The sequence below is a fragment of the Alcanivorax borkumensis SK2 genome, assembly GCF_000009365.1.
Classification (GTDB): Bacteria; Pseudomonadota; Gammaproteobacteria; order Pseudomonadales; family Alcanivoracaceae; genus Alcanivorax; species Alcanivorax borkumensis.
In genome coordinates this window covers 3,061,708-3,119,378 of record NC_008260.1, presented here as the reverse complement: position 1 = coordinate 3,119,378, position 57,671 = coordinate 3,061,708, and the positions used below count along the sequence as shown (strand labels likewise).

At 52.6% G+C, this 57,671-nt stretch carries 50 protein-coding genes (2 of these 50 only partly in view); 39 read left to right on the top strand and 11 right to left on the bottom strand.

Translation table 11 applies throughout. The annotated features are described in order from the left end of the window. The 3 genes from rnpA to mnmE all read left to right on the top strand — a co-directional run. Positions 1-283, top strand: the 3' portion of a protein-coding gene (rnpA, locus tag ABO_RS14340; RefSeq protein WP_011590024.1) for a ribonuclease P protein component. 83 nt of this gene lie to the left of the window's left edge; the window shows 283 of its 366 coding nt (coding positions 84-366); its start codon lies off the left edge, out of view; the stop codon is at positions 281-283. A gap of 40 nt (positions 284-323) precedes the next feature. Further along, positions 324-2,072 (top strand): membrane protein insertase YidC, encoded by a 1,749-nt coding sequence (gene yidC, locus ABO_RS14070; protein ID WP_011590023.1) that lies wholly within the window; start codon positions 324-326, stop codon positions 2,070-2,072. A 113-nt stretch (positions 2,073-2,185) separates the two neighbouring features. Then, positions 2,186-3,556 carry a tRNA uridine-5-carboxymethylaminomethyl(34) synthesis GTPase MnmE gene (mnmE, locus tag ABO_RS14065; RefSeq protein WP_011590022.1) on the top strand — a complete coding sequence of 457 codons (1,371 nt, stop codon included), beginning with the start codon at positions 2,186-2,188 and terminating at the stop codon, positions 3,554-3,556. A gap of 150 nt (positions 3,557-3,706) precedes the next feature. On the opposite strand, the gene ABO_RS14060 is transcribed toward mnmE, so the two are convergent. Next, positions 3,707-4,273, bottom strand: coding sequence for a carboxymuconolactone decarboxylase family protein (locus ABO_RS14060; RefSeq protein ID WP_011590021.1), 567 nt, complete (start codon positions 4,271-4,273; stop codon positions 3,707-3,709). A 208-nt stretch (positions 4,274-4,481) separates the two neighbouring features. On the opposite strand from ABO_RS14060, the gene ABO_RS14055 reads away from it, so the two are divergent. The 6 genes from ABO_RS14055 (at position 4,482) to ABO_RS14030 (ending at position 13,769) form a co-directional block, all read left to right on the top strand. Beyond that, positions 4,482-5,042 (top strand): TetR/AcrR family transcriptional regulator, encoded by a 561-nt coding sequence (locus tag ABO_RS14055; RefSeq protein ID WP_101235005.1) that lies wholly within the window; start codon positions 4,482-4,484, stop codon positions 5,040-5,042. 115 nt (positions 5,043-5,157) lie between these two features. Then, entirely contained in the window at positions 5,158-6,546 is a 1,389-nt protein-coding gene (locus ABO_RS14050; RefSeq protein ID WP_011590019.1) for a class II fumarate hydratase, read from the top strand. A 227-nt stretch (positions 6,547-6,773) separates the two neighbouring features. Next, the gene (locus ABO_RS14045; RefSeq protein ID WP_011590018.1) at positions 6,774-8,405 is read left to right on the top strand and encodes a fatty acid--CoA ligase; all 1,632 of its coding nucleotides are present in this window, start codon (positions 6,774-6,776) and stop codon (positions 8,403-8,405) included. 307 nt (positions 8,406-8,712) lie between these two features. After that, on the top strand, positions 8,713-9,861 hold the full coding sequence (locus ABO_RS14040; RefSeq protein ID WP_011590017.1) for an efflux RND transporter periplasmic adaptor subunit: 1,149 nt from the start codon (positions 8,713-8,715) through the stop codon (positions 9,859-9,861). After that, the gene (locus ABO_RS14035) at positions 9,858-12,950 is read left to right on the top strand and encodes an efflux RND transporter permease subunit (protein WP_011590016.1); all 3,093 of its coding nucleotides are present in this window, start codon (positions 9,858-9,860) and stop codon (positions 12,948-12,950) included. Before ABO_RS14040 ends, ABO_RS14035 begins: the two co-directional genes overlap by 4 nt. Positions 12,951-13,103: 153 nt before the next feature. Then, a complete protein-coding gene (locus tag ABO_RS14030; RefSeq protein ID WP_011590015.1) occupies positions 13,104-13,769 on the top strand; it encodes a M48 family metallopeptidase in 666 nt (221 codons plus the stop codon). 199 nt (positions 13,770-13,968) lie between these two features. On the opposite strand, the gene ABO_RS14025 is transcribed toward ABO_RS14030, so the two are convergent. From ABO_RS14025 to ABO_RS14015, 3 genes are all read right to left on the bottom strand, one after another. Next, the gene (locus ABO_RS14025; protein ID WP_011590014.1) at positions 13,969-14,172 is read right to left on the bottom strand and encodes a transcription antiterminator/RNA stability regulator CspE; all 204 of its coding nucleotides are present in this window, start codon (positions 14,170-14,172) and stop codon (positions 13,969-13,971) included. A gap of 187 nt (positions 14,173-14,359) precedes the next feature. After that, on the bottom strand, positions 14,360-15,256 hold the full coding sequence (locus tag ABO_RS14020) for a D-hexose-6-phosphate mutarotase (protein ID WP_011590013.1): 897 nt from the start codon (positions 15,254-15,256) through the stop codon (positions 14,360-14,362). Between the two features lie 56 nt (positions 15,257-15,312). Next, the gene (locus ABO_RS14015) at positions 15,313-16,686 is read right to left on the bottom strand and encodes a WS/DGAT/MGAT family O-acyltransferase (protein ID WP_011590012.1); all 1,374 of its coding nucleotides are present in this window, start codon (positions 16,684-16,686) and stop codon (positions 15,313-15,315) included. A 423-nt stretch (positions 16,687-17,109) separates the two neighbouring features. On the opposite strand from ABO_RS14015, the gene ABO_RS14010 reads away from it, so the two are divergent. Next, positions 17,110-18,708, top strand: a complete 1,599-nt coding sequence (locus ABO_RS14010; RefSeq protein WP_011590011.1) for an isocitrate lyase — start codon at positions 17,110-17,112, stop codon at positions 18,706-18,708. Positions 18,709-19,066: 358 nt separating this feature from the next. On the opposite strand, the gene ABO_RS14005 is transcribed toward ABO_RS14010, so the two are convergent. From ABO_RS14005 to ABO_RS13995, 3 genes are all read right to left on the bottom strand, one after another. After that, positions 19,067-20,368 (bottom strand): hypothetical protein, encoded by a 1,302-nt coding sequence (locus ABO_RS14005; RefSeq protein WP_011590010.1) that lies wholly within the window; start codon positions 20,366-20,368, stop codon positions 19,067-19,069. A 201-nt stretch (positions 20,369-20,569) separates the two neighbouring features. Further along, positions 20,570-22,384, bottom strand: coding sequence for an acyl-CoA dehydrogenase C-terminal domain-containing protein (locus ABO_RS14000; RefSeq protein ID WP_011590009.1), 1,815 nt, complete (start codon positions 22,382-22,384; stop codon positions 20,570-20,572). A gap of 274 nt (positions 22,385-22,658) precedes the next feature. Next, positions 22,659-24,359, bottom strand: a complete 1,701-nt coding sequence (locus ABO_RS13995) for a potassium/proton antiporter (RefSeq protein WP_011590008.1) — start codon at positions 24,357-24,359, stop codon at positions 22,659-22,661. Between the two features lie 329 nt (positions 24,360-24,688). Here ABO_RS13995 and mnmG point away from each other — a divergent pair, with 329 nt between their 5' ends. From mnmG to ABO_RS13855, 28 genes are all read left to right on the top strand, one after another. Continuing rightward, a complete protein-coding gene (gene mnmG, locus ABO_RS13990; protein WP_011590007.1) occupies positions 24,689-26,584 on the top strand; it encodes a tRNA uridine-5-carboxymethylaminomethyl(34) synthesis enzyme MnmG in 1,896 nt (631 codons plus the stop codon). Further along, entirely contained in the window at positions 26,581-27,195 is a 615-nt protein-coding gene (rsmG, locus tag ABO_RS13985; protein ID WP_011590006.1) for a 16S rRNA (guanine(527)-N(7))-methyltransferase RsmG, read from the top strand. The genes mnmG and rsmG overlap by 4 nt, the downstream gene beginning before the upstream one ends. A gap of 63 nt (positions 27,196-27,258) precedes the next feature. Beyond that, entirely contained in the window at positions 27,259-28,056 is a 798-nt protein-coding gene (locus tag ABO_RS13980) for a ParA family protein (protein ID WP_011590005.1), read from the top strand. Positions 28,057-28,152: 96 nt separating this feature from the next. Then, positions 28,153-29,067, top strand: a complete 915-nt coding sequence (locus ABO_RS13975; RefSeq protein WP_041705187.1) for a ParB/RepB/Spo0J family partition protein — start codon at positions 28,153-28,155, stop codon at positions 29,065-29,067. Positions 29,068-29,450: 383 nt separating this feature from the next. Further along, positions 29,451-29,876, top strand: coding sequence for an ATP synthase subunit I (locus tag ABO_RS13970; RefSeq protein ID WP_231483423.1), 426 nt, complete (start codon positions 29,451-29,453; stop codon positions 29,874-29,876). Positions 29,877-29,909: 33 nt separating this feature from the next. Beyond that, positions 29,910-30,818 (top strand): F0F1 ATP synthase subunit A, encoded by a 909-nt coding sequence (gene atpB, locus ABO_RS13965; RefSeq protein ID WP_011590002.1) that lies wholly within the window; start codon positions 29,910-29,912, stop codon positions 30,816-30,818. 71 nt (positions 30,819-30,889) lie between these two features. Continuing rightward, on the top strand, positions 30,890-31,111 hold the full coding sequence (atpE, locus tag ABO_RS13960) for a F0F1 ATP synthase subunit C (protein ID WP_007151035.1): 222 nt from the start codon (positions 30,890-30,892) through the stop codon (positions 31,109-31,111). A gap of 65 nt (positions 31,112-31,176) precedes the next feature. Further along, positions 31,177-31,647: a F0F1 ATP synthase subunit B gene (locus tag ABO_RS13955; RefSeq protein WP_011590001.1), complete on the top strand. Its 471-nt coding sequence runs from the start codon at positions 31,177-31,179 to the stop codon at positions 31,645-31,647. Between the two features lie 15 nt (positions 31,648-31,662). Then, positions 31,663-32,199 carry a F0F1 ATP synthase subunit delta gene (locus ABO_RS13950; RefSeq protein ID WP_011590000.1) on the top strand — a complete coding sequence of 179 codons (537 nt, stop codon included), beginning with the start codon at positions 31,663-31,665 and terminating at the stop codon, positions 32,197-32,199. A gap of 16 nt (positions 32,200-32,215) precedes the next feature. Further along, a complete protein-coding gene (gene atpA / locus ABO_RS13945) occupies positions 32,216-33,760 on the top strand; it encodes a F0F1 ATP synthase subunit alpha (protein WP_011589999.1) in 1,545 nt (514 codons plus the stop codon). A 23-nt stretch (positions 33,761-33,783) separates the two neighbouring features. Beyond that, positions 33,784-34,644 (top strand): F0F1 ATP synthase subunit gamma, encoded by an 861-nt coding sequence (atpG, locus tag ABO_RS13940; RefSeq protein ID WP_011589998.1) that lies wholly within the window; start codon positions 33,784-33,786, stop codon positions 34,642-34,644. A 49-nt stretch (positions 34,645-34,693) separates the two neighbouring features. Next, complete coding sequence (gene atpD, locus ABO_RS13935) at positions 34,694-36,076, top strand: F0F1 ATP synthase subunit beta (protein WP_011589997.1); 1,383 nt, start codon at positions 34,694-34,696, stop codon at positions 36,074-36,076. A 22-nt stretch (positions 36,077-36,098) separates the two neighbouring features. Continuing rightward, on the top strand, positions 36,099-36,518 hold the full coding sequence (locus tag ABO_RS13930; protein WP_011589996.1) for a F0F1 ATP synthase subunit epsilon: 420 nt from the start codon (positions 36,099-36,101) through the stop codon (positions 36,516-36,518). Between the two features lie 157 nt (positions 36,519-36,675). Then, complete coding sequence (glmU, locus tag ABO_RS13925) at positions 36,676-38,034, top strand: bifunctional UDP-N-acetylglucosamine diphosphorylase/glucosamine-1-phosphate N-acetyltransferase GlmU (protein ID WP_011589995.1); 1,359 nt, start codon at positions 36,676-36,678, stop codon at positions 38,032-38,034. Between the two features lie 12 nt (positions 38,035-38,046). Further along, the gene (glmS, locus tag ABO_RS13920) at positions 38,047-39,876 is read left to right on the top strand and encodes a glutamine--fructose-6-phosphate transaminase (isomerizing) (RefSeq protein ID WP_011589994.1); all 1,830 of its coding nucleotides are present in this window, start codon (positions 38,047-38,049) and stop codon (positions 39,874-39,876) included. 396 nt (positions 39,877-40,272) lie between these two features. Further along, entirely contained in the window at positions 40,273-41,028 is a 756-nt protein-coding gene (locus tag ABO_RS13915; RefSeq protein ID WP_198407802.1) for an urease accessory protein UreD, read from the top strand. Positions 41,029-41,060: 32 nt separating this feature from the next. Continuing rightward, on the top strand, positions 41,061-41,363 hold the full coding sequence (gene ureA, locus ABO_RS13910) for an urease subunit gamma (RefSeq protein WP_011589992.1): 303 nt from the start codon (positions 41,061-41,063) through the stop codon (positions 41,361-41,363). A gap of 25 nt (positions 41,364-41,388) precedes the next feature. Beyond that, a complete protein-coding gene (locus ABO_RS13905; protein WP_011589991.1) occupies positions 41,389-41,694 on the top strand; it encodes an urease subunit beta in 306 nt (101 codons plus the stop codon). Between the two features lie 142 nt (positions 41,695-41,836). Further along, complete coding sequence (gene ureC, locus ABO_RS13900; RefSeq protein ID WP_269763799.1) at positions 41,837-43,531, top strand: urease subunit alpha; 1,695 nt, start codon at positions 41,837-41,839, stop codon at positions 43,529-43,531. 21 nt (positions 43,532-43,552) lie between these two features. Further along, positions 43,553-44,083 carry an urease accessory protein UreE gene (gene ureE / locus ABO_RS13895; RefSeq protein WP_011589989.1) on the top strand — a complete coding sequence of 177 codons (531 nt, stop codon included), beginning with the start codon at positions 43,553-43,555 and terminating at the stop codon, positions 44,081-44,083. 45 nt (positions 44,084-44,128) lie between these two features. Further along, positions 44,129-44,713: a HupE/UreJ family protein gene (locus ABO_RS13890; protein ID WP_050731525.1), complete on the top strand. Its 585-nt coding sequence runs from the start codon at positions 44,129-44,131 to the stop codon at positions 44,711-44,713. A gap of 7 nt (positions 44,714-44,720) precedes the next feature. Further along, the gene (locus tag ABO_RS13885) at positions 44,721-45,410 is read left to right on the top strand and encodes an urease accessory protein UreF (protein WP_011589987.1); all 690 of its coding nucleotides are present in this window, start codon (positions 44,721-44,723) and stop codon (positions 45,408-45,410) included. A 140-nt stretch (positions 45,411-45,550) separates the two neighbouring features. After that, positions 45,551-46,198: an urease accessory protein UreG gene (gene ureG, locus ABO_RS13880; protein WP_011589986.1), complete on the top strand. Its 648-nt coding sequence runs from the start codon at positions 45,551-45,553 to the stop codon at positions 46,196-46,198. Positions 46,199-46,721: 523 nt separating this feature from the next. After that, positions 46,722-47,480, top strand: coding sequence for a hypothetical protein (locus ABO_RS13875; RefSeq protein WP_011589985.1), 759 nt, complete (start codon positions 46,722-46,724; stop codon positions 47,478-47,480). Positions 47,481-47,563: 83 nt separating this feature from the next. Continuing rightward, the gene (locus tag ABO_RS13870) at positions 47,564-48,361 is read left to right on the top strand and encodes a tRNA(His) guanylyltransferase Thg1 family protein (protein WP_041705184.1); all 798 of its coding nucleotides are present in this window, start codon (positions 47,564-47,566) and stop codon (positions 48,359-48,361) included. Between the two features lie 141 nt (positions 48,362-48,502). Further along, a complete protein-coding gene (locus tag ABO_RS13865; RefSeq protein ID WP_198407801.1) occupies positions 48,503-49,366 on the top strand; it encodes a hypothetical protein in 864 nt (287 codons plus the stop codon). Positions 49,367-49,433: 67 nt separating this feature from the next. After that, positions 49,434-50,006: a hypothetical protein gene (locus ABO_RS14155; protein ID WP_011589983.1), complete on the top strand. Its 573-nt coding sequence runs from the start codon at positions 49,434-49,436 to the stop codon at positions 50,004-50,006. A 287-nt stretch (positions 50,007-50,293) separates the two neighbouring features. Next, positions 50,294-50,692, top strand: a complete 399-nt coding sequence (locus tag ABO_RS13855) for an SMI1/KNR4 family protein (protein ID WP_011589982.1) — start codon at positions 50,294-50,296, stop codon at positions 50,690-50,692. Between the two features lie 446 nt (positions 50,693-51,138). Here the strand turns inward: ABO_RS13855 and ABO_RS13850 are convergent, their stop codons facing one another. From ABO_RS13850 to ABO_RS13835, 4 genes are all read right to left on the bottom strand, one after another. Continuing rightward, positions 51,139-52,746 carry a GMC family oxidoreductase gene (locus tag ABO_RS13850; protein WP_011589981.1) on the bottom strand — a complete coding sequence of 536 codons (1,608 nt, stop codon included), beginning with the start codon at positions 52,744-52,746 and terminating at the stop codon, positions 51,139-51,141. Between the two features lie 27 nt (positions 52,747-52,773). After that, positions 52,774-54,228: an aldehyde dehydrogenase family protein gene (locus ABO_RS13845; RefSeq protein WP_011589980.1), complete on the bottom strand. Its 1,455-nt coding sequence runs from the start codon at positions 54,226-54,228 to the stop codon at positions 52,774-52,776. 51 nt (positions 54,229-54,279) lie between these two features. Next, a complete protein-coding gene (locus ABO_RS14720) occupies positions 54,280-54,804 on the bottom strand; it encodes a rubredoxin (protein WP_011589979.1) in 525 nt (174 codons plus the stop codon). A 118-nt stretch (positions 54,805-54,922) separates the two neighbouring features. Beyond that, positions 54,923-56,137, bottom strand: coding sequence for an alkane 1-monooxygenase (locus tag ABO_RS13835; protein WP_011589978.1), 1,215 nt, complete (start codon positions 56,135-56,137; stop codon positions 54,923-54,925). Positions 56,138-56,400: 263 nt separating this feature from the next. On the opposite strand from ABO_RS13835, the gene ABO_RS13830 reads away from it, so the two are divergent. Continuing rightward, a protein-coding gene (locus ABO_RS13830; protein ID WP_232501275.1) for a LuxR C-terminal-related transcriptional regulator crosses the window boundary here: on the top strand, positions 56,401-57,671 show its 5' portion. The gene runs 1,312 nt beyond the window's last position; 1,271 of the gene's 2,583 nt are visible here — the first part of the coding sequence; its start codon is at positions 56,401-56,403; the stop codon falls past the right edge of the window.

Sequence of the window (57,671 nt, the reverse complement as noted above, 5' to 3'; positions counted from 1 at the left end):
GAAGGTTGGTTTAGGTGGCTATTTGCTATTGGTAACCCGAAATTCCCAACCGCATCCTAGACTAGGTTTGGTAATAGGCCGAAAACGCGTCAAACGCGCCGTAGATCGTGCGAGAATCAAACGACGAGTACGCGAACAGTTCCGCTGCCGACAGCAGGAATTGGCCGGTTTGGACATTATTCTTCTGGTTCGTGGTCGGATTGAAAACCCGAATCCAAACCAAGTGACCCTCGATATTACTCGGCTATTTGACAAGCTGCTTGCTAAGTGCCGGCAAGCTTGAGAAACTGCGGCCCGTTTTTCATGCCACAGATAAGCCTCCTATGGAAATCCAGCGCGCCTTAGTTATTACCGGCATTGCCGTTGTTTCATACCTGATGATTCAGGCTTGGCAGCGAGATTACGCAAACACTGCAAGCCCTGTCCCTGTTGAACAGGTGGCAGAACAGGGAAACTCTTCATCCTCAGATAGTGCTGATTTGCCTTCGGTACAGTCGCAAACCGACAACAGCATTCCTTCGGCTCAGTCCGACAATGATCTGCCATCGGTTTCACCTGCAGATATTGCCCAACCCACACCCTCTTCTCAGCGTATTGAAGTCAATACGGATGTTCTTCGTGTGGAAATCAATCCTGTGGGGGGCGATATCGTTCGCCTGGCATTGCCCGATTATCCCAAGCATGTAGATACCCCTGATCAACCTTTTGTGTTGATGGATCAGAATAGCAATGGCACTTATGTGGCTCAGAGCGGGCTAGTAGGCAAGAATGGCACCGACTCCAGCAAAGGCCGCCCGCACTGGAATAGCGCCCAGCAAAGCTATCGACTTGCTGAAGGGGATAACGAACTTAACGTTGACCTGACACTTACTCAGGACAGCGGCGCAGAAATCATCAAACGTTATACTTTCGAGAAAGGCAGCTATCTGATTCGTGTTAGCCACATCGTGCGCAATAACGGCAGCACCCCTTGGACCGGCGCCTTGTACGGACAGATCAAGCGCGATGGGCGTGATGACCCGGGTCTCTCCAAAGCGGGGTTTGCCCCCATGCCTACCTACCTTGGAGCTGCGTACTGGAGTGCTGACAAGCCGTATAACAAGCTCACGTTTGACGACATGAGCGAAGACGACGTCAAGCTAGACCAGACCGTGGAAGGCGGCTGGCTGGCCATGGTGCAGCATTACTTTGTATCTGCCTGGATACCTGACGCCAAACAAAAGAACCATTACTCCAGCGTTTACCTGAAGTCTCGCGATCAGTACCTGCTGCGGTTTGTGTCGCCTAATACCACCATACAGCCGGGTGAAGAATCGGTGTTGTACTCCGAGTTCTATGCTGGGCCCAAGCAGCAAGATAACCTGGAAGCCATCAGTCCTGGGCTGAACATGACTGTGGACTATGGCTGGTTGTGGTTTATCTCCCAGCCTATCTTTGCCTTGTTGGTGTTCTTGCAAAGCGGAGAAGTGTCCGTATTCGGTATGGATATCGATATCGGTGGCGGTGTGGGTAACTGGGGTGTGGCGATCATCTTGTTGACCTTAATCATCAAGGCTATCTTCTTTAAGCTCAGCGCCACCAGCTATCGCTCCATGGCCAAAATGCGCAAGGTTGCGCCGGAAATGCAGCGCATCAAGGAGCAGAATAAGAACGATAAACAAAAGCAGCAGATGGAAACCATGAATCTGTTCAAGCGGGAAAAGATCAACCCGCTGGGCGGCTGTTTGCCAATGCTTGTGCAAATGCCCGTGTTTATCGCCCTATATTATGTGCTGCTGGAATCGGTGGAGCTGCGTCAGGCGCCGTTCTTCTTGTGGATTAATGACCTGTCTGTGATGGATCCGTACTTCGTACTGCCAATCCTGATGGGCGCCTCCATGTTCTTGCAAACCCGCCTAAACCCGACGCCGGCAGACCCGACTCAAGCGCAGGTGATGAAGTGGATGCCAATGATTTTTGCGGTGTTCATGCTCTGGTTCCCGGCTGGGTTGGTACTGTATTGGCTAACCAACAACATCTTGTCTATTGCTCAGCAGTGGATTATTACCCGTAATATTGAGAATAGTGCCTGACGCACGTCGTAGGACGTTGGCTGCAGAAAAGAGTAAAGCCGGTCTCACGACCGGCTTTACTCTTTTCTGGCCACGTCTAGCATCAAACGTCGAGTGCTTTCTATAATCAGCCTATGCTCACTTCGTCTCCAGATACCATTGTTGCCATTGCTACTGCTCCCGGGCGGGGCGGTGTCGGTGTGGTACGCCTTTCCGGCCCGCAGGCGCTAAGCATAGCGTCATCCATTGTTGGTGAGCGGTTACTTTCCCCACGGTTGGCGCATTTTTGTCGCTTTCGCAATCAGGATGGTGACGTTCTGGATGAAGGTTTGGTGATCAGCTTTCCCGCCCCTCACTCTTTTACCGGGGAAGATGTGGTCGAGTTGCAGGGGCACGGTGGCCCGGTAATTTTAGACATGTTGGTGGCCACATGTATTGAGGCGGGGGCTCGGCAGGCCCGTGCCGGTGAATTTTCCCAGCGGGCTTTCCTTAACGACAAGATGGATCTAACCCAGGCGGAAGCTATCGCCGATTTGATTGATGCGGGCACGGCTGCCTCCGCGAGGGCGGCGCTACATTCTTTACAAGGGGTTTTTTCTGCTGAAGTAAATCAACTGGTGGAAGCACTGATTGGCCTGCGCATCTATGTGGAGGCAGCCATCGATTTCCCGGAAGAAGAAATTGACTTCCTGTCTGATGGTAAGGTCGCTAGTGATCTTAGGGCGGTACGCAAGCAGTGCCTGCGGGTGCTCGGTGAAGCCAATCAAGGACGGTTGGTACGCGAAGGTATGACCTTGGTGATTGCTGGTAAACCGAACGCGGGAAAATCATCATTGATGAATGCTCTGGCCGGTTTTGATGCGGCTATCGTCACTGATATTGCCGGCACCACTCGGGATGTACTGCGTGAGTCCATTCAGTTGGATGGTATGCCCTTGAACCTGATTGATACCGCTGGGCTACGCGACAGTGCCGATGTGGTGGAACAGGAGGGTATCCGCCGCGCTTACGCTGAAATGCGTAAGGCTGATCGTTTGTTGGTCATGGTGGATTCCCGTGATCCGCTAGACGATATTCACAATCTCCACGATCTGTTGCCGCAAAGCCAACAGCAATTGGAAAATTTGGACTTACCGGTAACCGTAGTGCTCAATAAAGCCGATTTGTCAGGATTATCAACGGGTCCGCGTGCTGATGGGGCTTTTGTGATTTCCGCGGCCAATGGCGAGGGCTTGGATGCGTTGCGCGGCCATTTGAAGCAGGTTGCGGGTTATCAGGGGGAAGGCCAAAGCCGTTTTTCTGCCCGTCGTCGCCATATTACCGCTCTTGAGAAAGCGCTGATGGCATTGGAAAGTGGTGAGCAACAACTGCATGGTCAGGCTGCTGGAGAATTGTTAGCTGAAGACCTTCGTGCTGCTCAGAAGGCACTAGAAGAGATCACCGGAGTATTTACGGCGGATGATCTTTTAGGTCGTATTTTTTCATCATTTTGTATCGGTAAATAATCAAGCAACGTTACCCGCTAACCATAGCGACGCTTTTTCTTGGGAGTAACTATGGGCTTGTTAGGCTTATTGCCATGAGAGGGACGCGAGTAGCGAGGGGAAATCTTTACCTGCCCCACGGTCAAGGGTGAAGCAGGTAAAGGCGTTGCATTAAGATGATGGCGTACTATCGGCATGCCATTCAAATTTTTTGAACGGCTTATCAACTGGAGTGTTGGCCAGGTGGTTAGTGTAATTGCTCATCACCTTCTGAGACACGCCGAGAATGATTTCCAGGATATGCCGTTTTTCATAGCCTGCGTCCAAGAAAGCCTGCACCGTTTTTTCATCCACCTCACCGCGATCACGGACCACCGATAAAGTGAAATCGCGCAAGGCTTCGAGTTTGTCGGTGGGCAACGGTGTTTTGTCGCGCAATGCATTGGTAATGCTATCGTCAACGTCCATGGATTTGGCAATGCCGGTATGGGCTGGGACGCAGTAATGGCAGGCGTGTTCTACATTGATAGTTTGCCATACCACCGTCACTTCTTCGTCAGTAAAGCTCGTTTCTAGAAAAAGAGCGTGCAGTTTCTGATACCCCTCTAACAATCCTGGCGCTTCCGCCATTACCGCATGCAGATTGGGAATCATACCAAAGCTTTTTTGCGATTCTTTCAGTAAGGTCAAGCTAGCTTCGGGGGCTGTTTCATCGGTGTGAAGAGTGAAATCGGTCATAATTGCTCCTTTGTATCGGTTAATTGAGCGGTTTTATATTTGAGCAACCACTCAATAACGGTGCCACCCTAACATAGTGATCATGACCTGCAATAGTATTTTGAGTGATCACTCAGCTATTGTTAGACTCTTTTATTATCTGTGTGAAGGGGGAGCATCTATGCCCAGAGTAGTGGCGTATGATCGACAAGATTGCCTGGAAAAGGCCATGACTCTGTTCTGGCAGAAAGGGTTTCATGGCACCACGCTCAAAGATATTGAGCACACGCTGAATATGCGCCCGGGTAGTATTTATGCCGCTTTTGGCAATAAAGAGTCGCTCTACAGCCAGGCGTTGGATCTGTATGCCGGAACTATAGGCAGAGGTTTTCTCGAAAAATTGAAAGAAAAGGGCACTCCTCTTGAGGGCTTGGCAGATTATGTACATGAACTAGGTAATCTGCGCGACATAAACCCGCCTTCTCGGGCATGTATGCTAGTAAAAGGTTTATTGGAAACCGGAGATGAAACGCCTGCACTGCAGAGAAAAATTGAAACGCGGTTGGCCGATATGGAACGTATTTTTCGGCAAGCTTTTACTGAGGCACATGAAGCAGGGCAAATTCGAGATCCGGATCTTTCTGCTCATCAGCCGGATCGTTTAGCACGAAGACTGCAGTGTGAAGTGATGGGGTTACGTGCATTTGCCCAACGATCCGGTGATCAGGAAGAGTTGAAGTTGTTAGCCGAGGATATTGCGCAGAGCCTGCTTTCCATGCAGGCGGAATAAGCTTTCAGCGGGTTGCCGAAACGGTATATGTGTTGATTGCACTTCTAATGAATCTGGCTTGTTGCCGTGCCATCATAAGACCGAACGAGTTTTTAATGTTGGCAGGAGGCAGACCATGTCCACGGATCACTCTGATACTCGCATCGAAACGGACTCCTTGGGAGAGATAGCGGTTCCAAGTAGAGCTCGCTGGGGGGCACAGACACAGCGGGCGGTGGATAACTTTCCTATTAGCGGCCGCACGCTTCCGCCACGGTTTATTCAGGCGGTGGTGCACATTAAGCGTTGTGCGGCTGAAGCAAACCGGGAGCTGGGAGAATTGCCTTCCAATAAAGCAGTGGCCATTGTTGGGGCCTGTAATGACTTGTTGGCGGGTCACCATGGCGATCAGTTTCCTGTTGATATCTTTCAAACGGGTTCCGGCACTAGCACCAATATGAACGTTAATGAGGTGATTGCTCATCTGTGCGAAGAAGCGGGGGCTTCGATTCATCCCAATGATGATGTGAATTTGGGACAGAGCAGTAACGACACTATTCCCACCGCCATCCATGTGTCTGCGGCGTTAGCCGTGACCGAACACCTGATTCCTGCGCTGGAGCAGCTGATCGTCGAGCTGGGACTGCGCGCTCGGGAGCATCGGGAGACGGTGAAAACCGGGCGCACCCACCTTATGGATGCTATGCCAGTGACGGTCGAGCAGGAACTGCAAACCTGGGCGATGCAGTTGCAGGATGCTTGCGGGCGTGTGGCCGGTGCGCGCGACGCCTTGTTGGCCGTACCCCAAGGGGGGACGGCCGTGGGGAGTGGCATCAACGCGCATCCAGCGTTCGGTGAGACCTTTGCCAGCAAGCTAGCAGATGAAACTGGCCTGGCATTTCGGGCCTTACCGCACCCCTTTGTAGCGCAGAGCGCGCTGGATGGTCCGTTGGCATTATCGGCAGCGCTGCGTGGTATTGCTGTGGTGTTGATGAAGATCAGTAACGATTTGCGCTGGATGAATTCCGGGCCTACTCATGGGCTTGGTGAGATTCAATTACCGGCTACTCAGCCGGGTTCGTCGATTATGCCTGGCAAAGTGAACCCGGTTATTTGTGAGTCTGCCACTATGGTGGCAACTCAGGTTATGGGTTTGGATCAGGCCAATGCTATTGCCGCCCAGAGCGGCAATTTCCAGCTCAATGTGATGTTACCGCTGGTGGCCAGTAACTTGTTGGATATGACAGAGTGGTTAGGCAATAGCTGCACTAATCTGGCTGAGCGAGCGATTAAAGGGATGACTTTCAATGAAGCTCGATTGGCTGAAGGGGTGGGTAAGAACCCTATTTTAGTCACGGCCCTGAACCCTGTGATTGGTTATGAAAAAGCAGCGAAAATTGCTAAAGAAGCGTTTGCTAGCGGCAGGCCGGTACTGGAGGTAGCCGAAGAACAGTCTGGTCTATCTAGGCAGAAATTAGAGCAGCTGCTGGATCCAAAGGACCTGACGCATCCTTTAAAAGGATGATTGCGTTTATCCCTGGGTACATTACTACTTGCAGAACATAATCATTGGAAGTGATTCCTTGAAGTGAGCGTTCGGCGGGGTGTCTACCTGGGTGGGATTTGGTAACCTAGCGGCCTGGCGGCGGATGGCCCAAGTTCGGATTTATGGCAGTACTGAGCGTCAGTCATACTAACGGGTAGGGGGGTCCTTCCCGTGAACGGCAGAATAACAAGGGAACGGAGCAAGTTATGAGTAGTCAAGTGAACATCACTCGCAGCGACTCTGCGGTGGAGTCATCCTTAGTCATCAACCATATTCTCGCAGCCGGAGTACTCAAGTCCCCGGATCAGACCATTACTTATGGTGATCGCACTTTAACCTATCGTGAATTAAATGAGCGAATACACCGTTTGGCGGGTGTGTTGGCAGCCCAAGGCGTCAAGCCCGGCGATACGGTGGCGGTGATGGAGTGGGATACTAACCGTTATCTAGAAGCATTTTTTGCCATCCCGATGATGGGTGCCGTGCTGCATACAGTGAATGTACGCCTAAGCCCGGAGCAGATTCTTTACACCATCAACCACGCCGAAGATGATGCGATCCTGGTTAACAGTGAATTTCTGTCGACCCTGGAAGAGATTAAAGACCGTATCGAAACGGTGAAAACCTACATCCTACTCGACGACAGTGGGGTGAAAGGGAGTGACAGCCTGCCGTTAGCGGGTGAATACGAAGAGCTGCTGGCCAAGGCGCCGGCTCAGTACGATTTCCCTGAGCTGGACGAAAACACCCGCGCCACCACTTTTTACACTACCGGCACCACGGGTCTGCCCAAGGGAGTGTATTTCTCCCACCGTCAGCTGGTGCTGCATACTTTTGCTGCTCGCAATACTATTGCCGGTGTCGGGCAAGGGCGCTTCAATGAAAATGACGTCTATATGCCGATCACGCCCATGTTCCATGTGCATGCATGGGGCATTCCGTACATGGCGACCTTGATGGGTGTAAAGCAGGTCTATCCGGGTCGCTATGAGCCGGCCACTTTGCTCCGGCTGCTGGCCACCCACAAAGTCACTTTTTCACACTGTGTGCCCACGATCATCCAAATGTTATTGCAGTCGGAAGCGGCCGAGAGCGTCGATCTGAGCGGCTGGAAAGTCATTATTGGTGGTTCCGCCTTGCCCAAGGCGATGGCCACGAAAGCGCTTAAACGCGGCATCGATATCTACACCGGTTACGGTATGAGCGAAACTTGCCCGCTGTTGACCCTGGCTCTGTTGACCCCAGAACTGGAAAAGGCGGGCCTGGAGACCCAGGTGGATTACCGCACCCGCACAGGCCGCCCGGTAGCCATGGTGCAGTTGCGTATTGTCGATGGAGAAATGAATGACGTGCCCCACGATGGTGAGAGCCAGGGTGAAGTGGTCGTGCGCGCCCCGTGGCTGACTCAGGGTTACCTGAAAGATCCGGCAAAATCTGAAGAGTTGTGGCACGGTGGTTGGTTGCATACCGGTGACGTAGCGGTGATGTCCGATGACGGTTGGTTGAAAATCGTCGACCGTATCAAGGATGTGATCAAGACGGGCGGTGAATGGGTGTCTTCCATCGACCTAGAAAGCCTAGTACTACAGCATCCCGGCGCAGGCGAGTGCGCGGTGGTTGGCGTGCCCGATGAAAAATGGGGCGAGCGCCCGGTGGCGCTGGTGGTAAAAAATGGTGAAGTCGATGAAGACAGCATCAAGGCACTGGTTGCTGATTATGCCGAGAAGGGTGTGATCAGCCGTTACGGGATTCCCGATCGAGTGATCTTCGTTGATGAGTTACCAAGAACATCCGTAGGTAAACTCGACAAGAAAAAGATGCGTGCCGAAATGGTTTAGCTAGACGCAATAGGCCAAGCGCTAAGATACAAAGCCCGCCATTTTGGTGGGCTTTTCTTTTTTATCGTAAAGCGTCGTTTTCTATGGATGGATGCATGGTCGTATTTAGCTCCTTCGTAGGGAACATCTTGAAAATCGTGCTTTCTTTGCCTCGTGTGGGTGCAGATTGTCCCCCAGCCTGAAAGACGCAGCATGCAAGGGGTTTTCAGCGGTCCTTTAAGGCGTGCTACACATTGCTTGCATAATTTAACGTTACACTGATGTGCTTCAATCAGTCTCGGTTTGAATGAAAATAATGGAGAGTGGCATGGCGCGGATTATCGCGGGGCTGGTGCTGTTAGTACTGGTGGGGGTTGCTGTGTGGTGGTTTTGGCCCACGGAACAGGCGCCCATGGGCTCGCGCCCGCCGACGGCGGTGAACTTAGCGCCGAGTATCGAGCGTCCTCTCTATGACCGGGTAGAAGCTGTGGGCACCGCTCGTGCTGCTCAGGCCGTTGTGCTGTTGGCAGAAGTACCAGGGCGGGTAGCGGAAATCCACTTCCAGCAGGGTCAGCAAGTCACGCGCGGGCAATTGCTGGTGACCTTGGATGACCGCAACGCCCGCGCTGAACTCGCTCGCGCTGAAGCGGAGTACCAGCGTGCCAAGGACGACTATCGTCGTGGCCAGCAATTGGTGGATCGGCGCGCCATTTCCCAGTCCGAGGTAGATACGTTCCGCACTACTTTGGAAGCCGCTGAAGCCAGCCGGGATGTCGCCCGCGCCAATTTCAGTGACCATACCATCCGCGCCCCATTTGCCGGCGTGTTGGGTCTTCGACAGGTGGACCCTGGCGCTTATCTGCAGACCGGTGATCCGATCACGACGCTGGATAATGTGGGGCATTTGGAAGTGGATTTCCAGATACCAGAACGCTACTTGGCTAAGTTGGCTGTTGGTTTGCCGGTGCAGATCCGCAATTCAGCGTTTGAAAATCAGGCCTTTGAAGGGAGCATTACCCATCTGGATTCGCGAGTGAACAGTAGCAGCCGTAGCCTCACTGTGCGTGCGCGATTGAATAATCCTCAGGGCCAGTTATTGCCTGGGCAGTTTTTGCGAGTGTCTGTGCAATTAGCGCAACGCGATGCCTTGCTGGTGCCGGAGCAGGCAGTTATCACCCAGGGCGCGCAGAGCTATGTGTTCACCGTGAGCAAGGATAACCGGGCGCGGCGTCATCCGGTTACCTTGGGCGGGCGCCGTGATGGCTGGGTGGAAGTCACCAGTGGCCTAACGGATAAACCGGACGTAGTCGTCAATGGCCACTCCCGGCTCGGCAGCGGTCAGCCGGTAAAGGTGATTGATGATCCGGAGGCATTGCTGCCCGGCCAGCGGGTGTTGCTGAACTCGGAGCCAGCAGACGATGCTCCCTTTGGGGAGCCGCAACCGAATGATTCGGCTGTTAATGAGGCGGCGGCATGATCCTGTCGGATGTTTCTATTAAACGACCGGTCTTTGCCACCGTTATCAGCCTGCTGATCGTGGTGTTTGGCGTTAGCGCCTTGCTAAAATTGCCAATCCGGGAATATCCGGATATCGACCCGCCGGAAGTGTCGGTCAGTGTGGATTACGCTGGTGCCGCGCCGGAAGTCATCGATACCCAGATTATTCAGGTTATTGAAGGCGCGATTTCCGGAGTGGAAGGGGTGCGTAAGATTGAGTCGCGTAGTCGGCTGGGTTCCGCCCGCACAACGGTAGAATTTACCCTTGAGCGGGATGTGGATATCGCCGCCAATGACGTGCGTGATGCGGTGTCTCGGGTGCTAAACCGTTTACCTGAAGAAGCTGAATCCCCGGTTATCGCCAAGGCCGATGCAGATGCTCGGCCCATTATCTGGGTTACGTTGACCAGCAGTAGCCTAGCTCCCCAGGAACTCACGGACTTTGCTGAACGATCATTGGTGGACCGCTTTGCGATGCTCGATGGTGTGTCGGAAGTGATTATCGGCGGTGAGCGCCGTTATGCCATGCGGGTGTGGCTGGATCGCCAGAGTATGGCGGCCAATCAGGTTACCGTCACCGATATCGAGCAGGCTCTGCGTAACAATAATGTGGAGCTGCCGGCGGGTAAGCTGGAATCGGAATCCCGGGCTTTTACCATTCGCGCAGATAATCGTCTGGCCACGGTGCAGGCTTTTGAAAACCTGGTGGTTAGCCGTCAGGGGGATTATTTGTTGCGCTTAGGGGATGTGGCGCGGGTGGCGCTGGGCGTGGAAAACGATGATTCGGTGCTCCGTGCTAATGGCCAAACGGCTATTGGGCTAGGTGTGGTGCGTCAGTCTAAAGCCAACACGGTAGCAGTATCAGACCGGGTGCGCGAAGAAATTGTGGCCGTGCGTGACAACCTGCCGGCGGATATCCAGCTAGACATCAATTCTGATGAGTCCTTGTTTATTCGGGCCTCTATTCGTGAAGTGCTGATTACCCTGGGCATTTCCGTGGTACTGGTGATAGCGGTGATTTTTGCCTTCCTGGGTAACCTGCGGGCTACCTTGATTCCGGCGGTGACTATTCCAGTGTCTGTGATTGGTGCTTTTATCGGGTTCGGGGTGATGGATTTTTCCATCAACGTACTGACTTTGCTGGCGTTGATACTGGCCATTGGCCTGGTGGTGGACGATGCCATTGTGATGCTGGAAAACATTCAGCGTCGTATCGACGAAGGTGAGTCACGGCTGGTGGCAGCGTATCTCGGTGCCCGTCAGGTTGCGTTTGCTGTGGTGGCCACGACGCTGACATTAGTAGCGGTGTTTGTGCCCATCTCCTTTATGGGAGGCGATGTGGGCCGGCTGTTTAGTGAGTTTGGTTTTACACTGGCCTCGGCGGTGATTATTTCCAGCATCGTGGCGCTGAGCTTGGCTCCGATGTTGTGTTCACGCTGGCTGCACCGCCACAGTCATAAAGAAAGGCAGGGCCAGAGCAACGTTCTTCAACGCGGGCTTACCCGGTTAAACCAAGCCTACGCCAATGCTCTGCAACGAACGTTGAAAAGCCCTTGGCCGTTGGCGCTAGGGTGTGTGCTGCTGTGTTTGGTGGCAGCGTTATTATTTCGGCAGCTCCCCCAAGCGCTGGCGCCTACGGAAGATCGCGGCGTGTTTATTATTCCTGCTACCTCACCGCAGGGCTCCACCGTGGAATACGGTGCGCACCATACTCGGGCACTGGAAAAAATTCTGATCCCTCTGGTGGAAAAGGGGGAGGCAGAGCGGGTGCTGGCAATTATCGGTTTTCGTGGTGTGCCGGAGCGGGCGTTTACCATTGTGCGGCTAAAAGATTGGCAAGAGCGTGAACGCACTCAGCAGGAAATTGTTAGCGAGTTACGCGGCCAACTGTCCCAAGTCACCGGCTTGCGTGCCTTTGCGGTCAATCCGCCGGGGTTGGGGCAAAGTGCCTTCGACCAGGCTTTGGAAGTGGTGGTGGCCGGGCCGGACTATGAGCAGGTGCTGGCTTGGAGCGAGACTCTGATGGCGGCCCTGCGCGAAAACCCCAACTTGATCAGCATCGATACTGATTTTGAGCAGACCCAGCCGCAGCTGGATGTGAATTTGAATCGTGAACGGGCGGCAGATTTGGGGATCACAGCCACCGATGTGGGCACTACCCTGCAGGCCATGTTTGCCACCCTCACCGTATCCACCTATGTGGACCGGGGGAGGGAATACGATGTGCTACTGGAAGCGGAAAAGAGCGCCAGTGAAGTTCCCGAGGACGTGCTGCCGATCTATCTGCGCAGTGACAATGGTGGGTTGGTACCATTCTCCAGTGTGGTAAATCTGACGACCACTGGTGATGCACCAGAGCTGCGCAGGGTGGACCGGTTACCGGCTATCACTTTGTCTGCCAATCTGGCCGATGGCTATGACCTCGCCACCGCCATGCGCTATGTGGAAGCGAAAGCGAAGGAGCGGTTACCGCTGCAAGCGCGTATTGGCTACAAGGGTATGGCCGAGGAACTGAAGGAATCGGCGTCAGCGATTTTGGTGACTTTTTCATTGGCGTTGGTGATCGTGTTTTTAGTGCTGGCCGCCCAGTTTGAAAGTTGGATTCATCCGTTAATTATCATGCTCACGGTGCCACTGGCGTTAGCAGGTGCGGTAATTGCGATCAGTATTACCGGTGACAGCCTGAACATTTACAGTCAGATTGGCATGATCATGTTACTCGGGCTGATGGCGAAAAATGGCATCCTAATTGTGGAATTCGCCAACCAGCTTCGTGATCAGGGGCGCAGCGTTAAAGACGCTATCTACGAAGGTGCTATCGTGCGTTTTCGGCCAGTATTGATGACAGGGGTCTCCACTATCTTCGGTGCTGTGCCGTTGGTGCTGGCCACCGGCGCTGGTGCGGAAAGTCGTTTTACCATCGGCGTAGTGATACTCGGGGGGTTATTGTTTGCCACCGTGCTGACCTTGTTCATTATCCCGGTGCTGTATCAATGGCTGGCACCCTATGCCACACCGGCGGATGCGGTCAGCCAACAACTGGATCAGGAAATGCGCAAAAGCCGTTGAAAGTGCAAAATTAAAACACGGATGATATTTTGCCAGTCGAGAATGTTATTACCTGTGTGTCCCCCACAACGATTTCGCAGCCACGGCGAGCCAGAAAAAAATCTGCGCTCGCGGCATTTTCTTTAACGGTTAACTTTTTAGCCTGCCTTTGTAATGACTGATTACGAACTGATCCGCAGCAAGCGCCGCAGCCTGGAGCTTCGTGTTCTCGAAGATGGGCGTGTTCAAGTGCGCGCGCCTCAACAGACACCTCTACGGATGGTGCAGGCTTTTGTGGCAAGCCGTAGTCAATGGATTGCCGCGCAGCAAGAACGGCAAGCACAGCGGCCCCGACAGCGTTGGCACGACGGTGCTGCGTTTGTCCTGCGGGGGAAAACTCTCAGCCTGGATGTGAGCGAAGGGGCTACCCGGGTTTTCGTCAGTGGCGGCTATCTCACCGTACGAGTGAGCGATTCGGATCAGGAAAGCAGTGTGAAAACGGCGGTGCAAAACTGGTTACGCAAACAGGCGCGAGCGGCTTTCGAAGACAGTATTGAGCGCCAGTTCGACTGGTTTGCTGCTGAAGGATTCTCACGCCCGGTATTACGGGTGAAAAGCATGCGTACCCGTTGGGGGTCTCTGTCTGCCCGCGGCTACATCAATCTTAACTTGGCGCTGCTGCACTATCCTCCCAAGGCGCTGGATTATGTGGTCATGCATGAACTTTGCCATCTCATACACATGAACCACGGCCCCGGTTTTCACGCCCTGATGGACGCCCGTATGCCCGACTGGCGTCAGCGAAAAAATCTCCTAGACCAACCATGTTATCAGCCCTGAGCGCTGAGTTAATCGTGCAGAGTGTAAAGTTCAAACGCGGGAGGGTTGGTGATGGTGTGCCGGTGATGAATCAGAGTACGCGGGCATGGTCTTTCAACACGCGAGCACTTGTTGCGCGTTTTTAAACGTTACACTTTCAACGTTTCACCAGACATAAAAAAAACCCGCCGAAGCGGGTTTTTTCTACTAACGTGGTTGCTTATTCAGCAACAACGTTAGCAGCCTGTGGACCTTTTGGGCCCTGCTGGATCTCGAAGGAAACCTTCTGACCCTCAGCCAGGGTTTTGAAGCCTGAGCCGGTAATTGCACTGAAATGAACGAACACGTCCGCACCACCATCGTCCTGGGAAATGAAGCCAAAACCCTTGGACTCGTTAAACCACTTCACAGTACCTGTAGCCATGTGAATATATACCTCAAAAACTATTACTTAGGGTGTTGCTTGCAAACCATGTTGAGCGGTGTTCGGAGACAACTTCAGCTTCACGCAGGGAAGACAACTACCAAAACAATCCACGGCCATAATTCGCAGCCACTTCTGACTCTACTCCCCTTTTTTTGATTGCACCACCCCTTTTTTTTGCCTGTTTTTAAGGCTGGAATGAACCATTGTCTCTAATCTCAACGGCCATTTCGTGGGACTCCCCTGGAGCCAAAGTGAGCACATCATCCAATACTCGAGCGGTTTCGATGCACAGCATTCGCTGCCATGCGTCGGGGGCAAATTGACTGAGCAACTGACTTTTTTTGATCCACGGATTCCAGATAACGGCGGAGTGGCTGCCTCGACAAGTCAGCTGAATTTGTCGTTGCCAGAGGGGATCTTCCACGTGTAGCTGCGAAGGCAGTTGCAGGTAAAGTCGGTCGGTTTCCTGATGCAATTGCAGTGGCTGATCGTCTTGGCGTGTCTGCCAGTCGTCCAGTGCATCCACGTAGGGAGTATGGGCGAGCCCGTGCACGGTAATCTGCCGGCTGTCGGCCACGGCCAGATAGGTGTGCAGGGCTTGGCTGAGAGTGACCGAACGGTTGCCGTGATTATGGTTGCTCAGGCTTAACGTTAGGGTGTTGCTGAGGGTGACAGTGAGTGTGGGCGTGACCGGGGGAAAATGCTGGTGGTCGCCATGCTCTGCCAGTTGGAAAATCAGTTGCACTTGTTCTTTGTCCATGTGCTCTTCGTCGAGCCGCCAGGGTTGCTGGCGAACCAGGCCGTGGGCGGGCGGCTCGTGGAGCTGATATTGCCGCTGAACACTGTCAGGGTTGCGCTCCAGTGCGCCGAACCAAGGCCAGCAGATCGGCACGCCGCCGCGCACGCCTTGGTCAACTTCGTAGGCCGCCTGTTCACTGAGCCACAGAATAGGTGGCTCGCCATCGCGCCGGTATTCGAGCACTTGGGCACCTTGTTCGGCGATTACCAGCGTCTGGCCGCGATGGTGTAACTGCCAGCAGTTGAGACCGCCTCGCCTGATGCGGTTTAGTTCAGTTGCCATAATTGTTCGCCGGATGCCAAACGTCGGACCGGTCAGGAATCAACAGCCTGGTGTGACTATTTAATTCCTGCACCGATTTCCAATTCGCGGATGGACTGTTCCAGGTAATCCAGTAGTCGCTGCATGGAAGGCAGAGTACGGCGGCAGGCGATAAGCCCAAATTCCATCTGGTCTACATAACTGGTGAGGGTGATATTTAGGGCGATGCGATCCAAGGCAATGGATACTGGATACACTCCTTGCAGCTGTGCACCATTCCAGTACAGCGGCTCTTTCGGCCCGGGTATGTTGGAAATCACCACGTTGAAGGCCCGCCATTTTGGCGCTAGGCCGGTCAGTAAGTTCAAGCCGGTGGGAGCCATGGTGAGGGCGGTGAAATTGAGAATTTCTTCCGGGCTCATCTGCGAGAAGCGGGATTTGGCTTCCTCGACGGAATCGTGGATGACGCGCAGGCGATTAGCTGGATCACAGATGTGGGTGCCCAGGTTAGCCAAGATCATACCGATCTGGTTGCCGCCAGTGCTGTCGTCCTGCCGCAGGCTCATGGGCACCATGGCAATCAGTGGCTCATCGGGCAGCGCGTGTTGGCTAATCAAGTATTCGCGCAGAGCGTGGCCACACATGGAGAGCACCACGGTGTTAATGGTGCAGTTATAGGCCTTGGCGATAACTTTCAGGCGCGGTAATGGAAAGCTCTGGGCGGCAAAGCGGCGTGAACCGGTGATGGTATTATTCAGAATCGTGTCGGGAGCCTGAAAAATAGACACATAGTTTTCATCTTTTTTGGCTTTTTGGGTGACTTTGTAAACCTCCCGCGCGAGACCGGGCACTGTGGCAGCTTGTTTGCTTATGCTCGCGGTTAGGCGCGCCATGCTGGAGGCCATGTCAACCGGGTTGCTGGGCAGTGAGCGGGAGCGTTTTTTGGTGTTGAACGCCCAAGCCGGAGCCATTTCACGTTCACTGGGGTCAGTGGAAAGCGTTTTGGAGGCGATACGCATGGCGGATATGCCATCCATCACCGAATGGTGGATCTTATAATAGAGAGCGAACTGGCGACCGCGGATCCCTTCGATCAAATGGGCTTCCCACATGGGGCGCTCCCGGTCCAGCAGGTTGGAATGTTCGGCGGAGACCAAAGAAAGCAGTTCGCGAATGCGACCGGGTTTGGGGAGTGCTTCGTGGCGGAAGTGGTGGTCGATATCGAACTGTTTGTCTCTAGTCCAGTAATACTGGCCGAGTCGACGGGTCAGGCGCTGGTTGAATGGCGCCACTGGGTGGCAGTAATCCCGCATTTGCTGGGCCAGCTCACTCACATACTTGGGGCCGGCACCTTCCGGGAAGGAAAACAGCTGCAAACCGCCTACGTGCATGGGTTGCTGTCGTTTTTCCAGCCACAGGAACAGTTGATCCACTGGGCTAAGCGCTTTCATATATTCTCCTTGGTAATAATTTTCTCCCTAGACACACGCTGTCTACCTTTAACAGGTTATGCACTCTCCATGCCAGCTGCGCAAGAGTAAATCATAGTAACAAAGAGGAGGGCGGGTCATTCTCTGTGTGCCTGTGTGTGGGCACGCAAAGAGTGGGCGTTGCGCTAAGCTGTCTTGGTGGGAGGGGATGATGGCCAGATTCTACTAGTGCTTAAGTCTTAGGTAAAAGGCCAGTCACTAGCGTTGAAAAGACAGCATTATCAAGGCATTCATGCTGTGAATACCGAATATAGATCATATTGATTATGTTTATGTGTTGTGGGGCACTAGAATGCGCGACATCGGTAGATCGGCATGGAATGTCATGAACAGGGTTTTCACTCTCCGGCATCGATAAACTAATTTCATATTCAGAGGTTCACCATGTCATACACCAAAGACATCGAAGCACTCGGCTCCGTGGTTGGTGCGCAAAGCACCTGGAAAGATATCAACCCGGAATCTGCGGTTCGCATGCGTCTGCAAAACCGTTTCAACACGCATCTGGACATCGCCAAGTACAACGCCAAGATCATGCGTGAAGACATGGCGGCCTATGACGCTGACACTTCCAAGTACACCCAGTCCCTGGGTTGCTGGCACGGTTTTGTTGGTCAGCAAAAAATGATCTCCATCAAAAAGCACTTCGGTAGCACTAAAGGTCGTTACCTGTACTTGTCTGGCTGGATGGTTGCTGCACTGCGTTCTGAGTTTGGTCCGCTGCCTGACCAATCCATGCACGAGAAGACTGTCGTCGCTGACCTGATCCGTGAACTGTACACCTTCTTGAAGCAGGCTGACGCTTGGGAACTGAATCACCTGTTCCGTGCGCTGGACGATGCCAAAGAAGCTGGCGACGAAGCCAAGCAGAAAGAAATCATCGATCAGATCGACAACTTCGAAACTCACGTTGTTCCGATCATTGCCGACATCGATGCTGGTTTCGGTAACCCGGAAGCCACCTACCTGATGGCCAAGCAACTGATCGAAGCCGGTGCTTGCTGTATCCAGATCGAAAACCAGGTGTCTGACGAGAAGCAGTGTGGCCACCAAGACGGTAAAGTAACCGTTCCTCACGCTGACTTCCTGGCCAAGATCAACGCTGTACGTTACGCGTTCCTGGAGCTGGGTATCGACGACGGTGTAATCGTTGCCCGTACTGACTCCCTAGGTGCTGGCCTGACCAAGCAAATCGCAGTAACCAACGAGCCGGGCGACTTGGGTGACCAGTACAACGCCTTCTTGGACGGTGACGTGATCGAATCCGCTGCCGACATCAACAACGGCGACGTTGTGATCAAGTCCAATGGCAAGCTGCTCAAGCCGAAGCGTTTGGCTTCTGGCCTGTTCCAGTTTAAAGCCGGCTCAGGTATCGACCGTGTTGTTCTGGACTGTATCACCAGCCTGCAGAACGGCGCTGACCTGTTGTGGATTGAGACTGAGAAGCCTCACGTTGGCCAGATTGCAGAAATGGTTAACCGCATCCGCGAAGTGGTGCCGGACGCCAAGCTGGTTTACAACAACAGCCCGTCCTTCAACTGGACCCTGAACTTCCGTCAGCAGGTATTTGATGCTTGGGAGAAAGAAGGTAAAGACGTGTCCGCTTACGATCGCGACCGTCTGATGAGCGCTGATTACGACAGCACTGAGCTTGCTCAGCTGGCTGACGAGTGGACCAAGAACTTCCAGCGTGATGCGTCCCGTGAAGCAGGTATCTTCCACCACCTGATTACTCTGCCGACTTACCACACTGTTGCTCTGTCTACCGATAACCTGGCTAAAGGCTACTTCGGTGACGAAGGCATGTTGGCTTATGTTGCAGGCGTTCAGCGTAAAGAAATCCGTCAGGGCATCGCTACTGTGAAGCACCAGGACATGGCCGGTTCTAATATCGGTGATGACCATAAAGAGTACTTCTCCGGCGAAGCTGCACTGAAAGCTGGCGGTAAAGACAACACCATGGGTCAGTTCGAGAACACCTAATTCTCGATAGATTCAAGGTAAGTCTTTAAGAGGCGGCCTCCGTAAGGGGGCCGCTTTTTTTGTGCTGAAAAAAAACGTCTTCCACCACAGTAAAATGCGGGTAGTTGCCCCATTCAGCCAGGGTGGGCGAAACCAGAAACAGTTGAGCTAACACAAAACAGAGAAAGCAGTGTTTGATGATGTACCGCGAGGCTGAATGGAATAATGCTGCACTCTAACTAGAGTACGATTCGGCACGCGGTGGTCGCATCACCTATATGAGATAATCGGTGGCCGGGACCGAATATGCCGAGGGGATTAACGAAGAGGATTGACCAACGGCCAGTTGGCCATTGGTCAAATAAAGGGGCAGGGAAGGTTAAAGCGGTATCGGACAGTTGAGTCCGCCGAATTTTTTCTTGGTAGTACTGATGCATAGTTTGGTTGCGATGCCAAAGGGGTCACCTGGAATACGGCCACAGGCTTCTTTGGCAGCGTAGGCTTTAGCGCACTCCGATGTAGTAGAGGAAACCACACTGGCGGGTGTGTTTGCTGCAGGAAAGGTACTTGCCGGTTGGCTCGGCGCTGTGGGCTTAGCTATGGTGGCGGCTGGAGAGGGAAAGCCATTGCGAATTTTCAACAAGGGATCCATATACACCCCTTCTTCGCCGAAGCTGCTTTCGGTGGCGCTAACGCAATCGTAGGTATTTTCAATTCTGAAATAATCCACCGACTGGCCCATGTCTTTACAGTACACACTTTGTTCACCGGTATGGCTGGGAACAATAAAAACACCATGCTGAACACCATCTCTCTGGGTAAGAACGGTACCGTTATGCGTCCAGGTGCGGTTCATGAAGCGGTCCTCTTCTTGCCACCGCATTCTGATGCTATTGCCGGTTTTATTGACAACAGTCTGCCGTATCAGAGTAATGCCTTGGTACGGGGCTTGGGTAGTTGAGGCAACATAGTGAGCGACATACATGGGTTTATCGATAAACCGGGAGGTATCGATATCGCCTTTCTTGAGCCGATCGGTTTTTTGCCAAGTGGTTTTAATAACAGGAAAATCGTTTAGGCCACTATCGCGACGGTAGCGTTTTACGGTAATGCGAGACTTACCCAGGTCGCTTTTTCTCCATGAGCCATTGATATTGATTCGATTCTTGATGTGGTTGGTGTAAACCGCATGAATATAAACCGGGTGCCGGAAGGCATCGGGCAATTGTTTCAGTTCCACCACCATGTTCGGGATGGTGTGCATCTCAACGGCGCTTAACGCCTGACATCCGGCTGGAGTTGAGCGAACGCTAATCTGTTCATAGCCAACAGTGGAAAGGCTTTCAATCGTAGCGCTTTTACTGGGTGGATTAATCATCTCGGGGCTGAGTCTGGCAATCTCTAAAGCCCGTTCCTGCGGCAAGGCGCATTCAGTCAGACTGGGGAAATCGTCATACACTTCACCGTTGGCGTAGTCCTGCTGGTAGTGAGTGAAGAAATCCGACTCAAGGAGGCTTATATCAAATTGTGTTTGTGTGGGCCAGTGGTCCAGAGGATCAACAACCTCGGCATACAAGGCGTTCTGAGCAGCGTTGGTTTGAGCGAGTTGTTGATGAGGTGCGGCGCAGCCGACCAGAAGGCTAGCCACAACAGCGAGCCGCAATGGTTTCAAGATGGTCATGACCTTCCCCCGATCATTATTTATAACGTAAAACCCCCGATCAAACCGTTGCTAATGTAGCAGTTGGCAGCTACTGAGCGGATATCCTATATGGGGGATGAATAAAAGGAGGGTGCCTGGATAACCAGGCCTGGTTGGGGTGCGGATAGATAAAAAATAATAAGGCGGCCAAGTGGCCGCCTTATTATTGAACGCAAGGTGTTATTCGTAATCGAACGAAAAGTGCTCAGCGCTCAACTGCATGGTGCTTTTGGTGGGCTTGAGAGCCGCTTCGGCATGGCCCTTGGCGCTGGGCAGCATGCGGTCGAAATAAAATTCTGCGGTAGCCAATTTGGCTTTGTAGAATTCTGCCGGCTCTTTGCCGCCATTTTCCAGCTTGTCAGTGGCAACACCGGCTTGCAGCGCCCAGAAGTAAGCCATCATGGCGTAACCGCTGTACATCAAGAAGTCGTAGCTGGCAGTGGCCACCATATCGCGATCCTTTGCGGCCACCAGCATGATGCGTGTGGTTAGGTAGTTCCACTCGGCAGCAATTTTCAGCAGCTTCCAGGCGAACGGACGCAGCTTGGGATCACGTAGGTTCTTGGTGCCGAAATCCACCAGTTTTTTGGAGAATTCACGCACACACTTGCCGCGGGAAGACAGCAGTACCTTGCGGCCAAGTAAGTCCAGCGCCTGGATACCGGTGGTGCCTTCGTACAGAGTTGAGATGCGCGCATCGCGAGCGATCTGTTCCATACCGTGTTCTTTAATGTAACCGTGGCCACCGAAAACTTGCATGCCTTCGTTGGCCGCTTCCAGGCCTTTTTCAGTGAGGAAGCCTTTCAGGATCGGCGTAAGGAAACCCAGCTCGCTATCCCAGTGGTCGTATTTTTCCATGTCGTCTTCGAGCATGCCAGCGATCATGTTGTCTGCGTACTGGGCAGCGTAATAAATCATCGCGCGGCCGCCTTCGGCAATAGCCTTTTGCTTGAGTAGCATGCGGCGTACGTCGCCGTGATGAATCAAGCTGTCAGCGATGGCATCGGGCTCTTTCTTGCCGGACAGTGCGCGCATGGACTTGCGCTCTTTGGCGTAAGGTAGTGCCCCTTGATAAGACCGTTCTGCATGGGCCACACCTTGCATTGCCGTACCGATACGGGCGCTGTTCATGAAGGTGAACATGCACTCCAGGCCGCCGTGTTCCGGGCCGATCAAAAAGCCGGTGGCTTCATCAAAATTAATCACGCAGGTGGCGGATGCCTTGATGCCCATTTTCTTTTCCAGGGAACCACAGCTTACGCCGTTGTGTTCACCGATTTTGCCGGGCAAGTACTTGGGTACGATGAACAGGGAAATTCCCTTAGTACCTTTCGGTGCATCGGGTAGGCGGGCCAACACGATGTGGATAATGTTTTCGGTTAGGTCATGATCACCGGAGGAAATGAAAATCTTGGTACCGGAGATTTTGTAAGAACCGTCTTGCTGCGGGTCGGCTTTGGTTTTTACCTGGCCCAGGTCGGTGCCGCACTGAGGTTCAGTTAGGCACATGGTGCCGCCCCAGGTGCCTTCGGTGAGCGGTACCAGGTAATCCTGTTTCTGTTCTTCGGAACCGTGCATCTGGATAGTGTTCATGGCACCCAGAGATAGCCCCGGGTACATGGAAAAGGACCAGTTAGCCGTGGCCATCATTTCCTGTTTAATCAGGCCCAGAGACATGGGCAGGCCTTGGCCGCCCACTTCTACCGGGTGGCTCAGACCTTGCCAGCCGCCAGCGATGAATTCGTCGTAGGCTTCTTTGAAACCCTTCGGGGTGGTCACCACGCCATCTTCCAGTTTACAGCCTTCCTCGTCACCGCTCTGGTAAAGGGGCGCAATAGTGTTTTCACATAATTTGGCCATTTCACCGATAATGGCTTCCACCATATCGGGGGTGGCTTCTTCACCATTGGGCTGAGCCTTGTAGTGACGCTCAAAATCGAACACTTCGTTCATCAAAAAGCGCATATCGCGCACGGGAGCCTTGTAGGTTGGCATAGCAATCACCCTAAGAAAACGGATTAACTGTCAGGAACGGACAGCGCAACAGGGCAGGCATTGTTGGGCAATTCAAGGATGAAGGCATTGACTGCCAAGGCGCCGCACGGTTGGCGTTAGGGTGAATGGGTGTAAACACAATGCTGGGGAAAAATCGGTAAGCGACAATGTCATTATAGTGGTCTTCTACCCGAACTTCTTACCAGCGCTTTATGCTTGGAGGCCGGCACATTGGCTCAATAACAGCATACTTTGCATGTGCTTTGCGCCGGCCTTATCCGGGAAGTTTCAGCCCGGCCATGACGACCGTGCCGTTTTCAACAGACCTTGCTCTTAGCCGCAGGCCGCTGACACGCACCGTATCACCCACTACGGTTTGTTTTCCCACTTGTTTGGTGAAGATCTCGGCCACGGTCAGTCCTTGCCAGAGTGGTGGAGGGGCTTGTACCCCATACACCGCAATCAATTGCGCTACCGGGGTTTTGCCCAGCACGCTGAAGTCGCCGTAATAACGTTTCTCATCACTGCTTAATTTATGGCATAGGTCGGACAGGCCGGATTTGTGTGATAGCGGTGCGAGCCAGGCAATCAAGTCACCGGCTTCAATTTTGGGGTCATCACTGAGGCTGAGCACCCGCGTGTTGCGATACAAAATCAACGGGGTGCGCTCGTTTTCGCCCAGTTCCCCCAAGCTCTTGCCTACGGCCTTAGCGCCGTCTTCCACTTCAAACTGCATCAAGTAGCGATCGCGAGGGGCGGCCAGGGCCACGGTTTGTTTCGGCTCGGTGGTGCGCGGCACCGAGACTTTCAGTTTGCGGGCGACAAAGCGCAGGCTTGCGCCTTGCCCAAGCAGGGAAATCAGCACCACCACGAGGGTAATATCAAATAGCAGATAGGTTTGTTCCACGCCGGCCAGTAGCGGGAAAACGGCCAGTACAATGGGCACGGCACCACGTAACCCGGTCCAGGCAATAAAGGTTTCTTCGCGCCAAGTAAAACGGAAGGGTAGCAGACTAATCCATACGGATAGCGGGCGGGCTAGCAACATCAAAAAGGCTGCCACGGCGAGGGCATAGGGAAGGTTTTCGATGAGTCGCGACGGCGTCACCAGCAGACCCAAGATCAGAAACATGCCGGACTGGGCCAGCCAGGCCATGGAGTCCATGGCTTTGAGCACATTGTCACCGGTGCCGCCCCGGCGATTACCGGCTACCAAGCCGGTCAGGTATACCGCCAGAAAACCGGAGCCGCCTACCAAATTGGTAATGGCAAACACCATGGCGCCACCGCTGCACAGCAGTAAAGCATGTAGCCCTTCGTTGCTACGCACCCGCAGCAACACTTCGCTGATCACGGCCCCCAGCAACAAGCCCAGCAGGATGCCCAAACCAAACTGTTGGATCAGAGTGACCAGCATCCCCGCGCCCCACTGGGCATCCGGGTCCACCAACATGCCTACCAGCATCAGGGTAATAAAGATGGCCATGGGGTCGTTGAGACCGGATTCGATCTCCAGGGTACTTGCCACACGTTCATTCAGGGTGACGCCAGCGCCTTTGATAACACTGAAAACGGCCGCCGCATCGGTGGAGCCGATAATACCGCCCAGCAGCAGACCCACCCGCCAGTCCACCCCGATTAACCAAGTAGTAAAAGCGCCCACCAGGGCGGCAGAGATGGCCACCCCTAAAGTAGCCAGGCTAAGGGCGGGGCGTAGGCCCAATTTGAAGGTGCTTAATCGCGTGCGTAGGCCGCCATCGAGCAGAATCACCGCCAACGCGATATTGCCAATCACATAAGCGGTGGAGAAATCATCAAACTCGATGCCGCCTAGGCCGTCTTCCCCGGCCACCATGCCCACCACTAGAAAGATGAGCAGGGACGGCACCCCGAAGCGAGCGCTCAGAGAACCCAGTAGCAGGCCGGTGAACATCAGACCGGTGCCGATCAGCAGAAAGATATTCAATGATTCCAAATGCGTTCCTAGTTAAGTGAGAACAGAGTTATAGAGTACAATAGCTTACACGGAACCGGCGGTGCGATTCAGGCCAAGCTCAAAACTCTTTTCGCCACCCAGGCACCTTCACGGTGTTGGGGGGCGCGCCTTCAGCTACTTTATGCGTGGCAGGAGCGGTGGTTGAGTTGCGGCTTGCACCGGCAAGATTACGGTAATCGGCTTGGCGGCGAGGGTTTTCGGTTCCTGCCTATTGCGAGAGGCTTGCAGCGTGAAGCGTACTCTCTATACTAGCGCGCCCGGTTGACTATATTTTGAGCAGCAGGCCAGCCCTGCAAGGTAAGTGCAGCATGGATTTTTCCCAGCGATTTGGCGTGATTGTGATTGGCGGCGGCCATGCCGGAACCGAAGCGGCACTGGCATCCGCACGTATGGGCGTTTCCACGCTGTTGCTTACTCACAACATTGAAACCCTGGGTCAGATGAGCTGTAACCCAGCCATCGGCGGCATCGGCAAGAGTCATCTAGTCCGTGAAATTGATGCTTTGGGCGGGGCCATGGGCCGTGCCACTGATAAAGGCGGTATCCAGTTTCGCGTCCTCAATGCCCGTAAAGGCCCAGCAGTGCGCGCCACTCGTGCCCAAGCCGATCGGGAACTCTATAAGGCCGCCATCCGCGGCACCCTGGAAAACCAGCCCAACCTGACCCTGTTTCAGCAAGCGGTGGACGACCTGGTGGTGGAAAACGGTCGCTGTGTGGGTGTGGTCACTAACATGGGCCTGCGTTTCATGGCCGACGCGGTGGTACTCACCGCTGGCACCTTCCTGGGCGGTGTGATCCATATTGGCCTGGATAACCATCAGGGCGGGCGCGCCGGTGACCAGCCGTCTAATGCACTGGCATGCCGTTTACGTGAACTGCCGTTTCGGGTTGATCGTCTAAAAACGGGTACGCCGCCGCGGATTGACGGCAAGAGCGTGGATTTTTCGGTGATGGAAGAGCAGTGGGGGGATAACCCGCTGCCAGTGATGAGCTACTTGGGTAAGGTGGAGGAGCATCCGCAGCAAGTGTGCTGCTACATCACCCATACCAATGCGCAGACCCACGACATTATCCGCAGTGGTTTTGATCGCAGCCCCATGTTCACCGGAGTTATCGATGGGGTGGGGCCGCGTTATTGTCCGTCCATCGAAGACAAGGTAAACCGCTATCCGGACAAAGACAGCCATCAGATTTTCGTGGAACCGGAAGGGCTCAATACCCACGAGTTATATCCTAACGGCATTTCCACCAGCCTGCCGTTTGATGTGCAGCTGCAGGCGGTGCGCTCCATCCGCGGCTTTGAAAACGCCCATATCACCCGCCCTGGTTATGCCATCGAATACGATTATTTTAATCCCCAGGACCTCAAGCACAGCCTGGAAACTCAGCATATGCCGGGGCTATTCTTTGCCGGCCAGATCAATGGCACGACCGGTTACGAAGAAGCGGGCGCCCAGGGATTGCTGGCGGGCCTGAACGCGGCCCGGCTGAGTCAGGGTAAAGACGCCTGGACCCCCCGCCGCGATGAAGCCTATATAGGCGTACTGGTGGATGACCTGATTACCATGGGGACTCAAGAGCCCTACCGCATGTTCACTAGCCGCGCCGAATACCGGTTGTTGCTGCGTGAAGACAACGCGGATCTGCGCCTCACAGAGAAGGGCCGTGAGCTGGGATTGGTGGGTGACGAACGTTGGGCGGCCTTCAACGCCAAACGTGACGGCATGGCCAGCGAAGAGCAGCGTCTTAAAACCACCTGGGTGCGGCCAAAAACGCCAGAAGCCGAGGCGGTGAATGCGTTAATCGAAAAGCCGTTGACTCATGAATACAATTTGCTCGACCTGCTCAAGCGCCCTGAGCTGACCTACGCCAATTTAGCGGAAGCGGTGGCGCTGGCGGACCGCCCGGATAGTGCAGTCATTGAGCAGATGGAAATTCTTGCCAAGTACGCAGGCTATATTGATCGTCAGGCAGACGAAATCGAAAAACTGCGGGCCGCAGAAACCACCGCCCTGCCGGTGGAATTTGATTATGGCCAGGTAAAAGGCCTATCCAATGAGGTGAAGCAAAAGCTCAGCGAGATTCGTCCGCAGACCTTGGGCCAGGCGGGCCGCATTCCCGGCGTCACCCCGGCGGCTATTTCCTTACTGATGATTTACCTGAAAAAACATCACCATCAAAAGAAGGCCGCCCAACAAGCATGAGTCTTTCCAGCACTCTGACCCAGGGAATTGATGCCCTTGGCCTTTCCTTGAGCGACGATCAGCAGCGCTTGTTACTCGCGTATGTGGATCTGTTGGTTAAATGGAACCAGGCCTATAACCTCACCGCGATCCGCGACCCACAGGAAATGGTGACCCGCCATTTGTTGGATTCTCTGGCTGTATTGGCCTACCTGGAAGAAGGCGATACCCTGGATGTGGGGACCGGTGCCGGTATCCCCGGGGTTATTCTGGCGGTGGCTCGCCCGCAGCAAGCCTTTGTGCTTCTGGATTCCAACGGTAAGAAAACCCGTTTTGTCCGTCAGGCCCGCCGCGAATTAGGGTTGGATAACGTGGAGGTTGTGCACGGTCGCGTGGAACAGTACCGTAAAGCCCCATCACAGATCATTTGTCGCGCTTTTGCTTCCTTGTCGGATATGCTGGCGTTGATGACGCCCATAATGACCGATAATACCCGCCTATTGGCAATGAAAGCGGCCAGCACAGAAGAAGAGCTGGCCACCCTGCCGGCGCAGTGGCAAGGGCGCCATCACACCCTGACAGTGCCGGGCTTGGATGAGCCTCGCACCTTGGTGGTAGTGAATAAAGCTTGATAGTGAACGGGGGCCGTCAGGCACCCTGTCTCAAGCGTCAGGCGTAAAATCAAGGAGAACGCAGTGACCACCGTATTTGCCGTAGCCAATCAGAAAGGCGGCGTGGGCAAGACCACCAGCAGTGTGAATCTGGCGGCGTCGCTGGCGGCCACCCGCAAGAAGGTGATGCTCGTGGACATTGATCCACAGGGCAATGCCACCACCGGGTCAGGCGTAGATAAGTTTGATACCGATTACACTATTTATGATGTGCTGTGCGATGACGTGGCTATCGAGCAGGCGGTGACGGACACCCCGGAAGATTCTGGGTTTGATCTGATCGCCGCCAATGGTGATTTGACCGCGGCTGAGGTTCAGTTGTTGGACATGAGTGCTAAGGAGTTTCGTTTGCGTAACGCCTTAGCGCGAGTCCGTGATCAGTACGATTACATCCTTATTGATTGCCCGCCGTCCCTGAACATGCTCACCGTCAATGCGCTGACGGCGGCAGACTCAGTAATAGTGCCCATCCAGTGTGAGTACTACGCCTTGGAAGGCTTGACCGCACTGATGAACACCATTGAGAAAATTCGCATGGTACTCAACCCGAAGCTGCACATCGGGGGTTTACTGCGCACCATGTATGACCCACGCAACAGCCTCTCCAATGATGTGTCCAACCAGTTAATTAGCCATTTCGGTGACAAGGTGTATCGCACCATTATTCCCCGTAACGTGCGGTTGGCGGAGGCGCCCAGTCATGGTGCGCCAGTGATTACCTATGATCCAAAATCCCGCGGTGCGGTTAGCTATTTGGCGTTGGCCGGCGAGATTTTGCGCCGGGAGCAGGCCATCAAGGCCCAGCCTGTCGCAGCGTCATGATGGCGGCATCCGGTAATATTTTTTTTGGCGGGCGGAGTGTGTCCGCAGCGTCAGGCGCCGAGCGTCTGGCGTCATGCGTATCATCAAGGATTAACCATGGCGGCAAAGCGTAAACGCGGTCTCAGCAAGGGCCTGGATGCCCTGCTCAGCAGCAACGAGTCCTACCAGCGGCATCAGGAAGAAGTGAGCCTACAGAATCAGGGCGAAACGAGCGGTGAGCCCAGTCTGCGCCCCCGAGATGGCGAATTGCGCCACCTGCCTGTGGAGTGCATGGAGCGTGGCCGTTACCAGCCACGCCGGGATATGTCACCCGATGCCCTAGAGGAACTGGCTGAGTCGATTCGTGCCCAAGGCGTGATGCAGCCCATCGTGGTGCGCCCATTGGGCGATAAGCGTTACGAAATCATCGCCGGTGAGCGCCGCTGGCGTGCCGCACAGATGGCCGAGCTGGACACCATTCCAGCGGTTATTCGCGAAGTGCCCGACGAAGCCGCCATCGCCATGGCGCTGATTGAAAATATCCAGCGGGAAAATCTCAACCCAATGGAGGAGGCCATCGCGCTGGGCCGATTGAAAGAAGAGTTCGGGCTCACCCATCAGCAAGTGGCCGATGCGGTGGGTAAATCCCGCGCCATGGTGACCAACTTGCTACGGTTGATGAGCCTGGAGACCGACGTTAAGAAGCTGCTGGAGCACGGCGACCTGGAAATGGGCCACGCTCGCGCCCTGTTAGCGCTGACCGGCAACAAACAGGTTGAGGCTGCCCGCACCGTGGTGGCCAAAGGGCTGTCAGTACGCCAAACCGAAGAACTGGTCCGCGATTTTGAAAAAGCCAAACCTGCGAAACCGGCGGCCCCTAAAGAAGACCCTAATGTGAAGGCGCTAATCAGCGACTTGTCTGATCGCTTGGGGGCGCCGGTGCAAATTCAACAACAGGGGAAAAAAGGCAAGCTAGTGATCAGCTATAACAGCTTGGATGAATTGGATGGCATTTTGGCTCACATCAAATAGCAGGCCTGCGTATTGCTGTCCGAAGGGATAATTTGCAACTAGCTGTTTCCGTAGCATCTCGTTAGCCGTGCGGACCTTGATGGCAGAGATCAGGGTTTGGCGATCGCCCCATTTGCGCTATTGCAGGCAGGATGGAAGGCTGAGCGGGGGTATACAAAAATATCTCAATAGGCGGTGCTTTTTCATGAACTGTGTTCAGCCCTGCTTTGTGGAGATCAGGTGAAAGAAAGTCGCCAACAAACCCTAAAGTTTGCCGAACAATCCGCCCGTTACGGTTGCCACTTGCGTGCCAACTCCATATACTTCGCCGCGCTAAAGATCAGGGGTGCTCGAGACCTTAGCGCTTGGTGCGGCATCATTTTGCATCAGCCAAGAGGCTCAAGGTGACCAGCAACGAATTTCAGCCCAACAGAGCATTGTTCTGGGGCTTAATGTGCGCTCAACTGACCACGATAGTGGTATTTGGGTTGCTGGTAACCGGGCTGGCTGGCGTGTTCGCCGGTCTAGTGGCTGTCTGGGGCGGCACTATCAGCCTGATCGCTTATGCTTGGGGTGGCTTCCAGATATGGATGCACCCAGGCAACCGTGCGCCAAAGCGTATGGCTACCGCAGCAATGCGGGCCGAGATGGGCAAGATCGCAATTATGCTATTGCTGTTCTGGCTAACATTCTCCAAGGTCCCTGAAGCGCGGGAAATGAAAATTGCAATGGTTCTGCTGTTAGGCTTCTTGCTAGCCCAGGTTGTGGGTTGGATTCAGGTAGCACGCCTCGACGGGCAAACAGCAGGGCAAGACAGGCACAATGACTAGCCTGTAGGCATCGGCTCTCTATAGAGGTTTGACATGGCAGCGAACTCCGCCGGCGAGTATATCAAGCACCATCTGGGCAATCTGACCTATGGCAAACTGCCGGAAGGCTATGTCCGTGAATGTCACGGTCATGCGGAGACTCTGAGCCAGGCAACCTGGACCATGGCGTGTAACGGCACCGAAGCCAAAGATATGGGTTTTGCAGCCTTTCACGTTGACTCCTTAGCTTGGTCTGGCGGTCTTGGCATTATCATGTGCCTGTTGTTCTGGTTGGGCGCGCGTAAAGCGACTGCCGGTGTGCCTTCTGGTTTCCTTAATTTTGTGGAAATCATCATTGAGTTTATCGATACACAGGTGCGTGACTCTTTCCACGGCAAGAGCAAGTTGATTGCGCCGCTGTCGTTGGTGATCTTCTGTTGGGTGTTCTTGATGAACCTGATGGATCTGATCCCGGTGGATTTCATTCCGAAGACATTTGAATGGGTGATGGTGACCTTCTTCGGTTGGAGTGCACACGAAGCCTATTTCAAGATTGTTCCCAGCACCGACCCGAACATTACCTTGGGTATGTCCTTCAGCGTGATGTTCCTGATTATCTTCCTCACCATTAAGACTAAGGGTGTGGGCGGTTTTGTGGGTACTCTAGCGTTGCATCCTTTTGAATCCGGCAACCCGGTGGTCAAGGCGCTTCTGATCCCGATTAACCTGTTGCTGGAAACCATTGCTCTACTGGCCAAGCCGGTATCTCTGGGCCTGCGACTGTTCGGTAATATGTACGCGGGTGAGTTTGTATTTATTCTGCTGGCAGCGATGATGGGCACCTGGCAATTCATCGGTGCCTGGCCTTGGGCGGTGTTCCATATTTTGGTAATCACCCTGCAGGCATTTATCTTCATGGTTCTGACCATCGTGTATTTGAGCATGGCGGTCGAAGAGCACTGATTTAAGTAAGTAACAGTTTTTTTAAACCGGTTTTTAATTAAACCAACCAAGCACTTAACGGGAGTGTAAAGATGGAAGGCATTCAATTTCTTGCTGCTGCTATCGTAGCTGGCCTGGCGGCCATCGGCGCAGGTTTGGGCTTCGGCATGATGGGTGGTCGTTTCCTTGAGTCTGTGGCTCGTCAACCGGAGCTGGCTCCGATGCTGCAAACCCGCATGTTCATCATTGCTGGTCTGCTGGATGCTGTGCCAATTATCTGTATCGCTATCGCGTTCCTGCTGATTTTCCAGTAAATCGCGCTTTAACGTTTAAGCCCCGATTTAGGGAAATCTAAAGCAACGCGGATTGAGGTGTTGGCATGAATATTAATGCGACACTAATTGGCCAGGCCATTTGGTTTGCCCTGTTTGTGTTCTTCTGCATGAAGTTCGTTTGGCCCCCGATTTCACGGGCGCTGGATGAGCGTAAGCAGAAGATTGCCGAAGGCCTAAGTGCCGCGGATCGGGCAGAGCGTGATCTGGAACTGGCGCAGGAAAAGGCGACCGCCAATCTCAAAGAATCTAAAGAGAAGGCGGCCGAAATTATTGATCAGGCCAATCGCCGGGCTAATCAGATTGTGGAAGAGGCTAAAGATGCAGCGCGCGCCGAAGGTGAGCGTCTGATTGCCAAAGCCCATTCTGAGATTGACCAAGAGGTTAATCAGGCTCGCGAGCAATTGCGTAAAGATGTAGCTGTACTGGCGTTGAGCGGTGCCGAAAAGGTACTGGGCGGCGAAGTAAACCAGGACAAACACACGCAGTTGCTTGAGCAGCTGGCGGCTGAACTCTGAGAATACGGGTAACCCATGGCTGAACTGACCACCATCGCACGCCCCTACGCCAAGGCCGCATTTGTGTTCGCTAAAGAACACGATGCCCTGGAGCAGTGGGAGAAGATGCTGGGCCTGGCAGCAGCAGTGGCAGGTGATGCCTCCATGCGTGCCTACCTTGACCAGCCGGAACTGGATGACGCCACCAAGGTTTCTGCTTTTGCAGAAGTCTGTGGTGATGAGCTGGACGAAAGCGGTCGCAACTTTGTTGCGCAGCTAACGCAGAATAAGCGTTTGCCGCTTTTGCCGATCATCCTGCAACTGTTCCACGAGCTTCTGGCCGAACAGCAGCAGTTCACCGATGTGGAGATGATCTCTGCATTCGAGTTGGACGATGCTGCTACCGACAAGTTGGTAGCAGCGCTTAAGAAACGCCTTGGTACGGAAGTGAATGTCACAACTTCCGTCGACCAATCTTTGATTGGGGGCGTGCTGGTGCGAGCCGGCGATACCGTAATTGATGGCAGTGTGCGCGGCCGGCTTAATCGCTTGGCAGAGCAACTGAACTCTTGAGTTTGAGGGATTAGAGATGCAGCAACTCAACCCGTCCGAAATCAGCGAGATTATCAAGTCGCGCATTGCGAAACTTGATACCTCCACCGAAGCACGCAACGAAGGTACGGTGGTTTCCGTATCTGATGGTATTGTGCGCATTCATGGTCTGGCCGACGTGATGTTCGGCGAGATGATCGAGTTTGAGGGCGGCATCTACGGCATGGCCCTTAACCTGGAGCAAGACTCTGTCGGCGCCGTGGTGCTGGGTGATTACCTGGGCCTAGCCGAAGGCCAAAAAGTTCGTTGTACCGGTCGTATTCTGGAAGTCCCCACTGGCCCCGAAATGCTGGGTCGTGTTGTTGACGCTCTAGGTAATCCGATTGACGGTAAAGGCCCGATCGAAGCCAAGCAAACCGATGCGGTTGAAAAGGTAGCGCCCGGCGTTATCTGGCGTCGTGAAGTTAACGAGCCTGTTCAAACCGGTTACAAGTCCATCGATGCCATGGTGCCAATCGGCCGTGGTCAGCGTGAGCTGATCATTGGTGACCGCCAGATCGGTAAGACCGCCGTGGCGGTTGATGCGATTATCAACCAGAAAGACTCCGGCATTAAGTGTGTCTACGTCGCCATCGGCCAGAAGCAGTCCACCATTGCTAACGTGGTGCGCAAACTGGAAGAGCACGGCGCGATGGAAAACACCATCATCGTTGCGGCCTCCGCTTCTGATCCGGCTTCCATGCAGTTCCTGGCACCGTTTGCTGGCTGCACCATGGGCGAGTATTTCCGTGATCGCGGTGAAGATGCACTGATCGTTTATGATGATCTGACCAAGCAGGCGTGGGCGTATCGCCAGATCTCCCTGCTGCTGCGTCGTCCGCCGGGCCGTGAAGCTTATCCTGGTGACGTGTTCTACCTGCACTCCCGTCTACTGGAGCGCGCCGCCAAGGTAAACGAAGATTATGTTGAGAAGTTCACCAACGGTGAAGTGAAAGGTAAGACCGGTTCTTTGACCGCTCTGCCTATCATTGAAACCCAAGGTGGTGACGTTTCTGCTTTCGTACCGACCAACGTGATTTCCATTACCGATGGTCAGATCTTCCTGGAAACCGACCTGTTCAACTCCGGCATTCGCCCGGCGATGAACGCCGGTGTGTCTGTATCCCGTGTAGGTGGTGCAGCCCAGACCAAGATCGTTAAGAAGCTGGGTGGTGGTATTCGTTTGGCTCTGGCTCAGTACCGTGAACTGGCTGCATTCGCTCAGTTCGCTTCCGACCTCGATGATTCTACTCGTGAGCAGTTGGAGCATGGTCAAGCCGTTACCGAGCTGATGAAGCAGAAGCAGTACAGCCCGATGAGCGTTGCTGAAATGGGTGTTGTGCTGTACGCCGCTAACGAAGGTTACCTAAAAGGTATGGAAGTCGAAAAAATCGGCGCCTTTGAAGCTGCACTGCTGGACTACATGAACAGCGAAAAGAAAGCGTTGATGGATAAAATCAACGAGAAGGGTGACTACAACGGCGAGATCGAAGCTGAGATTAAAGAATCTCTCGATCAGTTCAAAGCTACCCAGACCTGGTAATTCGCTGATAAAGGAACGTTCCTATGGCCAGCGGTAAAGAGATCAAAGGCAAAATTGCCAGCGTCCAGAGCACGAAGAAAATTACTCGTGCAATGGAAATGGTAGCAGCCTCCAAGATGCGTAAGGCGCAAGAGCGTATGACGGCCAGTAAGCCGTACGCCAGCCGTATGCGTCAGGTGGTTGCTCACCTGGCTAACGCCGATCTGGAATACCGGCACGTTTACCTGCAAGAGCGGGAAGTTAAAAACGTTGGCTACATCGTAGTGAGCTCCGATCGGGGCCTCTGCGGTGGCCTCAACGTGAACCTGCTCAAGAACGTCGTCAAAAGCGCGAAGGCATGGGAAGAAAAGGGTGCCAAAACCAGCTACTGCGTAGTCGGTTCCAAGGGCATGTCTTTCTTCAAGAGCGTTGGCGGCAATGTGGAAGCGAATATCACAGGCTTGGGGGATACCCCGCACCTGAATGATTTAATCGGTTCCATCAAGGTGATGTTGGATGCCTACGAAAGCGGTGCAATCGACCGTTTGTACATCGTGTACAACGAATTCGTGAACACCATGACCCAGTCGCCCAAGAATATTCAGTTGCTGCCGCTGGAAGCGGGTAGTGATGAAGAGCTGAAGCGCCACTGGGACTACATTTACGAGCCAGCCCCGAAAGAGCTGCTCGACGAACTGCTGGTGCGGTTCATTGAGTCTCAGGTGTATCAGGGTGTGGTTGAAAACAATGCCTGTGAGCAGGCAGCACGTATGATTGCCATGAAGGCTGCCAGTGATAACGCTGGTGACATCATTCGTGATCTGCAATTGGTGTACAACAAGGCACGCCAGGCTGCTATTACGCAGGAAATCTCCGAAATCGTTGGTGGTGCTGCTGCGGTTTAATCGTCAAGCAGATTAACGTGGCAAAAACGCAAGTTAAGAGGATGCAAGCATGAGTAGCGGTCGTATTGTTCAGATCATCGGTGCCGTGATCGACGTGGAATTTCCACGCGAAGCCGTACCGAAGGTATATGACGCCCTCTCCGTGGACGGTACTGAAACTACCCTGGAAGTTCAGCAGCAGCTGGGCGACGGTGTAGTGCGGACTATTGCCATGGGCTCCACCGAAGGTCTGAAGCGCGGCCTTGGCGTGACTGATAACGGTGAACCGATTCAGGTTCCTGTGGGCACCAAAACCTTGGGCCGTATCATGGACGTGCTGGGTCGCCCGATTGATGAAGCGGGCCCCATCGGTGAAGAAGAGCGTATGCCGATTCACCGTGCAGCGCCTACTTATGCGGATCAGGCAGCCACTAACGAACTGCTGGAAACCGGCATCAAGGTAATCGACCTGGTTTGTCCTTTCGCCAAAGGCGGTAAGGTTGGTCTGTTCGGTGGTGCGGGTGTTGGTAAAACCGTAAACATGATGGAGCTGATCCGGAACATCGCGATTGAGCACTCCGGTTTCTCCGTGTTTGCTGGTGTGGGTGAGCGTACTCGTGAGGGTAACGACTTCTACCATGAAATGAAGGACTCCAACGTACTGGATAAAGTATCGCTGGTGTACGGTCAGATGAATGAGCCGCCTGGTAACCGTCTGCGTGTAGCGCTGACCGGTCTGACCATGGCCGAGAAGTTCCGTGACGAAGGTCGCGACGTACTGTTCTTCGTGGATAACATTTACCGTTATACGCTGGCGGGTACGGAAGTATCTGCACTGTTGGGCCGTATGCCTTCAGCGGTAGGTTACCAGCCGACTCTGGCGGAAGAGATGGGCGTTCTGCAGGAACGTATTACTTCCACCAAGACCGGTTCCATTACCTCCGTTCAGGCGGTATATGTACCTGCGGATGACTTGACTGACCCGTCTCCGGCCACCACCTTCGCGCACTTGGATTCCACTGTATCCTTGAGCCGTGATATCGCGTCTAAGGGTATCTACCCGGCGATTGACCCGCTGGATTCCACTTCGCGTCAGCTGGATCCGCTGGTTATCGGTCAAGAGCACTACGACATTGCACGTGGCGTTCAAACCGTACTGCAGCGCTTTAAAGAGCTGAAAGACATCATCGCTATTTTGGGTATGGACGAACTGTCAGAAGACGATAAACTGATTGTATCTCGTGCCCGTAAGATTGAGCGTTATTTGTCTCAGCCGTTCTTTGTGGCCGAAGTATTTACTGGTTCCCCGGGCAAGTATGTTTCCCTGAAAGACACCCTCGCGGGCTTTAAGGGCATCCTTGGCGGTGATTACGATCACATCCCGGAGCAGGACTTCTACATGAAGGGCTCTATCGACGAAGTGATTGAAGCCTACAACAAGCGTAGCAAGTAACCTGCACCTGGGAGACAAGCAAATGGCGATGACCGTGCATTGCGACATTGTAAGTGCAGAACGCCAGCTGTTCTCCGGCTTGGTTGAAATTGTGGTAGCTTCCGGTGTGGAAGGTGACCTCGGTATCATGCCCGGCCACGCCCCGCTGCTGACCCGGCTGAAGCCGGGCCCGGTACGGGTGAAGAAGCAGAATGGTGAAGAAGAAGTGTTCTACGTATCCGGTGGCTTCTTAGAAGTGCAGCCGAAGCTGGTGACCGTACTGGCAGATACGGCTGAACGCGCTGAAAATATGGACGCTGCAGAAGCTGAGCGTGCTAAAGCCCGTGCCAAAGAAGCGTTGGAAGGCAAGAGTTCCGAAATGGATTACTCCCGTGCCGCTGCAACTCTGATAGAGGCCGTTGCACAGCTGCGTGCCATTCAACAATTGAAGAATAAGCGGTAAGTATCTTTTGCAATTCTTCAACACAGGAAAGGGTAGCCAAGTGCTACCCTTTTTTGTTTCTGTCGTATAGTGAGCGCCCGGTTGGAATAGGTCCTGTGCGAATCAGAGGCGGCACAGTGGTATAACGGTACCGGCATGTAAAAGACAAGGATAGGGTATGAGTCTAGCAGTAGTGATTCTGGCGGCGGGTAAAGGGACGCGGATGAAGAGCGCTTTGCCAAAGGTGCTTCATGCAGTGGCCGGCAAGCCAATGGTGCAGCATGTGGTAGACGCGGCAGCGTCGCTGGAACCAGCCAATACCGTCATCGTATACGGCCATGGTGGCGAACAGGTGAAAGCCTCGGTCACTGGTGAGCAAGTGGCTTGGGCAGAGCAAGCTGAACAGCTCGGTACTGGCCATGCGGTTGCGCAAGCCATGCCTTATGTAAAAGAAGACATGGTATTGGTGTTGTACGGTGATGTACCGCTGATTCGCCCGGAAACACTAAAAGACTTTGTCGCCACGGTGGACGATAGCACCCTGGCGCTGATGACCCTAACCTTGGATGACCCGAACGGTTACGGCCGTATCGTTCGTGATGGTCAGAACAACGTGCAGCGCATCGTTGAGCAGAAAGACGCCAGCGAAGCTGAGCTGAGTATTCAGGAAATCAACACGGGCATTCTTGCCTGTTCACGGCGATTCCTAGAAGAAAGCTTGCCCAAGCTTTCCAGTAATAATGCCCAGGGCGAATATTACCTTACTGACCTGATCGCAATGGCGTCACAGTCGGGCTTGAATGTGCAAACCCTGCAACCCAACGAAGGCTGGGAAGTGGACGGGGTGAATGACAGAGTGCAATTGGCAAGGCTAGAGCGCATTTACCAGCAGGCTCAGGCTGAAACCTTGATGCGTGACGGGGTAACATTGCTGGACCCTTCTCGTCTGGATATTCGCGGCAGAGTACAGATCGCCAGTGATGTAATCATTGATGTGAATGTCATTTTAGAGGGAGATGTCACCATCGAAGAAGGTGTGGTGATCGGTCCTAACTGTATTCTGCGAGACGCCAACATCGGCGCCGGCACCGTCATAGAAGCGAACACACTCATTGACGGTGCTATTGTGGGTGAACACTGTCAGCTAGGCCCCTATGCCCGCTTGCGCCCTGGAACAGAACTGGCCGACAAAGCGAAGATAGGCAACTTTGTTGAAACCAAAAAGTCCTACATTGGCGAGGGTTCCAAGGTAAACCACCTGACCTATATCGGCGATAGCAAGATAGGTAAAGGCGTCAACGTGGGTGCCGGCACTATTACGTGTAACTATGATGGCGCCAACAAATTTCAGACCGTGCTGAAAGACGGAGCGTTCATTGGCTCCAATTCCTCTCTAGTTGCTCCAGTCACCATTGGCGTAAATGCCACTGTAGGTGCGGGCAGCACTATTACAAAGGATGTGGGCGACAACGGCCTAGCGGTTGCTCGAACGCAACAGCGCAACGTGGCTAATTGGCAGCGCCCCAAGAAAGGGTAAGGAAGAGCATTTATGTGCGGAATTGTTGGGGCCATTGGCCAGCGGAATGTGACCAATATTTTGATCACTGGTCTCAAGCGACTTGAGTACCGGGGTTACGACAGTGCGGGAGTCGCGCTGCTCAACGATAAGGGCATCAGTCGTGTCCGTCGTCAGGGAAAAGTGGCCGGGTTGGAAGAGGCAGTCCTGGAAGCACAAACCCAGGGTTTCACCGGCATTGCCCACACTCGCTGGGCTACCCACGGCAAGCCTTCGGAGCCTAATTCGCACCCGCATATGTCCGGTGATGATTTGGCCCTGGTGCATAACGGTATCATCGAAAATTTTCAGGCACTCAAAGACGAGCTTGAAGCCAGCGGTTATACGTTCAACTCCCAAACCGATACGGAAGTGATTGTGCATCTGGTGCATCAGGCGCTGGATAACGGGTTGAATCTTTTCGACGCCGTGCAAGCGGTCACAAAGAAACTCGATGGTGCCTACGCACTGGGTGTTATTCATGCTTCTGAGCCGCACAAGTTGGTTACCGTGCGCTCTGGTAGCCCGCTGGTCATCGGCCTGGGGATTGATGAAAACTATATCGCCTCCGACCAACTGGCCTTGTTGCCAGTAACCAACCGGTTCATCTTTTTGGAAGAGGGTGACCAGGCAGAAATTACAACCAATAGCGTGCGTATAGTGGATGCAGCAGGTGAGCCGGTAACACGCGAAGCTCACGAGTTTGATGGCACCCATGAAGATGCGGAAAAGGGCGAATACCGCCACTATATGCAGAAGGAAATTTTCGAGCAGCCCGCAGCTATTCAGAAAACCTTGGAAGATCGCATTGATAGCCCGGCTACCCTGATTGAGTCTTTCGGTGAAAAAGCGCCTGCTATTTTCGATAAGGTTAAAACCGTTCAAATCGTCGCCTGCGGTACTAGCTATCACGCAGGTATGGTGGCCCGTTATTGGTTAGAGGACATTGCCGGTATTCCTTGCCAGGTCGAAGTAGCCAGTGAGTTCCGCTACCGCAAGCACGTGGTGCCAGAAGGCACTCTCTTTGTCACCATTTCCCAAAGCGGTGAAACCGCCGATACCTTGGCAGCGCTGCGTGATACTCAGTCACCCAATTATGTGGGTCGCCTGGCTGTGTGTAACGTGGACAGCTCATCGTTGGTGCGTGAATCAGAACTGGTTTTTCTCACCAAAGCCGGTCCGGAAATCGGGGTAGCTTCCACCAAGGCCTTCACTACTCAACTGGTTGGGTTGTTGATGCTCGTGTTAGCGCTGGGCCGCCAAAAAGGCCTGGCCGACAGCGAGATCGAAAAAATTCTGGAAGAACTGCGTCAGCTGCCCAATTTGATCGAGCAGGCGGCGGCGTTAGACAAGCCCATCGAAAAACTTTCAGAGGCGTTTGTGGAAAAACACCACGCCCTGTTTTTGGGGCGTGGCGTGCAATTTCCGGTGGCTTTGGAAGGAGCCCTTAAGCTCAAGGAAATTTCCTATATCCACGCCGAAGCCTACGCAGCGGGAGAGCTTAAACACGGCCCGTTGGCCTTGGTGGACAGCGAAATGCCGGTGGTGTCGGTGGCCCCCAATGATGAATTGTTGGAAAAGCTGAAATCCAATCTGCAAGAAGTCCGTGCCCGTGGCGGTGAGCTTTATGTGTTTGCTGATAAGAATGCTCACGTAAAAGAAGGGGAAGGGATTCATGTGTTAAACATGCCCTCAGTGCCCGACACTGTAGCCCCGATCGTTTATACCATACCGCTGCAGCTGCTTAGCTACCATGTGGCGGTGCTGCGCGGCACCGATGTGGATCAGCCTCGTAACCTAGCCAAGTCGGTAACGGTGGAATAGCCGCCACCCGCAAGGCAATACAAAAAAAGCCCGGCGATCGCCGGGCTTTTTTTGTTGCCGCTTTCTCTCCAGTGCCATTGCATACCACCACGGGCACGGGGTGGCGTATAAGAATCAATACCATGGATCGCGCTAACGCTCTTACGGTGATGGCCCCTCTACAAGTCTCAGCCCTTATAAGTGATAAGCCGCCCTCTATTTTAGCAGGTGGCACAAAAGCTGCATAAATTTGGTGCATGATAAAGAGCAGGCAAAGGGGCCAGGCCAGTGAGCGTAGAGAAACCGGTAGCAGCGGGCCGGCAGAACAGTAAGGCCACAGGCAGGCATAAGGGATGGCAAGCAAAACTGCATATGCAGCTTGAGTGCGCCATAACTGGGCGCGGCATGAAAACCGTCATGGCCGAATTGCACCATTATGGACCGTTGCGCGTTCAGCGCCCTTTCTACCCAGAGCAGGACACCGCACACATCTATTTACTGCACCCACCAGGGGGGGTTGTGGGTGGTGATGGACTGGATATCAGCATTACCGCATCGAGCCAGGCCCATGGCTTACTCACTACCCCTGGGGCAACCAAGTTTTACCGCAGCGCTGGGCAAACCGCCCATGTGAGCCAAACGCTCACCGTTCAGGCAGGAGGGACACTGGAATGGTTTCCCCAAGAAAATATTTTCTTCCCTGGGGCACGGGTACAGATGGACACCCGGATCGATCTGCACGGGGATGCCCATTTTATGGGCTGGGAAATTTCCTGCTTGGGTCGGCCGGTTAATAGTGAAGTGTTTCACGAGGGAAAAATCGACGCCCGTTTTCGTATTAGCCGCGACCGTAAACCGCTGCTGATTGAACGCCTTAAGGTGGATCAGCCCAGCCACCTCAATGCGGCCTCTGGGCTGCGTAATTTCCCCATGCAGGCAATATTTGTAGCCACGGGGAGTAATGAGGAGTTGCTGGAGCAGGCCCGTGAATGCATTGAAAAGCAGGCCACCGACATGCCCTGCGGCCTCACCCTGATTGACGACATTCTGGTCATGCGTGTGCTCGGCACTCGCTGTGAAAAAATTCAAGCATTGATGCTTCCCGTCTGGCAATTATTGCGTCAGGCCACCCTGAATAAACCGGCGGTGATACCGCGAATCTGGAACACCTGATAACGGTGTAAGGAAAGGCAAAAAGGTAAAGCATGGAACTGACACCCAGAGAAAAAGACAAGCTGTTGATTTTTACCGCCGCGCTGCTGGCCGAACGGCGCAAGGCCCGTGGCGTTAAGCTTAACTATCCGGAATCGATCGCTTATATCACCGCCACCATTATGGAGGGTGCTCGCGACGGCAAAACGGTCGCCGAATTGATGGGCGAAGGGCGAACCTTGCTCAAGCGTCAGGATGTGATGGAAGGCGTGCCAGAAATGATCCACGAAGTGCAGGTGGAAGCGACCTTTCCCGATGGCACCAAACTGGTAACGGTTCACGACCCCATCGTTTAAGACGATCCGCTATAGGAGAAGCCAAATGATTCCAGGCGAATACGCTATTCAGAACGGCGACATCGAGATCAATCCTGGGCGGGAAACGCTCAGCGTGGAAGTGGCCAATACGGGCGACCGTCCCATTCAGGTGGGCTCCCACTACCACTTCTATGAAGCTAACAATGCCCTGCAGTTCGACCGAGAAAAAACCCGAGGCTTCCGGCTCAATATTCCGGCCGGCACCGCCGTGCGCATTGAGCCAGGGCAGAGCCGGACAGTAGAGCTGGTGGCGTATGCGGGACAAAGAAAAGTGTACGGGTTTCAGGGCAAGGTCATGGGGCCGCTTTGAGTCGCGCCTGTCTTTAGGGCCGAACTTGCCCGTGGAAATAGCGCCATGGGAAGCAGGCCGGCGCCTGTACAACACCGCATTTCGGAAAGGCTGCCGATAACCAGCCGGTAGATGCAAGAACAGGAGAATCATCGTGGCAACAATGTCCAGACAAGCCTACGCCGACATGTTCGGGCCCACCACAGGTGACCGGGTACGCCTGGCCGATACCGATCTGTGGATCCAGGTAGAAAAAGATTTCACCGTCTATGGTGACGAAGTGAAATTTGGCGGCGGCAAGGTAATTCGTGATGGCATGGGCCAATCCCAGCTGCCTTCGGCGAAGGTTATGGACCTGGTCATTACCAATGCCTTGATCCTCGACTACTGGGGGATCGTTAAAGCGGATATCGGTATTAAGAACGGGCGAATTGCGGCCATTGGCAAGGCGGGTAACCCAGATGTGCAACCGAATGTGGATATCATTGTTGGCCCCGGCACCGATGTGATTGCTGGTGAAGGCAGCATCATTACGGCGGGGGGGATTGATTCGCATATCCATTTTATCTGCCCGCAGCAGATCGACGAAGCATTAGCATCCGGGGTCACCACCATGATCGGTGGCGGCACCGGGCCCACCACCGGCACCAATGCCACCACAGTGACGCCCGGGCCCTGGAACATGGCCCGAATGTTGGAAGCGGCGGATTGCTTTCCAATGAATCTGGGGTTCCTTGGCAAAGGTAACGCCAGCTTGCCGGAATCCCTGAGCGAACAGATCAGCGCCGGCGCCATTGGCCTGAAATTGCACGAAGACTGGGGCACCACCCCCGCCTCAATCGACAACTGCCTTTCGGTTGCAGAAGAAACGGATACTCAAGTGGCGATCCACACCGACACCTTGAACGAATCCGGCTTTGTGGAAGACACCATCGCCGCGTTCAAAGATCGCACCATCCATACCTATCACACCGAGGGAGCCGGGGGCGGCCATGCGCCGGATATTATTCGCGCTGCTGGGCTTGCCAATGTGCTGCCTTCGTCCACAAACCCGACGCGACCTTACACGGTGAATACCGCCGATGAGCACCTCGATATGCTCATGGTCTGTCACCATTTGGATCCGAGTATTCCAGAAGACGTAGCGTTTGCTGAATCCCGCATTCGCCGCGAAACCATTGCCGCGGAAGACATCCTTCATGATCTTGGTGCGTTCTCCATGATTGCCTCAGACTCCCAGGCCATGGGGCGTGTGGGCGAAGTGGTGATGCGCACCTGGCAAACGGCCCACAAGATGAAAGTGCAGCGCGGTTCCCTAAAGGGCGACCCATCCGAACATGATAATTTTCGCGCCAAACGCTACGTAGCCAAGTACACCATCAACCCGGCATTAGCCCATGGCATGGCCCATGAAATAGGCTCGGTGGAAGTGGGCAAGCTCGCCGACCTGGTACTGTGGAGCCCGGCCTTTTTTGGGGTAAAGCCCAACCTCATCATTAAGGGCGGCATGATCGCCATGGCCAAGATGGGCGACCCTAACGCATCCATCCCTACACCCCAGCCAGTTCATTACCGCCCCATGTTTGGGGCCTACGGCAAGGCTCGCCAAGCCACCACCATGACCTTCATCTCCCAGGCCGCCATGGATGCGGGTATCCCTGAGCAACTCACATTAGCCAACCGCATTGGTGTGGTGAAAGGCTGCCGCACAGTGAAAAAGAAAGACATGTTGCTCAATGATTGGCTGCCACACCTGGAAGTGGATCCACAGACCTATGAAGTACGTGCCGATGGCCAGCTGCTAACGTGCGAACCGGCGGAAGTGTTGCCAATGGCGCAGCGCTATTTTTTGTTTTAACGCATTGTTTACGAGACAAGCATGATCGAACTGACGAAAAAAATTACCGATACCGTCGCGCTGGAAAAAATCGATCCGGCGAGACTAAAAACCCTCAGCCTACCGCTCGATGCACGGATCAAAAGCCGGCAAAAAGTGCAGCTGACATCCGGCGAAGGCGTGGGCCTATTCCTAGAGCGAGGCACCCTGCTTCGCGGTGGGGATGTGCTTACCAATGCAGACGGAGTGTTGGTCAAGGTGTTGGCCGCCAACGAAACCGTTTCCACCATTGTTTGCAGTGATGCACTGATGCTAACCAAGGTGGCCTATCACCTGGGCAACCGTCACGTTCCGCTGCAGATCGAAACCGGCTTTGTTCGTTACCAGCACGACCATGTGCTCGACGACATGGTGCGTCAGCTTCCGGGCGCCGACACCTGCGTGGACGTACAGGTTGAGCAGGCCCCCTTCGAACCGGAAGCGGGTGCTTATCAGCAAGGCGGTGGCCATTCCCATGGTCATGCGCACAGCCATTCCCACGAAAAGCCACACTCGCACACTCACAACCACTGATTTCTCACGGTGCCAAAGGGCACAGGTACGTTAAAGGAGCACAGCATGAACAACACAAAACACAAGCTTACCGCTGCTGTTATTACCTGTGGGCTTGCCATAAGCCCCATGGCCGCGATGGCCCATACCGGCGAAGGCGGCCACGTTCATGGCGGTTTTACCGCCGGGCTCATGCATCCAATTACCGGCATGGATCACCTTGTGGCCTTGGTGCTGTTCGGCGCCTTACTGGCCGGTATTCGCCTGCAAGAAAAACGCTTCGCGTTGATTGCTGCAGGCGTTAGCTTGGCGGCGGGTTTTGTTGGTGGCGTGGCACTGGGCGGCCATGTGGCCATGGAGTGGTTGATTACGGCATCAGCGTTGTCGTTCGCCGCAGCGTTGGCGTTTCCAGCGGGCTCGCGGGGCAAGGCGGCTTGCGTGGTGGCTGTTCTATTGGGCGCGCACGGCTGGGCCCACGGGGTGGAAATGAGCGGTGGCATGGGCGGGTTTGCGCCAGGCTTCTTCGTCAGCTCTATGGTGCTAATGGTAGCCGGCTTGGTGCTAGGCCAGCAGTTACAGCGAATTGCTCCCGCTCTGCGCGCCATTGTGGCTGGGGGTGCCGCCCTCGCGTTAATGCTGCTGGCAGGCTGATCGCCTCATGAATAACAGCGCCTTCTTTCGTTTGCAGCAATTGATCAGCCCATCGCTGCCCATCGGTGCCTTTACCTATTCGCAAGGCATGGAGTGGGCGGTGGAGTGTGGCTGGATCAAAAATGCGGATGACCTGCATTGTTGGCTCGAATCCCTGCTGCAAAGCAGCGTCCAAACCTTGGAATTACCGGTACTAGCGCGGCTCTATCACGCCAGTTGCCATCAGGATCGTGAAGCCTTTACCCATTGGGCGCACACCCTGTTGGCCTGGCGGGAAACCCGTGAGCTGCGCATGGAAGAATGTCAGCGTGGCCATGCCCTCACCATGGTACTGGACAGGCTCCCAGACGCTGCGAATTGGCCAGAGCTGCAGCAACCCGAATGGCGCGATGCGCTGGCGCAAACCCAATTAGCAGGTTTCGCCCTGGCGAGTGCCCGCTGGGGCATCGAGCTGCAGCAAGCGCTCAACGGTTACCTATGGAGTTGGCTGGAAAACATGGTGATCGTGGCCGTGAAGTTAATTCCTCTTGGCCAGAGTGATGGGCAGAGAGAGCTCTATCGTTTCAGTGATCAATTGGCCGCGATTACCCAGCACGCCCTGGCCATGGATGACGACGATATTGGCTCCTCCTCTCCCGCCATGGCCATCGCCAGTTGCCTGCACGAAACCCAATACTGCCGGCTCTTCCGATCATAAGGCAGGTTCAAGAAGGGCACCAAACAAAGAAGAGCATCTAACAAAGCAGCTGCGGCAGCACAGCCGTGAAAAATTGATGTGGGAGCGTGCTTACACGTGAAGCCCAACACCTCGATAGGCACCACACAACGGAGACAACCATGACAACCGATTATAAATCCCCCCTGCGCGTTGGTATCGGCGGCCCAGTAGGTTCCGGAAAAACGGCCCTGCTGGAAAAACTGTGTAAGGCCATGCGCGACGATTACCACATCGCCGTAGTCACCAACGATATTTATACCAAAGAAGACCAGCGCATCCTCACCGAAGCGCAGGCTCTGGAACCGGAACGTATCGTTGGTGTGGAAACCGGTGGTTGCCCGCACACGGCCATCCGTGAAGACGCCTCCATGAACCTGGCCGCAGTAGAAAACCTGGCGCGTAAATTCGGCAACCTGGACGTAGTGTTTGTGGAAAGCGGCGGCGACAACCTTAGCGCCACCTTTTCGCCAGAACTGGCGGACCTCACCATCTACGTTATCGATGTGGCCTCCGGCGAAAAAATCCCGAGAAAAGGCGGCCCCGGCATTACCAAGTCAGATCTGCTCGTCATCAACAAAATCGATCTCGCACCGATGGTGGGCGCCGATCTCGGCATCATGGCATCAGACACCAACCGCATGCGCGGACAAAAGCCCTGGGCGTTTTCCAATTTAAGAAATGATGTGGAGGGGCTGGAGAAAATTATTGGGTTTGTTGTAGAGGAAGGAATGCTGGTGAGCCATTCGGAGAAAGCGGTAAGCGGTTAATTATGAATGAACAGCGCAAGCCCGGCTAAGCCGGGCTTTTTTGTGGCTATTAAAACTCTCTCGCTGCGCAGGAGCATCGCTGACGACACCATAGCCGCCTTTATTGAATAGCTTTGCGCAGCCAGGCACGGGCTTGATCAAGTAGCCTTACGGGCTTGTCAGGAATGAAACCCGGAATATCTGTGGCTCTATTACTCATAGCGTTCTCCTTACCCATAGCTGGCTTGGGCTATGGAAGCCCGTGCTCAACAGAACGGAGCGCAAGTGCGTGTAGGAGATATCTCAAAATTCGCTAAGTCATTGATCTTTGGTTCGGATTGCGACTTAAATGTGCATGGAGTCCCCCGGAAATAGGCCGCTCGTTCGAGTTTTGTCAGATGCGAAAGGTTCTCGCTTCCTGGGTAAGTTGCTAAATGCTATGGGTTTATCGGAATTATATACGGTGGCCTGTTAAGAATTATGTCGAAAAAAGATATGTCGAATCGTTCGACTGAATACGCTGTTATGTGAAGAGAGATAGTAAATGATGAATAAATTGCTCGCTGTGCTTCTTCCCCCTCACCATGAATACTCGGGCAATCTACTATGGAACGCCGCTGACGTTATCGGCAGGGAGTCGGAAATAGGAGAGTCTATCAATCAACTCAGGGGGCTGGGCTATTGGGCTAGTGCATTTCCAGAAGGCGATGGGGTTACATTTACGGAAGATAGTGGAAAAAAGAGCACCGATGAGCTGACACAGGATGTTAGCTCAAGCTTTGTATGGCTAAATATTTCGGTCGATCTTTCAAAAATGGATCAAGAAGCTCCTAAACGATCTCCTATGGCAACATTAGGATATGAAGACCCGATAAAGATTGGAAAAGCCGAAGCAGCGCTTATGCAGCTAGAGGATGCAATTGATCTATTTCTGAGCGGGAGGAGGCTTTCGTCCATCACTTTGGCCGCAGCTGCAGATGGAATTTTCTCCGGTGTCCTAAAACAAAAAGGAGAAAAGTCTGCTGCGGAGGAAACCTGGGATAGCATTGAGAAGGCTCGAGAAAAGACGGGGTTAAATATTGCAGGTGATCGCACTAGAAAAGATGCTTTCAACGAATGGAATTGGCATCAAAATAGATTGAAGCACCATGATAAACGAGATGAAGAGTGGCTCGAAATAAACATTTTTGATCATGCTTACTATGCGATAAAAAGGGCATTAGCAGACTCAGAAAAACTTGGGTTAGTACCTAGTAACCATTATCTATTTGAAAAATGGATTTTCGAGAATATATTCACATAACAAGGCGCTGCTGCCGGACAAATTTTCCGCTGCGCTCCAAATTTGCCGCAGAGCACGGCGTTATGCGTAAAAGAAGGTAGAACATGGAAGAAAAAGAAGAGATTGAAAATCTCTGCTCTAGGGTAGATCACTATAAAAAAAACGAGGAGCAGTCAGAGCGGCTTGGCACTTCTCCGTCAAGTAGTTATCTCTGTGTGAGGCTTGATGGTATTGGTTTAAGCAAGAAATATCTAAAAAACAATGTATCGAATGGCGAGTTTGATGTTGCGATGAGAGAGGCGTTTGAAGCAACTTACGATGTGTTGCGTCGCAAGGCCCCAACAAATGCAAAAAACATATTCTTATGCGCGTTTATTGCATCTGACGAAGTTTCTGTTGTGCTAAATTCCCAGCCGAATTATTACAAGGGGCGTCTATTCAAAACAGTAACAACAATCGCTTCTACTTTTACTCACTTCTTAACACGTAATAGCTGCCCCAAAGTTCACGGGAAATCACGAAAAGAAAAAAAATACGACGGGTCGTTCGATGGAAGGCCACTTGTATTCCAGGATACAAGCGAAGTAGTTGATTACGTCGCATACAGGTACGCCACTTACATAAGAAATACCTCTGCGAAACTGCTTCGGCTAAACGGCCTGTCTGATGACGAGCTGTACTCCAATGGAAATCATAATAATCTGAAATTCATTTCGTCGCATATTTCTGACAGAGGGTTAATAGAACAGCAAGTTCATATACCCAAGCATCCAAGGCTCTATGTCCCAACTAGCAGCGGAGAGCTTATTGAATATAAGTTCACCTCCTTGCACGAATTCGAGTCCATAGCAAGTAATGCAATCAAGGAATTTAATCAGTGGCTGAAGCAGAAATGCGCATAACAAGTAGCTCCACCGGACAAAATACTCGCTCCGCTCGAATTTTTCCGGTGAGCAAGGCGTTAAGTGCCTTTCCGGCGATGGAGAAACATTCTGATTAGTATAGTTTTTGGAGCAGGGGCAAGTTTTGGTTCAGGTGGATGCTTGCCAAAAAACCCTCCTCTCGGCAATGACTTATTTAACGATCTTGAAGGCTTGAAGGGAGCATTTTATAGACTAGACTCCGATTCAAAATCAGTATTTAACGCTTATGGCTTCGAAGCGGGCATGGCTACTATTGCTGATGACAGCAGGCTCATAAACCTACTACAGAAAGAGCTAGCTTGTTATTTATCAAAATTTTCCACTAGACCAGACAATGCTTATGTACGTTTATTTAACAAACTGCGAAGCTGTATGGGACAGATAAATATCACAACTTTAAATTATGATCTATTGATAGAGCAATCCCTCGCCAGCAATGGCTTTAATGTTGATTATAATGCTAGCGGCAATGGAGTTAATTTATTAAAGCCACATGGCTCTTCCAATTTTCTACCTCAGCTTCCAAATGGCCTGATTATGTCAGGTAATACTATGATAGGTTGTGGAACGTATGTGGAGGGTCTTGAAACTAAAGCGGTGTCGACCGCACATGAAGTAGAAGCTTGGTGCAATGACCAAAACAACTCTGACTTGAGTCCTGTTTTGGCTATGTATGCAGAGGGAAAGCGTGTGGTCGTAAATAGGGATCTGATTAAATATACACAGAATAGGTATTCTGAGATTATTGCTTCCTCATGCTTAGTTGTTCTTGTTGGCATAAAGTACATAGTTCATGATACGCATATATGGAAACCAATTGAGCAATATCGACCAAACCTTTTTATAGTAGATCCATATCCACAAAGTACCATTGATTGGGCAGAGGCTAACAATTTCAATAACACTGTTATTATAAAAAAGAGTTTTGATAAATCAATTTGGGACATAACGAAAGCAGTGCATCGAGAACTCTATTGCACTTAACAAACGCGTCAATTAGGACGCTCGCAAGCTCGCGCCTATTACGCGGGCGTTAATTCAAAGAGATGTTATGTCAGAATTTTCAGGTTCAGAAGCAGCTGAGTTATTTTCTGACTACTATGAGCTGATTTCCGAAGAGAGTGATCGCGGAGCAGTCATTGTCGCAGCCTCTATATTAGACGAGAGCTTGGGCGAGATTCTGAAGACTTTTTTGCTCCGTCCTTCAACAAAAAAAGATAATTTGCTTGAAGGCGCGTATGCTCCGCTCGGTTCTTTTTCGGCAAAAATTGAGTTGTCTTTCCGTTTGGGAATTATCCGCAAGCCAATTCGGCAGCAACTAATGCTGTTCAAATCGATAAGAAACGATGTCGCACATCGGCTTTCAGTCGCTAGCTTGCAAGACGAAAAATGTCGCTCAAGGCTCGCTGAAATCCTCAACACTACCCCTGATATTACGCATCAAATGATTAAAATCCTGATCCAAGCAGGTCTCGATATCAGTCATAAAGAACGTGGGGATAGTTTTCTCGATACCTATGGCTGCAGACGGACGTTTGATCTGCTTTTTTCTATGGTATGTATGGCGACCACTCAAATAGCCAAAACGATCGAGCCAATAGACTGTTTTATCCAAGAGAGTTAACAAGGCCAGGCACGGCGACGTGTAGCTCCCCCGCTTTAGTGGCCACCTTATCCTAACCAGAGGAGGTGGAAAAATTTTCCGATACAACAGCCTCAGAAAGACCTGGCAGTATTCGACAGAATTTAAGGCCAAAGCTCTTGAGCTGAGCTATAACTAAGGTATTCAGGTTTAGCAGGTGGCTGCCGGTTTTTATATTTATTTGATGATGCTGTACCGGTGGCAGAGAGAGTGCAGGGAAGGAACAGACGCTAGCGCCGCTGCGCGGCGCTATACGTAAAAGGGATATCATGGCTTTTCCAGTGGATGAGAAATATATAGAAAATACCAAAAATGAATTGGGGGTAAAATTTCCCGATTCGTTCCGAAAAAAGATGATGAAGTCGAACGGTGGTGGCGTTGAAGTATCAACGGATTATTTTGAAATACACCCGTTCTACGATACTTCAGATAAAAAGAGAATAAAAAGAACCTGCAATAGTATTCTTCACGAAACGAAAATAGCGCGTGAGCATTATCGACTTCCTGAAAATTTAATCGTCATCGGTAATAATGGGGGTGGCGACGTTCTTGTCTACAAAACTGAAAAAGAGGGCAGCATTAATAATGCAGTGTACTGGCTAGACCATGAAACAGAAGAGCTAGTGCTTGCCGCAAAGGACTTCGGTGAACTTAACCAAAGCGTATAACCAATGTAGTCTGCTCTTCTCTGTTTACGAAGAAGCCCATGACAGAAGTGCTTTCTTGGAGGGTTTTGGCTTTAATGGCAGTCGCCCTGTTCTAGGGAAACATATAATCGTCCACTTTAATCAAGTCTGTAATTCAATGGAGTGGCTGGTGGGAGGAAATATCGGTGACGCATAGAGTAATGCCCTACATGCGGCAAGCGCATAATGGACGGCGTTAGGGGGAACTGTTCACTTCCTCCTTCAGCGAGGTAAAGCGTTAGCCATGGATGTGGCTCATTTTTCTATTCTCGCTCCGTGCTTTTACCAGTAACAAGAGCCATTCAGGCCTGATCCAGATGCAACTTTCATCATCTGATCAAGTACGACTACCTTATATCGCTTTCAGTAGTTCGTACGCCTGAATGGCCGATGTCATTAGTATGCCCGGTGGCTTACGTCGCCCGGGTTTACACTTGGACCTTTCCCAGCAGGATGTCGGCCGCATTTTCGGCAATCATCATTGTGGGTGCGTTCGTGTTACCCGCCACCAAGCTGGGCATTATCGAGGCATCGACAACTCTTAGCCCTTCAACGCCTCTGACTTTCAGTTCCGGATCGACAACGGAATCAGGGTCGGCCCCCATACGACAAGTGCCAACAGGGTGGTAGATGGTTTCAGCATTTTCACGGATAAAGTCTGCTAGTTGAGCGTCCGTAGATACGGACTCTCCCGGCATAACTTCCCGTTTACTATGAAGCGCCATTGTTGGTGCTCCGAGAATGCGTCGCCCAAACTTAATGGCGGATATCATTGTTTTGATATCTTCGGGGTCGCTCAGATAGTTAGGCTGAATCAGCGGATTGGCCAATGGGTCAGGGCTTTGCAATCCAATGAAGCCTCGGCTTTTCGGCAACAAATCGCAAATGTGCAAAGTGTAGCCATAGCCTGCCATTACTTTTCGGCCATGATCCTTCAGGTAAGTGGGCAAAAAGTGAAATTGCACATTGGGTCGCTCAGACGAAGGGTCCGATTTCACAAAGCCGCCAGACTCGGCAACATTACTGGTAAGAAAACCACGTCGCGCAAAGATATAGGAGAAAAGTGCGCTCACCCCACGGAATAAGAAGCTGGGTGCAACGCCAATGGGCAAACGAGAGTTCGCCGTGTGCATGATCGTGATGTCCAGATGATCGGCCAAATTCTGGCCGACTTCGGGAAGGTGATGAACTAGCGGAATGCCGTGTTTCGCAAGCTCTTTACTATCCCCGATGCCAGACAGCAGGAGGAGCTGTGGTGAATTAACTGCACCACCAGACAGGATGACTTCGCCGCCGGCATTGAGTCTCAGCTGGCGATATTCACTTCCCTGTTTCAGGGTCACGCCAACCGCTCGCTTACCCTCCATAGCCACGCGGGTTACTCGAGCATCGGTTAGCACGTCAAGATTAGAGCGGCTCTCAGCGGCACGCAAAAATGCTTGCGCTGAACTCCAGCGCTGGCCATTTTTCTGCGTTACTTGGTAAAGCCCCAATCCGTCTTGTGATTTGCCGTTAAAGTCTGTGTTCACGGGCAGGTCTACGTGAGGCGCTGCTCGAACAAAATCACGGCTCAGCGGGTTGATCGATTTTAATTCGCTTACAGTGAGCTCACCATCTTTGCCGTGGTATGGGTCTGCGCCAAGGCGTTGGTTGTCTTCCACCCGACGAAATAATGTTAATGCACGATCCCAACCCCAGAGGTTGTTGTTACCGGCAACTTGGCCCCAATGATCGTAGTCGGCTTTATGGCCCCTGATATACACCATGGCATTAATAGAAGAAGAGCCACCAAGCGTCTTTCCGCGGGGCCAAAACAGTTGGCGCCCTTTCAAGTGTTCTTGAGGCTCGGTTTCTAGCGCCCAGTTGAGTTTTCTATTGTTGGCGAGGAGAGCGATGCCAATAGGCATGTGAATTAGGGGATTTTTATCCCGTGGGCCGGCTTCGATCAGCGCTACGCGTTTTGAAGTATCCGCACTAAGGCGGTTAGCCAACACACAGCCAGCCGACCCGGCTCCTACAATAATGTAATCGTACATAATAACTCTCTTATTATTTGTTAATACTCAGCCTAAAATACGAACAGCAGCATTTATAAGCTGCCGAACCCAGCCAGTGTAGGGAGGGAAAAGGAGATGGATAAGAGAATGCCTGTCCTCCATCAAAACCTTATCGTGTGAAAATGAACGGAAGCCATATTCGCCATGCGCCGCTCCGATCCCTGAATGATTGACTCCACCGAACGGAAGATTCGGATGTAGAAAATGCACCACCGTTAGGTTAATTCCCACAGCCCCTGAACTTGTTTGCTCAACAATATGTTTAGCAAAGGATTTATCTTCATCAAATATATAAAGCGCGAGAGGCTTAGGGTTGTCGTTGATTTGTTCAATAACCGAATCGATATCATCGTATTCAATAATGGGCAGAATAGGGCCGAATAGCTCTTCCCGTGTGATGTCCATATCGTTGGATACATTTGTAATCAATGTGGGAGCGATAAAGTTTTGATCAGTATCTATAGCCCCGCCTTCAAAAATTTTCGCCCCTTTAGATTTTGCGTCATCTATTAGGTTTGAAATTCGCTGAAAGTGACGCCTGTTTACTATTCGACAATAGTCAGCGGTAGATTTTTGAGCTTCAAGCGTTTTTCCGTAAACGCGGCCAATTTCTTTTTGAAGCGCTTGGTTGAATTGCGCTGCAATATTGCTGTGCACAAAAACATGATCTGGAGCAATGCAGGTTTGGCCGTTATTAGCGAACTTACCCCAAACAATGTTTCTTGCGGCCTTCTTTATATTAGCATTTGGGCCTACAACGGTAGGCGATTTCCCTCCCAGCTCGAGTGTTACCGAGCAGAGGTTCTTGGCGGCAGCTTCCATAACTACCTTGCCTACCGCAGGGCTGCCTGTGAAAAATATGTGGTCGAAGGGCAGGGCTAACAGTTTTTGTGATACAGCAGCGTCGCCTTCAATCACGCTGACTAAGTCAGGCGGGAAGGTTTCGGCGACAATGTTGGCAATGACTTTAGAGGTGTGTGGCGTCATTTCCGAGGGTTTGATGATGACGCTGTTGCCGGCAGCTAACGCTGATACTAGAGGGCCTAGTGCAAGATTGAGAGGATAATTCCAGGGCGCAATAATTAAGCACACACCCTTTGGCTCCGGCCGGACATGGGACTTTGTACCTAATACACCAATGGAGGCGGGCGCCCATTTGGGACGCATCCATTTGCGCAAATGTTTTTTTGCATGTCGAATTTCCTGAAGTACCGGGAGGAGTTCAGTTAATTTGACTTCAGGCGCAGGTTTTTTAAAGTCTGCTGCACACGCGGCAATAATGTTTGATTCGTGGCGTTTGAGCGAATCTCGCAACTTATTAAGCTGCGCTATTCGAACATCCAGAGTGAAACTAGCACGGCGCGCAAGTTGCGCCCGCTGTAATGCAGAAAAGACGGAATCAATTGTATCGGCGGTTGGCGCGTTAGTCGCACCAACCTCAGCCAGATTAGCAATCTTCATGATGAAATTACCTCTTGCCGAATGAGCCTATCGTTATTATGAGCCTGATGGCTAATCTTCATGGAGGACATAGTCCTCTTTTGTGGCACCACAGTCGGGACAGCACCAATCGTCCGGGATATCTTCAAAAAGAGTGCCTGGCGCGAACCCTTCAGTTTCATCGCCAAGAGCTTCATCATAAATGTGACCGCAAGTGATACAGATCCATTTACGAAAGGTGGTCTCTTTGCCGGTGGAGTCTTTAGACGATTTTGCCCGTGCGGGTTTGGCTTTAGCCTTTGCTTTGGCTTTATTGTTAGCTGAAGGAGTCGAGGCCCCCGTTGATTTTTGAGGTGAAGCCTCTGCCTTAGGTGGGGTGGTAGCAGTGCGCACTTCTGGGGTGGCCGCGCCAGACGCCGGGGACGCGGAACCGGATTCTATTACTACGAAGTCAGCTTTATCCCTTACTGCACAGTCTGGGCAGGCCCACTCTTCAGGAATCGTTTCCCAAGACGTTCCTGGGGGGAAGCCTTCGTGTGGGTGGCCAGCGACTTCATCGTATATATATTCGCAATCGGGGCATTGATATTTAGCCATTTAAAGCACCTTTGAACCAATATTATTGTCTTTAGTTAATGGCGCCCGACGTACACGCCGGGCGCTGTTCCTCAAAGTGTGAAAGCACGAGCTTTAATAGATGGATTTCTGTTGGCGATTATTTGGCAACGGTTGTATCGGGTGACTCCGAACCCTTTACTCCAAATTTTTGCTCATAGAATTCACGCATTCCCGGCTGAATCTGGATCTTATTAATGTCTCCGTGCGCCCACTCCATCACCCGATCATCCATTAGTGAACGAAACCAGGAGGGAAAGAATGCGACGAAGAACATCCCAGGGTAGCCCGTAGGCAGGGTGGGAAGGTCGCTGAAGTCCCTAAGTGATTGATAAGATCTTGTAGGATGCGCATGGTGATCTGAATGACGTTGCAGATGAAACAGGATGAGGTTCGACATTACATGGTTTGAATTCCATGAATGATGGGGTTTTTGATGCTCGTAACGCCCGTTCGGCAGCTTTTCACGCAGCAGTCCGTAGTGCTCAATATAATTGGCACTGGTCAGCTGCCACCAGCCGAAGGCCATTTGAATGGGCAAAAAGATGAGCATTAAAGGACCGAAAAATGCCAGCAATGCGGCATAAAGCACTACCGTCAAAATCATAGGCTGTAAGACTTCATTATCTAGGCTCCATACGCTTTTGCCGCAACGGCTGAGGCGCTGCTCTTCCAAGCCCCATGCCCGTTTAAAGGCACCAGGAATTTCACGCAGTGAAAACGTATAAATAGATTCGCCCATGCGGGATGTAGCCGGGTCCATCGGTGTTGCTACGTCACGATGATGCCCTTTATTGTGTTCAATGAAGAAGTGACCATATCCGACCACGGCCAGTACAAGCTTGGCCATCCAGCGGTCAAAGGTTTCTTTTTTATGCCCGAGTTCATGGCCTGTGTTGAGTGCCAGTCCATTAACAATGCCCAAAGAAAGGGCGAGAGCTAAAAACTCGAATACCCCTATTGGTTGGGTAGATACCCACCAGGCACTTATAATCAACGCTGCATAATGAATAGGAACGGTTAAGTACGTTAAAACTTTGTAGTAACGGTCTTGTTCAAGCTTAGGAACAACGGATTCAGGAGGGTTGGAATAATCCTCGCCAAGCATGGTGTCGATCAAAGGGACTAGGCCGTACCATAGGATTAATACTAATCCGTACCATATACTCCACCCTGTTTGGGATACGAGATATAGGCCAATTATTGGTGTTGCTGGCCACAGTACAGAAAGAATCCACAAGTGGCGCTTTCGGTCCACATAACCCTCATTATCAGCATCACTTCGTGGGGGCTCGGTTAAAATGTTCTCTGACATTAGGATCACCTTGTTTTATCATATTGATTGTTTCTACAGGCTGTGCGACACCGCGTAATGTTGGTGAGCGGACGAGTTGTAGGTTGTAGGCAGTGGTAGGGTTAGCTAGAAATAGAGGCCAAACAACTACTCCAAAGGGTAGTTTTTGCTCTGTACATAATATCAATATGCATTCATCCCTTAGTACGCAGGTCTTTGGAGGAGATGCAACAGGGGGTCTTGTTGCCATGCTGTGCGATAACTTGGAAAACTGGTGCCTTAGAATGTCTGACCGGATGTGGGCCCGGCAGCGTTTTATTACTCAAGGGTGCATAGAGCGCGGTCGCCTGAAAGCCTCTGCCGAGTCCGAATCAAAAGTTATTCTTTACCGGGCCCCTTTAGGTTATGGCAAGTCTGTGCAAGTTGCTTTCGAGGCGGGCACTCAGGGCCGAGAGGAGGGGGGCGTCGCCTATATCAATACGCGATCGTATCCTGGCTCCGGTGAAATTACGGATTCTTTGTTGGCTGCGTTAATTTTATATCAAATTAAAGGCCGTGAACCCTGGAGCGTTATTCAAAGTAATGATGACATCATTGAGTCACTTCGAGATACGCTGTGTAATGCTAAAAATCCGATAAAAATTTGCATAGATGGCATTGGGGAGGCTGAGCATGGCGTGGGCCTGGTTGAGAATTTAATATGCGAAACCCCCAATAATGTGAAATTTTATATTGCGCCCAGTAATGCTGGAGCGTTGGCGCGCTTGTCTATGATGGCGGGTGTGGTGACATATGGCGCGCATGACCTTGTCTTCACAGAAGAGGAAGTATGTGAGTTGCCGGGAATGCATAGCGCCAAGGCTAAAAATGTTATAGAGGCTACTGGTGGATGGCCCGCACTTGTTGGGCTTATGTGCCACACTTCAAATCCAAACCTCCCCGCTGCGACCTGGCCGGAAACCCGTTCGTATTTCAGAAACAATCTACTCAACGCGCTGCCAAATAATACACGGGAATTTATTTGCAAAGCCGCAATGCTGGAAGAGATCAGCGTTGCCTGCTACGACTACGTATATAAAACAGAAGAGGCCCATAAAGAAATTCCGTTTATTAATGAAAATTATGCGCTCTTTACCCCCACAGAATCTTCCAGAGAGTGCATGGTTATGCACCCGGTGCTAAGAGAGTATTTGCGTGGTTTGTTTGATTCTATTCAGCGAGAGCGTCGCTCATATGTGCTAAAGCGTGTCGCATTTTGGCATTGGCGTAGGGGTGAGTATCTCCATTCAATCAATGCCGCTCAGGAGGCGAGCGATCACAGCTGGGCTCGAGCGGTAAGCGATAGCATTATCTTAGACGTAGCACTCAGGCAAGGCGAAATAGAGGTGCTTCGAACATGGTTCGAAAAAGTGCCGGTTCGAACGATAAAAAAAATCGCGTCCTTAAGCATCAGCTATGCTTGGATCTTGTATTTCAGCCAGCAAGCTCGGCAAGCAGAAAAAATACTGGCAAGCTCCACGGAGTCCTGCAGCAGAGGTTTAGACAACCTTGATGA

What these genes read in the sequence shown, in the direction of transcription:
- yidC (WP_011590023.1), top strand. Translation starts at nt 324, where the DNA reads ATGGAAATCCAGCGCGCCTTAGTTATTACCGGCATTGCCGTTGTTTCA.
- mnmE (WP_011590022.1), top strand. Translation starts at nt 2,186, where the DNA reads ATGCTCACTTCGTCTCCAGATACCATTGTTGCCATTGCTACTGCTCCC.
- ABO_RS14060 (WP_011590021.1), bottom strand. Translation starts at nt 4,273, where the DNA reads ATGACCGATTTCACTCTTCACACCGATGAAACAGCCCCCGAAGCTAGC.
- ABO_RS14055 (WP_101235005.1), top strand. Translation starts at nt 4,482, where the DNA reads ATGACTCTGTTCTGGCAGAAAGGGTTTCATGGCACCACGCTCAAAGAT.
- ABO_RS14050 (WP_011590019.1), top strand. Translation starts at nt 5,158, where the DNA reads ATGTCCACGGATCACTCTGATACTCGCATCGAAACGGACTCCTTGGGA.
- ABO_RS14045 (WP_011590018.1), top strand. Translation starts at nt 6,774, where the DNA reads ATGAGTAGTCAAGTGAACATCACTCGCAGCGACTCTGCGGTGGAGTCA.
- ABO_RS14040 (WP_011590017.1), top strand. Translation starts at nt 8,713, where the DNA reads ATGGCGCGGATTATCGCGGGGCTGGTGCTGTTAGTACTGGTGGGGGTT.
- ABO_RS14035 (WP_011590016.1), top strand. Translation starts at nt 9,858, where the DNA reads ATGATCCTGTCGGATGTTTCTATTAAACGACCGGTCTTTGCCACCGTT.
- ABO_RS14030 (WP_011590015.1), top strand. Translation starts at nt 13,104, where the DNA reads ATGACTGATTACGAACTGATCCGCAGCAAGCGCCGCAGCCTGGAGCTT.
- ABO_RS14025 (WP_011590014.1), bottom strand. Translation starts at nt 14,172, where the DNA reads ATGGCTACAGGTACTGTGAAGTGGTTTAACGAGTCCAAGGGTTTTGGC.
- ABO_RS14020 (WP_011590013.1), bottom strand. Translation starts at nt 15,256, where the DNA reads ATGGCAACTGAACTAAACCGCATCAGGCGAGGCGGTCTCAACTGCTGG.
- ABO_RS14015 (WP_011590012.1), bottom strand. Translation starts at nt 16,686, where the DNA reads ATGAAAGCGCTTAGCCCAGTGGATCAACTGTTCCTGTGGCTGGAAAAA.
- ABO_RS14010 (WP_011590011.1), top strand. Translation starts at nt 17,110, where the DNA reads ATGTCATACACCAAAGACATCGAAGCACTCGGCTCCGTGGTTGGTGCG.
- ABO_RS14005 (WP_011590010.1), bottom strand. Translation starts at nt 20,368, where the DNA reads ATGACCATCTTGAAACCATTGCGGCTCGCTGTTGTGGCTAGCCTTCTG.
- ABO_RS14000 (WP_011590009.1), bottom strand. Translation starts at nt 22,384, where the DNA reads ATGCCAACCTACAAGGCTCCCGTGCGCGATATGCGCTTTTTGATGAAC.
- mnmG (WP_011590007.1), top strand. Translation starts at nt 24,689, where the DNA reads ATGGATTTTTCCCAGCGATTTGGCGTGATTGTGATTGGCGGCGGCCAT.
- rsmG (WP_011590006.1), top strand. Translation starts at nt 26,581, where the DNA reads ATGAGTCTTTCCAGCACTCTGACCCAGGGAATTGATGCCCTTGGCCTT.
- ABO_RS13975 (WP_041705187.1), top strand. Translation starts at nt 28,153, where the DNA reads ATGGCGGCAAAGCGTAAACGCGGTCTCAGCAAGGGCCTGGATGCCCTG.
- atpB (WP_011590002.1), top strand. Translation starts at nt 29,910, where the DNA reads ATGGCAGCGAACTCCGCCGGCGAGTATATCAAGCACCATCTGGGCAAT.
- atpE (WP_007151035.1), top strand. Translation starts at nt 30,890, where the DNA reads ATGGAAGGCATTCAATTTCTTGCTGCTGCTATCGTAGCTGGCCTGGCG.
- ABO_RS13955 (WP_011590001.1), top strand. Translation starts at nt 31,177, where the DNA reads ATGAATATTAATGCGACACTAATTGGCCAGGCCATTTGGTTTGCCCTG.
- ABO_RS13950 (WP_011590000.1), top strand. Translation starts at nt 31,663, where the DNA reads ATGGCTGAACTGACCACCATCGCACGCCCCTACGCCAAGGCCGCATTT.
- atpA (WP_011589999.1), top strand. Translation starts at nt 32,216, where the DNA reads ATGCAGCAACTCAACCCGTCCGAAATCAGCGAGATTATCAAGTCGCGC.
- atpG (WP_011589998.1), top strand. Translation starts at nt 33,784, where the DNA reads ATGGCCAGCGGTAAAGAGATCAAAGGCAAAATTGCCAGCGTCCAGAGC.
- atpD (WP_011589997.1), top strand. Translation starts at nt 34,694, where the DNA reads ATGAGTAGCGGTCGTATTGTTCAGATCATCGGTGCCGTGATCGACGTG.
- ABO_RS13930 (WP_011589996.1), top strand. Translation starts at nt 36,099, where the DNA reads ATGGCGATGACCGTGCATTGCGACATTGTAAGTGCAGAACGCCAGCTG.
- glmU (WP_011589995.1), top strand. Translation starts at nt 36,676, where the DNA reads ATGAGTCTAGCAGTAGTGATTCTGGCGGCGGGTAAAGGGACGCGGATG.
- glmS (WP_011589994.1), top strand. Translation starts at nt 38,047, where the DNA reads ATGTGCGGAATTGTTGGGGCCATTGGCCAGCGGAATGTGACCAATATT.
- ABO_RS13915 (WP_198407802.1), top strand. Translation starts at nt 40,273, where the DNA reads ATGGCCGAATTGCACCATTATGGACCGTTGCGCGTTCAGCGCCCTTTC.
- ureA (WP_011589992.1), top strand. Translation starts at nt 41,061, where the DNA reads ATGGAACTGACACCCAGAGAAAAAGACAAGCTGTTGATTTTTACCGCC.
- ABO_RS13905 (WP_011589991.1), top strand. Translation starts at nt 41,389, where the DNA reads ATGATTCCAGGCGAATACGCTATTCAGAACGGCGACATCGAGATCAAT.
- ureC (WP_269763799.1), top strand. Translation starts at nt 41,837, where the DNA reads ATGTCCAGACAAGCCTACGCCGACATGTTCGGGCCCACCACAGGTGAC.
- ureE (WP_011589989.1), top strand. Translation starts at nt 43,553, where the DNA reads ATGATCGAACTGACGAAAAAAATTACCGATACCGTCGCGCTGGAAAAA.
- ABO_RS13890 (WP_050731525.1), top strand. Translation starts at nt 44,129, where the DNA reads ATGAACAACACAAAACACAAGCTTACCGCTGCTGTTATTACCTGTGGG.
- ABO_RS13885 (WP_011589987.1), top strand. Translation starts at nt 44,721, where the DNA reads ATGAATAACAGCGCCTTCTTTCGTTTGCAGCAATTGATCAGCCCATCG.
- ureG (WP_011589986.1), top strand. Translation starts at nt 45,551, where the DNA reads ATGACAACCGATTATAAATCCCCCCTGCGCGTTGGTATCGGCGGCCCA.
- ABO_RS13875 (WP_011589985.1), top strand. Translation starts at nt 46,722, where the DNA reads ATGATGAATAAATTGCTCGCTGTGCTTCTTCCCCCTCACCATGAATAC.
- ABO_RS13870 (WP_041705184.1), top strand. Translation starts at nt 47,564, where the DNA reads ATGGAAGAAAAAGAAGAGATTGAAAATCTCTGCTCTAGGGTAGATCAC.
- ABO_RS14155 (WP_011589983.1), top strand. Translation starts at nt 49,434, where the DNA reads ATGTCAGAATTTTCAGGTTCAGAAGCAGCTGAGTTATTTTCTGACTAC.
- ABO_RS13855 (WP_011589982.1), top strand. Translation starts at nt 50,294, where the DNA reads ATGGCTTTTCCAGTGGATGAGAAATATATAGAAAATACCAAAAATGAA.
- ABO_RS13850 (WP_011589981.1), bottom strand. Translation starts at nt 52,746, where the DNA reads ATGTACGATTACATTATTGTAGGAGCCGGGTCGGCTGGCTGTGTGTTG.
- ABO_RS13845 (WP_011589980.1), bottom strand. Translation starts at nt 54,228, where the DNA reads ATGAAGATTGCTAATCTGGCTGAGGTTGGTGCGACTAACGCGCCAACC.
- ABO_RS14720 (WP_011589979.1), bottom strand. Translation starts at nt 54,804, where the DNA reads ATGGCTAAATATCAATGCCCCGATTGCGAATATATATACGATGAAGTC.
- ABO_RS13835 (WP_011589978.1), bottom strand. Translation starts at nt 56,137, where the DNA reads ATGTCAGAGAACATTTTAACCGAGCCCCCACGAAGTGATGCTGATAAT.